This window comes from Sinorhizobium meliloti, assembly GCF_017876815.1.
Lineage (GTDB): Bacteria > Pseudomonadota > Alphaproteobacteria > Rhizobiales > Rhizobiaceae > Sinorhizobium > Sinorhizobium meliloti.
The window spans coordinates 671,937-729,607 of record NZ_JAGIOS010000001.1; the positions used below are offsets into that span (position 1 = coordinate 671,937).

Here is a 57,671-nt window from a genome sequence, read left to right on the forward strand (position 1 = left end):
GCGCATCGACCAGATCCAGCGCACAGGCGAGTGCCCGGTCGGCATCGTTTTCCATGGGCCGCGGCTGCCCGAACACGGCCATGACACCGTCTCCGATGAACTTGTCGACGGTCCCCCCATGATCGAAGATCGTCTGGGAGACGAACCGGCGGTATTCCGCCAGAACGGAGGCCAGATCGCCGGCGGTGGCAGTCTCGGCGAATCTGGTGAAGTCGCGCAGGTCGACGAACATGATCGCCGCGTTGCGCCGGCCGAGGCCGAAAGCATCGCCGCCTTTCTGCAGTTCCGCCACGATCAGCGGCGAGAAGAACCGCGAGAGATTGCGACGCCGCTGGTCCGCTTCGAGCGCCTCGTTGCGCGTCCGGTCGTGATCCCTCGCAAGCAGGTAGGTGGCAAAGGCTGTGAAGCCGAAGCTCACCGTCAGCCCGAAGTCCTGACTGAAGAAGGAAGAAAGCAGCGCCATGACGTCTCTGGCCCCGTGTCTCACCGCCGAGATGGCCAGCATGGCCACCCAGGAGACGAGGACGATCCCGGAAAAAGTGAGAACGAGGCGGCGGTCGAGCTGGAGGCCGGCGTGGATGAGCAGGACGAAACCGACCACGAGGCTGGTCGTGGTCAGGTTATGGTCCTCGGAGGCCGGAGCGAGGATATAGGCGTAAAGGATCGCCGCGACGAGCAGCCCGTCCAGAACGACGAACAGCGTCTTGAGCCAGAAACGGCCGGGGAGAAACAGTGCGGTCGCGACCGAAACGATGCTGATGATGAAATAGGCGATGACGACGACGTAGTGCGTGTCTCTGGTTCCCTCGCTTCCACCGAGCAGGAGGTTTGCAATCAAGATCGCGAAGGCGACGAACCTCAGTGCGCTCGAGCGGATTTCCTTTGCGAAGTCCCAGGGTGCGTGAAGCGTATACGTCATGTCCTACCCGATCAGGGGTGATGCTTACCGGTTAGCCGGCAAAGCCGGATGAGGAGGCGGCGGCAATCCCGCCGCCTCCCCCCGGTGGACTACTTCACCGCGGTGACGGTCAGCTTGCCGTCGACGCGTTCGGCGACGAATTCGATCTGAGCGCCTTCCTTCAGCTTCGACAGCAGGGCTTCGTCCTTGACCCGGAAGACCATCGTCATTCCAGGCATTTCGAGCTCCTTCAGGTCCTCGTGCATCAGTGTGACCTTCTTCGCCTTGGCATCGACCTTCTTGACGGTGCCTTTGGTGAAGTCGGCGGCGAAAGCGCCATAGGCCGTGCCGAGAGCGAGGGCGAAGGCCAGCGTGGACTTTACAATCGTTTTCATGTGAGACCCTTTCCTGAGGATTTATTTCTGTGCGACGGTCACGTCGCCGTGCATGCCCGCGTCGTAGTGACCCGGCACCAGGCACGCGATCTTGAACGTGCCGGCATTGGTGAATTTCCAGACGATTTCGCCGGACTTTCCGGGGGTGAGACGGATCGCATTCGGATCCTCGTGCTCCATGTCGGGGAATTTCTCCATCGCCGCCTTGTGCTCCATGACCTTGTCCTGCTGGTCGAGGACGAATTCATGCTCGAGCTCGCCGGCGTTCTTGATCGCGAAACGGACGGTCTGGCCCTCGCGGACCTGGAAGTCCGACGGCGCGAAGATCATCTGGCCGTCATCCGTCTCCTTCATGGTCACCCGGATCGTCTGGGTGACGTCGGCCTTCTTGCCGGGTTCCCCGACGGCCATGACCTCGTCATGACCGCCCTCGTGACTGCCGGAAGCGAGCGCCGGTGAGGCGAGCGCCGCGGCAAGAAGTCCGAAGATTGCAGCTTTCATCGTATTGTCCTTTGGTTGGTTGAAGATGGTCATGCGGTATCACCCGTGTTTGGAGTGCTTCGGCGTGATCTGGGTCTTTGCGTTGTCGGCCCTGGTCCAGTCGGGAAGCTCGCCCGTCCACTCCCAGGCCTGCGTTCCGGGCGGGTTTTCGTACCAGCCGGGATCGGAGTAATCGTCCGCCGAGATGCCCTCGCGCACCTTGACGACGGAGAACATGCCGCCCATCTCGATCGGCCCGTGCGGTCCCCAGCCGGTCATCATGGGTATGGTGTTTTCGGGAAGTTCCATTTCCATCTTGCCCATGTCGGACATGCCGGCCGTGCCCATCGGCATGTATTCCGGGCGGACTTTCCGGATCTTTTGCGCGACTTCCTTCTTGTCGACCCCGATGAAGGTCGGGATGTCGTGTCCCATGGCGTTCATCGTGTGGTGCGACTTATGGCAATGGATCGCCCAGTCACCCGCGTATTTGGCGTCGAATTCGTAGGCCCGCATGGCGCCGACCGGAATGTCGATGCTGACCTCCGGCCACCGCGCCTCCGGCCGGACCCAGCCGCCGTCGGTGCACGTGACCTCGAAGTCGTAGCCGTGCATGTGGATCGGGTGGTTGGTCATGGTGAGGTTACCGACCCGTACGCGCACACGGTCGTTCTTGGAAACGACGAGCGGGCTGATGTCCGGGAATATGCGGCTGTTCCAGCACCACATATTGAAGTTGGTCATTTCCATGACGCGCGGCACGTAGGAGCCCGGCTCGATGTCGTAGGCGTTGAGCAGGAACACGAAATCCCGGTCGACCGGCATGAACTTCGGGTCCTTGGGATGGATCACGAAGAAGCCCATCATCCCCATCGCCATCTGCACCATTTCGTCGGAATGCGGGTGGTACATGAAGGTGCCGGACTTCACGAGATCGAACTCGTAGACGAAGGTCTTGCCGGGCGGGATGTGCGGCTGCGACAGCCCGCCGACCCCATCCATGCCGGACGGCAGGATCATGCCGTGCCAGTGGATCGTCGTCGGCTCCGGCAGCTTGTTGGTGACGAAGATGCGGACCCGATCGCCCTCGACCGCTTCGATCGTCGGACCCGGCGACTGGCCGTTATAGCCCCAGAGATAGGCGGTCATGCCCTCGGCCATCTCGCGCTCGACCGGCTCGGCGACGAGATGGAACTCCTTGACGCCGCTGTTCATCCGGTGAGGCGCGGTCCAGCCGTTGACGGTCACCACCGGGTTGTAGTCGGGGCCGGAGGCCGGACGGACGGGAGCTTGCGTTTCCGCCGTCTCCATGATTGCCGCTTCCGGCAGGCCCATATTCGACGTTTTCGCCCAGGCGGCGGTGGATACCAGTGCGGCGCTCGCGCCGAGTAACTGTCGTCTGTTGAACATGTTCGGTTCCTTTCTCAGTTGCCGCTTTCGGCGGCCGCTGCGACCTCAGTTTCGCCGGAGGCTCCGCCGCCGTAAATCGCCGGAGCCAGATCCGCCTCGGCCAGCCAGAAGTCGCGCTTGGCGTTGATCGCGAGCAGGATCGAATTGACCTTTTCGCGGCTGTCGGCGAGCAGTTCGAAGGTGCTGGTGATCATCCCGTTATAGGTGAGGAGGGACTGCTCCTCGATCTTGGTGCGCAGCGGCACGACGCTGTTGCGGTAGTGCCGGGCGATGTCGTAGTTGGCGCGGTAGGCCTGATAGGCCGAGCGTGCTTCCGAGCGGACATTGACGGCCTTCTCGGCGAGAAGGTTCGCCGCCCGCATATAGGCGAGCTCGGCCTTGCGCATGCGCGCCTTGCCGCTGTCGAAGATGGGAATGGCGAATTCGAGATCGACCCGGCCGGTCGTCTCCGACGAAATGTCGCCGTCCTCCTTTGCCCGCTCGGTCTCGAAGCCGGCGAGGAGGTTGAGGTCGGTGACGTAACGGGTGGCCTCGGTCAGATTGTAGGATCTGGCCGTCGCCTCCAGGTCGAGCTTCGCCATCTGGAGATCGACACGGCGCCGCAGGGCTTCCGCCTCGATCTGGTCGCGCTTCATCAGGCCCTTCGGCAGGGAAGCCAGCCGGTTCGGCACCTGGAATTTGACGTCCGAACCCCAGAGGCCCAACAGCCGCGTCAGTTCCTCCTTGGCCAGACGCGCCTCGAGCCGCGCCTTGGCCCCTTCTCCCGCCAGTTCGGCGTAGAAGACATGCTCGCGGGCCTGCGACCCCTTCGTCATGGCCCCGCTCTCGCCGAGCTTTTCGGCAAGCTCGGACGCCGCGTCGGCCGCCGCCTGCGCCTGGTTGAGCTGGCCCACCGTTTCCCAAGCCGCTACGGCATTGATCCAGGCACGCCGCGTCTCGGAAGCAAGCTGCAACGTGCGCGAAGCGGCATCCAGCTGCGCCTTCCGGAACTCGGTGTCGGCGAGCGCGATATTCCTGTCGCGGGTGACGAGCGCGAGAATGTTGGAGACGATCGCGCCCTCGACCGTCCGGAACGCCGTAAGTCCAGGCGTGCCGATTCCCGTAAGCCCGACACCGACGGTCGGGTTGACGAGCATTGTCGCCTGCCAGACGTCGGCCGCCGACTCGCCGAGATCGGCATAGGCCGCCTGCAGCCCCTTGTTGTTGAGCAGCGCGACCTGGACCGCCGTCTCGACGTCGATGGTCTTCTTCGCCATCAGCGCCTTCACCCGCTCGGAGACGGAGCGGGCCTGTTCCTGGTTCTGCACCCATACGGTCTGCTTGCCGGCGGCTTCGGCCGTTGTCGCCGCGACCAGGGAAAACCCGGCATTCTTAACCGCGTACTCGCCAGCGGTAACGCAGCCGCCGAGTACCAGCGGCAGTGCGAGCGTCGCCGCCAGCTTCATCCTGGCTTTCATCATGATGCGCCTCCTTTCGGAGCCTGCGCATCATTCTGGTCGCGCCATGGTTTGGGATCGACGGCCCTGCGGTCCGTATAGCCCGCGACAGGACTCGTATAGGCAACGGGGCGCACGTCGGCATCGTTGGCCGGGAGCTCCCCCGAAGCGATCACATCGGGAGGCAGAGTGGCGGCGCAACCGCTCGCAAGAAGCGGCAGGACGGCCACGAAAAACAGATGTTTCATGGATTTATCCGAATAGGAGATTGCGGCAGCGCTCGAGAGCAAGGCTTGCTCGCGAACACGCGTTCGACCCGTCAATCGGACGGGTGCATCCTATTCAGGCGCTTGGGGGCCGGTGCAGCAGCGGCATTTCGCCCGTCGTCCGGGCGTCGTCGACGAATTCCCGGACGGGGGATACGCGGGGTCCGCCAATAGCGTCGGTCGCCGCGAGAATCGCCATGCCGGCACAGAAGTCTTTGCAGCATTGCTGCTTCGCCGGCTTTTGGTCGCCTTCGGCAGAGGAGTCTTGATCGCCGTGCGAATGCACGCCGCTCGCCGTATCGTGATGGTCGCTCGACTGCGCGATTTCAGATTTAGACCAGCCGCTGTGCATGGCTGCGGAGGAACTCGGCAATGCGTATACCGCCAGTGACACGAAAATCACCAGGCGGAACAGAATCAACAGCTTTTGCGTCGTGATTCGCAGCATGCCCATGCTCAATGCCTATCATCGGGCTCAAAATTGTCAATCTTCAGCTCACATCGACACGCAAGGCGCATCGACGTGTGGCGCGACTACAACGGGCGAACTTCGCCGCTGCAACCCGATTTCGAGTTCTAGGGCTTACAACGATGGCAAGGTCAATCGGAAAATATCGGGGACGAGAAAAAAGTCGAAAGTCTCAGGTGCCGTGGCATGCCCGCCACGGTCAGGAAATTGTTAACCATATTCTCCGTTCCTCGGGGAACAGCCCGGCCGGCGCCACAGGAATAACTCTATTCCGCGCTCTTTCGAACGCGGAAGCAAAACAACAGGTCGGAGAAGATGGACATGATCAAATCGGGTCTCGGCGTCACCGTCGCGGTTCTCGCCCTGTCCATCACAGTCAGCGGCATCCTGCATTTTGCGCTGTCCAGCTACCGCCCGGCGGCGAATGCCGCCGTGTCGCACGAAATCACCTCATCGATACCACGATGAAAGAGGCCGCCTTGTCAGGCGCACAAAGATCGCCCGAGAATATGCGTCAGGAAACGCGGCGACGCTGTTCCGGGCCGAAATCTCCCAGCTGAGCCAGAAGTTCGTCGCAGGAGCACTTCTTCGTGTCCATCAAGTCGAGAATGCGCTTGGCGGCCCTGTTGGCCTCCACACCATCCCTGCCGACATTGTGCAGAGCGCACCAGATATCGAGCGCTCCGCGCATGACGTCCACGTCATCCGGAGAATAGGCCTGACGCACGAACCCCTCCCAAGGTGTACCTCAACGACCTCATCATGGGGCAATCGGGGGGAAATTCAAGGAAATAGTGGGGTACCGCAATAAGTCATATGATTGAGGGATTCGAAGCCGCAGCCGCCGGTTTCTTTTCTCTCGTCACACCCGTACGGATTGCTCCACGAAATCCTCGCTGCCGAAAAATTTCAGATAGCGCTCGACCTCGGCTGGATCCCCCGTCGCCTTGCGCGGGTTGTCCGAGAGCTTGACGGCCGGACGGCCATTTGCCTCGCTGACCTTGCATACGATGGAGATCGGGTTGAGGCCGTTGATTTCGGTCGGGGCGCAGCCGGCGAAATCATTCGTCAGGTTCGTTCCCCAGCCGAAGCTCATGCGCACGCGCCCTCCGAAATGGCAGTAGGTCCTGATGATCGTGTCGACGTCGAGGCCGTCGGAGAAGATCAGAAGCTTCTCCCGCGGGTCTCGGCCCATCTTCTTCCACCAGGCGATGATCTTCTCGCCTCCCTCGATGGGCGGGGCACTGTCCGGCCGGAAGCCGGTCCAGTCCGCCACCCAGTCGGGTGCATCCCTGAGGAACGCGGCCGTCCCGAACGCGTCCGGGAGCACGATCAGGAGGTTGCCGCCATAGAGCTGGTTCCAGTCCTGCAGAACCTTGTAGGGCGCGGCCGCAAGCTCGCGGTCGTTGCGGGCAAGCGCCGCAGCCACCATCGGCAGCTCGTGCGCATTGGTGCCGACCGCCTCCAGATCATTGTCCATTGCCAGCAGCACGTTGCTCGAGCCTGTGAAGGACGAGCCGATGCCTTCCTTGAGCGCCTCGACGCACCAGCGCTGCCATAGGAAGCTGTGCCGCCGGCGCGTACCGAAGTCGGAAATGCGCAGGTTCGGATGCTCCCGCAACTGCTCGACCTTCGACCACATCTTGGCCTTGGCGCGGGCATAGAGGACGTCCAGCGTGAATGGGCCGAGCCCTTTCATCGCCGCGCGCGAGCGCAACTCGTTGATGATCGCGAGCGCAGGGATTTCCCACATCGTCGTCTCGGCCCAGCGGCCACGAAAGGTCAGTTCGAATTGGCCGTCACGACGCGACAGCTCGTATTCCGGAAGGCGGAATCTTGCGAGCCAGGCGAGAAATTCCGGCGAAAAGATCTGCGTGCGGCCATAGAAGCTGTTACCCGCAAGCCATATCATTTCTTTCTTGGTAAAGCGCAGGCCTCGCGCGTGGTCGAGCTGGTCGCGCAGTTCCTGTTCGTCGATCTCGTCGGCAAGGCGCACCGTCTTCGTGCGGTTGATCAGCGAAAAGGTCGCGTCCACGTCCGGATAGAGCTGCCAGATCATCTGCAGCATCAAAAGCTTGTAGAAATCCGTATCGAGCAGGCTGCGGACGATCGGATCGAGCTTCCAGGTATGGTTATAGACCCGTCGCGCGATATCGGTCTTTGGCATGCAATACGCTCCTCTTGGACCGTCATGACCCGCTCTGAAGCGAGGCGATCGTGGTCGATATCCTAAGTCCGAGCGGGGATGCGGCCGACGCCGCACTTCCCCGTCCCGGGGGCGACTAGATCAGCCGGACGCCGGCATCGCGCATGCGCAGGGTCATGGCCGCAAGCGAGCCGTTCAGATCGATGCCACGGCAGGCGCCGAGCACCACCGACGTCGAAAAACCCTTGGCGACCGCATCGAGTGCCGAGAAGGCAACGCAGAAATCGGTAGCCAGGCCGCAAAGCGTCACGCTTTTTATGCCGCGCTCGCGCAGGTAACCGGCAAGCCCGGTCGGGGTCCGGTGGTCGTTTTCGAAAAAGGCGGAATAACTGTCGATCTCGCGACGGAAGCCCTTGCGTATGACGAGCTCCGCCGAGGTCCATCGCAGGGACGGATGAAAATCGGCACCGGCGCTCCCCTGGACGCAATGCTCGGGCCAGAGCGTCTGCTCTCCGTAAGGCATCGCCACGGTCTGAAACGGAGCCTTGCCCGGATGCGTCGAGGCGAAACTGGAATGGCCGGCCGGGTGCCAGTCCTGCGTCAGGACGACATGCGGCGACGCGTCGATGAGGCGATTGACGGCGGGCACGATTTCATCGCCGCCCTCGACCGCGAGAGCGCCGCCGGGGCAGAAGTCGTTCTGCATATCGATAACGATCAGGGCTTCGTCAGCCATTGCCTCTCGCAAATCCGGCCGAGCCGCATCGGCCATCAACAAATCGATCCCGATCACGATGATTCAGGTCGGATCGACCTAAGTCATGAACGTGATCGATTCTAATAAGTTAGAGCGGGATGCGGGCGGAAAACCGCATACGCTTTTCCTCATCCCGCTCTAAACCAGATCAATCATAGAACGCGCGCGGCGGCAAGCATGTTCGACGCTCGCGACGTGAATCCCGGCGAACCTGCGAAGCTTATAAAGGTGATTGATTATAAGACGTTAATGCATGCCGGCCGAAAGCATTCAGCCGGCAGCCGCGTCGACACCGCCCACGCCTGGTGTCGGCCCACTCCAACGTCAGTTGTTGAAATCGTTGAGATTGTCGGCGACGTTCACGCCGGAATTCACGATACCGATCGGCCGTGCGACGAAATCGAGGAATTTCGTGATGTCGACAGAGGGATGGCGCGAGGCGTAGATGACGTCGCGATTCTTGACCGGGAAGGTCTGACCGACGATGAGGCTGTCCGGTTTCGTCATGTCGAACCGGTAGACGACCGGGTAGCGCCCGACGCGGTCGGCCTTCATGCCCTTGCTCAGCAGCTTGTGAAAACGCTCCTGCCCGAGCAGGCTCATGACGATATCCGGCTCCTCGTAGCGGAACACGAAGTAACCTTTGGCATCCACCGTCCGGTCCGAGCCGCCGCCGGCGAGCGCCACGGCCTCGAGCAGGTTGAGATCGTTGGCGCCGAACTCGACGCGCTGATTTGCCCGCACCTGGCCGAGCACCGTGAAGGTGCGCGGATCGCGCGTCACGAATATCTGGTCGCCCGGCTTTACGTGAATGTTTTCCGAGGGGCTCTCGATGATCGACTTCAGCAGGACCGTGCCGGTCTTCTTGCCGCGCACCAGCGTCACATAGGTCTCGTAGGGCTGCGCCGATGGCCCGCCCGCCTTCGCGATGACCTCGTTGATCGTCTCGCTGACGAGATTGAGAGGCACGACAGAAGGACGGCCGACGGCACCGGACACCGTGACGATGCGCGACGCCGTCGACGTCGACGTCACGATCACGTCCGGCTCGACGGCCTTCTGTTTCAACGCATCGAGGATCGCCTGGCGCGCCTGCTCGAGCGTCAGGCCGGCAAAACGGACCGATCCGACATAAGGGATTGCCGCCTTGCCATCGGGCTGGACGACGAGATCGATGCTCGTCTGCTTCGATTCAGTTGTGGAAAACAGCCCGTCGCTGCCCGCCTCGAAGATCGTGACCTTCAGCTGGTCGCCAATGCCGATGACCACCTGACCGACGCCGCCGCCGATGCCGAAGCGGCGGCTGAGGGTTGTGGAAACATATTCGGAGACGAGCCGCGCCGACTGGCCATCGACATCTACAATATCAAATACCGTCGCGTTCCTTCTGCCGATCTCCGAGCCGGACTGGCCGGCATCCGAAACGATATCGGTTGTCAGAGGGCCCTCGCCCGGCACGGCCTGGCATCCCGCAAGCGCGGTACAAAGCAGAAGGGCAGTCACTCGTTTCACTACGACACTCCGTGTTCGGCACAGCAATGATTCCATACAGATATCTGCGCCGCATTTTCCCGGCAGGGAATCCGCCGGTCTCTGAAAAGCACAAAGGCCGTCCCACAACAAGCCACCTCGCCGCGACAGCCGGCAAAATAATCGAGACTGCGCTCTTCCGGCCATACCGCCTCGATATTGGTTACGAACCGTCGCCGTAATTGTATTGGATGGATCGCAGGAGACGTATATCTAGCCCTTCGGGGTTGAAAGCTAGGCACTATGAGTTAAAAGCTCACTAATACAGCGCAGGGGATAAAACCGGGGATACCCGCAGAGCAGGAATGTCGCCGATTGCAATTTACGTTAGACCTTGCAATGGGCTAAGACAATTTTAACGGCAGTTCAGAGCGTTCGATCTTACATGACGGTTGAAATCATAGGGCGTGCATGCCTTGCCCCGGGAGCGAAATCTCCGCAGGCGCTGTTCAAAATCCTTCGTCAGGGCAAGTGCACCGTGACCCGCGTCCCTTCGGACCGCTGGGACCTTGCGCGTTTCTGGCACCCGGTCATGGGCACGCCCGGCAAGACCTATTCGTTTGCCGCCGGCGTTCTCGACCATATCTACGATTTCGATCCCGCCGTTTTCGGGATGTCGCAGCGCGAGGCCATGTATATGGACCCGCAGCAGCGGGTTCTGTTGCAGCTCGCCTGGCGAGCGCTCGAGGACGCCAATATTTCCGTGGCGTCGCTGCACGGTGAAAATGTCGGCGTCTATGTCGGCGCCTCCAGCCTCGACCACGCCAATCTGACGGTCGACGATCCGGCTGCCGCCGGGCCCTACTTCATGACGGGCAATACGCTGTCGATCGTCTCCAACCGTATTTCCCACGTCTTCGGCCTGAGCGGCCCGAGCATGACCGTCGACACGGCCTGTTCCTCTTCGCTCGTGGCCCTCGATCAGGCGATGCGGGCGCTGAACGCCGGAGAGATCGACACGGCCATCGTCGGCGGCGTCAATATCCTCGCCCACCCGCTTCCCTTCGTCGGCTTCGCCCAGGCGCGCATGCTCTCGCCCGAAGGGCTCTGCCGCGCCTATGACAATGACGGCGCCGGCTATGTTCGCGCCGAGGGCGGCGTCGTCTTCGTCCTGCGCCGCACCGACCGGGCGCAACGCGAGCGCGACCGGAGCTATGCCCGGATCGTCGCCTCCGGCGTCAATTCGGCCGGGCGCACCAACGGCATCTCGCTGCCCTCGCGCGAGGCGCAGGCCAATCTGCTGAGGATGATCTACGAAGGCAACGGCATCGACGCCAACCAGGTCGCCTTCGTAGAAGGCCATGGTACCGGCACGAAGGTCGGCGACCCGGCGGAGGTATGGTCCATAGGCACGGTGATCGGCGCGAAGCGCCGGGCCCCGGTGCCGATCGGCTCGATAAAGTCCAATATCGGCCATACCGAGCCGGCCTCCGGCCTGTTCGGGATGATGAAGGCGGTTCTGGCTCTGGAGAACAATTATCTGCCGGCCTCGCTGCATTTCGAGACGCCGAACGAGCAGATCGACTTCGACGGCCTCAATGTCCGTGTGACCGCCAATCCGATCGAGCTTCTGAAGGGCAAGCGGGCGCGGCTCGCCGGCATTAATTCCTTCGGCTTCGGCGGCGCCAACGCCCATGTCGTCATCAGCGATCCGGATCCGGCACAGGCGGAAAAGGCTGCGACCTCGCCGGCGGGCCACGTGTTTCTGGCAAGCGCCCATACCGCGTCGAGCCTCGAAAACCTGCTCAGAGACTATAAGGCCGCCTTTGCGGGCGCGACGAAGGAAGAGACGCGCGCGATCGTCGCCGCCTCCGGCGCCAATCGGACGCATATGCGCCATCGGTTCGCGGCACGCAGCGATCATCCCGAAGATATCATCCGGGCGATTGCCAACCACCTGGAAAAGCCCGGCTCCGATATCGGGGAGACGGGCGAAGCGGCCGCGAAAGAAGCAAAGGTCGCCTTCGTCTTCTCCGGCAACGGCTCGCAATGGGCCGGCATGGGTGTCGAGGCCTTCCGCGAGAATCTGCACTTCCGTCAGTCGTTCACTTCGGTCAGCGCCCTTTTCAGGTTCCATTCGGATATCGTCCTCACCGATCTCCTGACCGACCCCGGACTCGACAGGAAGCTCGCGGATACGAAGGTGGCCCAGCCGCTGCTTTTCGCGATACAGGCCGCGCTCTCCGACTCGCTCGTGGCCATGGGCATCAAGCCGACCGCCGTCTTCGGTCATTCGGTCGGCGAAATCGCTGCGGCTTATGCAGCGGGGGCGCTGTCGCTCGTCGACGCCGTGTCGATCGTCGCCAAACGATCGCTGCACCAGGACCTTCTGGCCGGCCAGGGCACGATGGCGGCCGTTATGCTGGGCGAGGAGGCAGCCAAGGCCTTCGCGGCGGAGCGCGGTCTCGACGATGTCTGCGTCGCAGCAATCAACGCTCACAATTCGGTGACGATTTCCGGCCCGGCGAACGAGATCTCGGCGTTCCGCGACGCTGCGCGCAAGGTGAAAATCCCGGTTCAGATCCTCGACATCAATTATCCGTTCCACCATCCGATCATCGACCGGGCGAAAGAGGCGTTCCTCTCCGACATCCCTGATATCGCCCCCCGACGGACGGAGCTGGCCTATCTGTCGACCGTCACGGGTGCCGCGCTCGACGGGACTGCTCTCGATCCCGACTACTGGTGGAAGAACGTTCGCGAGCCCGTGCGTTTCCAGGCCGCAGCCGAGGCCGCGCTCGATCTCGGCTGCATGCTGTTCATCGAGATCTCGCCGCGTCCGATCCTTGGCTCCTACGTCAAGGAGACGATCAAGCAGGCGGCAGTGCCGGCTTCGGTGGTGGCGACATTGCTGCGCGACGCCGGCGCGAACGGCCACGATCCGATCTCCGCGTCGATGGCGCGCGCAGTCGCCCACGGTGCCGCCGTCGACCGGTCGCGTGTCTATGGCAAGCGGGACGCATTCATCGAACTCCCCGCGCTGCCCTTCGAGCCGGTGGAACTGCGGCCGGCGGCCACGACCGATGCGACGGATCTCTTCGGACGTTCCGCAAAGCCCTATCGGCTCAACGGCTGGCGCGGCGACCCCAATGCGGGAAGCTGGAAAAACCACGTCGACGCGCATCTCTTCCCTGATCTCGCCGAACACGTGGTCGACGGCAAGGCGATCCTCCCGGGCAGCGGTTTCATCGAAATCGCCGTTTCCGCCGCCCAGCAATATCACGGCAGCGACGAGGTCGAGATCACCAATCTGGAGATCGTCCGCCCGCTCGAACTGAGCGACAGCCGCATCATGGAACTCTCGACCATCCTGTCGCCGGAGACCGGCGACATCGAGATCCGGTCGCGCGAACGTCTCTCGGAAGACGATTGGACGGTGCATGCCGTCGCGCGAAGCCGCAAGCCCTTGCCGACGACGAGCAACGACTGTCCGTCCACCAAAGGCTTGGCGAAGACGGCGACCGTGACGGCGGCCAAGGCCTATGAAACGGCGAAGCAGTTCGGGCTGGACTACGGCCCGCAATTCCAGCTTCTCTCCAAAGCCGTGGCCTATGGCGACCGGCTCATCGACGTCGAGTTGAAGCACCCCCAGGCATCGGGGCACCCCCACGTCACCTACGCCCTTCATCCGATCTCGGTCGACGCGACCTTCCACGGCCTGGTCGCACTCTTCGACCGCTTCACCGGCGACAAGGGCGGCGCCCCCTATATTCCTGTCCGTTTCGGCTCCGTGCGCGTCGTCAATGCCGGCCGGCCGATCGCCCGCGCAACGATCGAGATCGAGCGGGTCAGCGCCAACTCGATCAAGGCACGGTTCCATTTCTTCGACGAGACCGGCGTCGCGATCGCACACTTCGAGGATTGCCGCTTCCGCCGTACCTATCTGCGCAAGCACAAGACGCTTGAAGGCCTTTCCTTCCACTATGAGGCAGTTCTGTCGGACGTGGTCATGCCCGGCACGAAAGTTGCGACGGCCATGCCTGCGACGCTGGCCGAGCCGATCGATGACAATGGCGTCGACAACGCGACCCTGCTCTTCAACGCCGCCATCTACCGCGCCTGCCAGGAAATTGCCCTGAAGCTCGGCAGGGGGACCGCCACAGTGCGAGGCGACGCGCTGCCCGGGGACTTCGCGTTCCAGTGCTTCCTGACGAGCTGCCTGCTGACGCTCGAGGATGCCGGCCTTTGCGAGCACCAGAACGGCAACTGGAAGGTCGCACGGGAGTTCTCGCTTCCGACCGTTCCGGAGATCCTTGGCGAGCTCTATGGCGACCGCCCCGATCGTGCGGTGGAAGCGGTGCTCGTCAACAACGCCTATGCGGAAGCACTCAGCCGTCTCGACGCGCTGCTTGGGCCGGTGCGTGCAGGCGACGACGCGGCTTCGTTCAATGCCGGTTTCATCAGCGAAGCGACGCTCGACCATCAGGCCGTGCATTCCGTGGCGAGCCGGTCCCGGATGGACCAGGTGCTTCATACGGTCGAACACGTTCTCGCTGCGCAGCCGGCAGGCGCCCGCCTGCGTCTCATCGAACTCGGCAGCGTCTCCGCCGGCTTCAGCCGCCGGCTGGCCGATCTGGCAGCGCGCAATGGTGCAGCACTTTCCATTTTCGAGCCGCGCGACAATGCACAACGGAATCTGGAAATCGCCTTCGAGGAGGATGCGCATGTGCGCGTTCTGAAGAAGAGCGAATTCGCCGATATCGGCCCGTTCGACCTCGCCGTAAGTGCTTCGGACAATCTCTACCAGCTGATCGAAGAGGAGAGCGGCGTCCGCACGGCCCTTCGCTCCATGCCCCCCGGAAGCGGGCTCGTCGCGGCCGTCAGCGCGCCGTCGATCTTCGCCGATTTCGCCTTGGGTCTCTCGGGCGGATGGTTCGAGCGCAGCCAGACGGCAGAATTCCCGATCGGCAGGATCGCGGCCGTACCCCATTGGCAGAAGTGTCTCGCAGATCTCGACCTCGGCGACGTGGTCGTGACGGATCGCGAATGCCCGCATGGGAACACCATCCTGATCGAGGCCCGGGGCACAGCGGCGGCGGGCGCAGGCGCCGAGCCGGGCGAAATCGCGACACCATATCTGCTGATCGAGACTGCCACTGCCCAGAAACCGGTCGCAGCCGGTGGAAGGAGTGCCGCTCCCGTCCGTGTGACAGGCGACCTTGCCGCAGACATGGCGACGCTCCGCGCAGCCCTCGAAGCCATGGGCGACAGACCGTTGCGCGCGGTTTTCATGTCCGAGGCGGAGCGCGCCGCCGGCGACGGTTCGACCCTGCTGCAGACGCGTGTATTGGCGCTCAGCGCCTTTGCCGAGGCATTGAAACAGCATCTCGCCGGCGTCGAGCCGGAGGGCGACGACCGGCCGCGCCTAGTGCTCGTGGCCCCGGGCGGCGCTCCCTTGTCAGCCTCGGCAAGCTCCGGGCTGAATTCCGGATTGTGGGCCTTCGCCCGCGTCCTTCAGAACGAATATGAGTTTATCGACGTCCACACGCTCGATCTTGCCGGTGATGCCGACATCGGCCGCAAGGATATGCTTGCCGCAGCGCTTCCCCTGCTGAGGGTTTCGGGACAGAACCGGGAATGGCTGCTCGACCGGAAGACGGGCCTGCTGTCGGAGCTTCGGGCCGTACCCGGCGCAACGAACAAGGCTGACGGGAAAACCAACGCCTTCGCGGCCGCGACCATTCGCCAGCGCGTCAGCTCGCAGGTTGCAAGCATCGCCTGGGAAGAGGCGAGCGTACCGGAGCCGGGCCCCAACGAGGTCGTCGTCGCCGTCGCGGCAACCGGCTTGAATTTCCGCGACGTGATGTGGGCCATGGGCCTGTTGCCGGAAGAGGCGTTGGAAGACGGCTTCGCCGGGGCAACCATCGGCATGGAACTGTCCGGCCACGTGGTCGCGGTCGGCGAAGAGATCGACGATCTCGCGGTCGGCGATGCGGTGATGGCGATCGCCTCCGCCGCCTTCTCGACCCATGCGGTCGTCGCGCGCGCCGGCATCGCCAAGCTGCCGCGAGCGTTGAGCCCGGTGGCCGCGGCCACATTGCCGGTCGCCTTCCTTACCGCCTACTACGCCATTGTCGAGCTCGGCCGCATTCAGGCTGGAGAGACGATTTTGATCCACGGTGCTGCCGGCGGCGTCGGCCTTGCCGCGCTCCAGGTCGCAAAGCTCAAGGGCGCCAAGGTCATCGCCACGGCGGGAACGCGCGAAAAGCGGCGCTTCCTGACGATGCTCGGCGCCGATCATGTCTTCGATTCGCGTTCGCTCGGCTTCGTCGAGGATGTCCGTTCGGTCACCGGCGGGGAAGGCGTCGACCTCGTGCTCAATTCGCTTTTCGCCGAAGCGATGGAGCAGAGCCTCTCGCTGGTGAAACCCTTTGGCCGGTTCCTGGAACTCGGCAAGCGCGACTATTACGCCGACAGCAAGATCGGGCTCAGGCCGTTCCGCCGCAATGTCAGCTATTTCGGCATCGACGCCGATCAGTTGCTGGTGAATGCGCCGGATCTGACCAGGCGCATCTTCATGGAGATCGGAGCGCTCTTCGAGGAAGGCAAGCTCACGCCGCTTCCCTATCGCGCCTTCGATTACGATGAAATCGGCAATGCCTTCCGGCTGATGCAGAATGCCGGGCATATCGGCAAGATCGTGGTGCTGCCGCCCGTTGCCGGCAGGCACGAGGTGACGGCGAAGGCTGTGAGGGGCATGAAGGTCGACCCGGACGGCGTCCATCTCGTCGTCGGCGGCATCGGTGGCTTCGGCCTCGTCGCCGCCAACTGGCTCGTCGAGAAAGGCGCACGCCGTATTGCGCTTTGCTCCCGCCGAGGCCAGCCGGATGCGGAGACGCGCGCGATGATCGAGCGCTGGCAGAATGGCGGCGTTGCGGCTTCGGTCCATGCTTGCGACATCACGGATGCCGCGGCCGTGGAGACGCTTCTGGCGACGCTTCGTTCGGAAGCACCGCTTCGCTCCGTCGTTCACGCGGCGATGGTGCTCGACGATGCGCTGATCGGCAATCTGAGCCGCGAACGCAACCGGCCGGTCATCGACACGAAAGCCAAGGGCGCGGCAATTCTCGATCGCCTTACCCGTGGTGACAGGCTCGACAACTTCATCCTGTTCTCCTCGGCCACGACGCTGGTCGGCAACCCCGGCCAGGCGAACTATGTCGCCGCCAACGGCTATCTCGAAGGCCTTGCCCGTGCACGGCGCCAGGAGGGCCTGGCAGGGCTCGCCATCGGCTTCGGCGCGATTGCCGATGCCGGCTACCTGACGCAGAACGCCGATGTCAACGACCTGCTCGCCAAGCGCATCGGCAAAACGGCGCTGAAGGCCCAGGTGGCGCTCGACATGGTGGAAAACCACGTCGCCGCGGATCCGGGCACGGTCGACGCGGCCGTCGTGATGATTTCGGAGATCGACTGGACGGCTGCGCGGAACCTGCCGGTCGCCCGCAACGCGCTCTTCGAGGTGATCCTGCGCAGCGCCGATCAGCATGCCGCAGGCGCCGAGGGCACGACGATGGATCTCGTCGCCATGATCGAAGGCAAATCGCCGCAGGAGGCCGAGGACATCCTCTTCGATCTAGTGGCCGGCGAGATCGCTGCCATCCTTCGCGTCTCGAAGGATACGGTCACTCGCGGAAAGATATTGAAGGAGATCGGCCTCGACAGCCTCATGGCCGTTGAACTCGGCATGAGTTTCCAGCAGAACACCGGCTTCGACATGCCTTTGAGCGGCGTCGCGGACAATACCACGGTCGGCGACATCGCGCGCAAGCTCCATGAAAAGGTAAGCAAGCGTGACCAGGGCAACGAGAACGAGGCCGGTGACGACAAGCTTGTAACAGAACTCACGCAGCGTCATGTCGGAGCGGACAAGGAAAAAGCACTGAGTCAATGAGCAACGACGGAAACGGCCAGACCTTCCCGAAAATGAACAGCAGTCTCAAGGAGAGCCTGTTGGACAGGATGCGGAACACGCATCAATCGTCCGAGCGCAACCGGATGGCGCGCTCGGAGCGGGAGTTGCCGCCGGCTCCGCGTCGCCAGCAGGCGCGTTTCGAGGATCTACCCGAGTATAAGCAGGTCCTTACGCAGAAGATCGCCAGCGAGCAGCTCGGCATCGCCAACCCGTTCTACCGGCCGCATCAGACGGCAGCCGGTGCGACGACGATGATCGATGGCCGCAAGCTGATCAACTTCGCCTCCTATGACTATCTCGGGCTCAACCGGCATGCTCACGTCCTCGAGCGGGCGCGCGAGACGATCGCCGGCTTCGGGATTTCCGCGTCGGCGAGCCGCCTCGTTGCCGGCGAACGGCCGCAGCATGTGGAGCTGGAAGAAAAGATCGCGCAATTCTGCGGCGTTGATGCCGCCGTCTGTTTCGTAAGCGGCTACCTGACGAATGTCGCCGCGATCAGCTGCCTGATGGGGCCGAAGGACCTCGTCATCCACGACGAGTTCATCCACAACAGCGCGCTCGCCGGGATCAAGCTTTCAGGCGCGACACGCCGCTTCTTCAAGCACAACGAGACCGCGGATCTCGAGCATGTCCTGCGCACCGTCGCCGGTGACTACCGGCGCATCCTGGTGATCGTCGAGGGCATCTACTCGATGGACGGCGACGTCGCCAATCTGCCGGCGCTTCTGAAGCTCAGGGCCGAATACGGTTTCTGGCTGATGGTCGACGAGGCGCATTCGCTCGGGGTCCTCGGCCGGCACGGCAGGGGCCTCGCCGAACATTTCGGGGCCGATCCGCACGAAGTCGACATCTGGATGGGAACATTGTCGAAGACGACGTCGAGCTGCGGCGGCTACATAGCAGGAAGCGCCGCCCTGGCGGCCGTGCTGAAGGCATCTGCCGGCGGCTTCGTCTATAGCGTCGGCCTCGCGCCCGTGCTTGCCGCATCCGCGGTCGCCAGCCTCGACATCCTGGCAAGCGAACCGGAACGCACGGCGGCGGTGAGACGCAACGGCAGCCTGTTCCTGAAGCTTGCCAAGGAGGCCGGCCTCGATACCGGGCTGAGCGGCGGCTTTTCGGTCGTGCCTGTCATCGTCGGGGATTCGCTGCGCGCCGTCCAGCTTTCGAACGACCTGCTCGCCGCCGGCGTCAACGTCCTGCCGATCATCCACCCGGCGGTGCCGGAAGGACAGGCGCGCTTGCGCTTCTTCATCACCTGCGACCACACCGAGGAACAGATCCGCCGCACCGTCACATTGACGGCCGAACGCCTGAAGGATCTCACCGACCGCAATTTCGGCCTCGGCGGCGTCGATATCGAGAAGATGCTGAGTGCGCTCTCGGCGCGCTGACCACCAGCCGCCGCAGGCGGGCCGCCAACGGGTTCGTCCATGACACATGTGATCATCACCGGCGGCTCGAGCGGAATTGGCCTTGCGGTCGCCTCGATCTACGCGGCCCGCGGAGCGCGGCTCTCTCTTGTCGCACGCTCGCGCGATCTTCTGGAGAAGGCAGCACAGAATCTGGTAGCCGAACACGGTCTCGAGGCTGGAGCTGTCCGTGTGGAGGCCGCCGATGTCTCCAAAGGAGAGGAGATCGAGGCCGCGGTCTTCCGCTGTGTGGATGCGTTCGGACCCTGCGACGTTCTCGTGACCTCGGCAGGCGTCGTCGAACCGGCGCCATTCGAGGCGATGCAGGGCGCGGCCTTCCACCGGCAGATGGAAACGAACTTTTCGGGCACGGTGCATGCCGTGCGCGCAGTTTATCCGGACATGAAGAACAGGCGCCGCGGCCATATTCTGATGGTTTCTTCGGGTGCCGGCCTGATCGGCATCTACGGATATACCGCCTACTGCGCCTCGAAGTTCGCGCTTAACGGCTTCGCCCAGGCGCTGCGCAGCGAAGCGCGCGCCCACAATGTCGGCATTTCGATCTGCTTTCCACCCGATACGGAGACGCCGCAATTCAAGAGGGAGCTTGCCGCCCGGCCAGTGGAGGCAAGCGTAATCATGGGAACCGTCCGCCCATGGACGGCCGAGGCGGTCGCGCGAAAGATCGTCAAGGGCATCGACCGGCGGCGCTTCGAGATTTATTTTGGCGCGGTCTTGTATCTTCTCGGCCGCTTCGGGCCGGCGGTCAGGCCTTTCCTCAATTGGTGGTTCGACCGGGCAATCGCGCGCAACAGTGGACTGTGACGGCGGCGCCCGCGGCCATGCTTGTGCCAGCCAATATTAGGCTTTAAGTGTCGGGAGAAGCCTTCTGCCGAGGCGGCGACGGTGAAATGGCTCAAAGGTATCGGCTTGGCGCTCATTCCCTTCAACCTGCATGACTACCCGATAGCCTTGACCCTCGGGTGCTACCTGCTGTCCTGCGCGGTGATCTTCTATACGGACCGGTTCGCCCTTCCGGCGCGCGAACGCAGGAAGAACGCACCGAAATACGGGCGCAATCGGGACAGGATCGACCGTCTCGCCCGGCTGCCGGTCATCGCGCTCGTCTTTGCCGGCTTCTTCGCGATCTCGTGGCGGCCCCTCTATGCCGCCGCCGGCACGATGAGTTTCTTCATCATTTTCACCGGCATTTCCCGCGCGAAATTCAAGTTCATCCGTGAGCCGCTGGTCTTTTCCGATATTGCCCTGGTCGCGGATGTCTTCAAGTACAAGACGATCTTCTATGCGAGCTCGCTGAACATCGTCTTCTGGATCGTCGCTTTCCTTTATGTGTTCGGGGTATCGGCACTTTACATGTATTTCGAGCCGACGATCCTGCCCGAAAGAAGCAGGCTCTTCTGGGTTCTGGTGATGGTGGGGATCGCCGCCGGACCCTGGGGACTGTTGTTTTACGGGCCCGTGAACCGCCCGACGGCCGCTCTCGTGCAGAGGCTGGTGAAGGCGATCAACGTCAAGATGAACACGGTGCGTTTCGGTACCTTCGCTTCCGTCGTCTTCCATTTCATCATCTGGCTCGGCGTCAAGCGCGACAAGATCGTCGCCGAATTGTCGGAAATACTGCGCGCCGCGGTGCACGACCTCATCGGCCACGAGGAGGCCCCGCTGATCATCGTATGGCAGTCGGAGTCCTTCATCGACATGCGGCATTTCGGTGTCGATTCGATCAAGCTTCCGACGGTCGACCGGTTGCGCAAGCAGGCGGTGCAATGGGGGCGCTTGAGCAATGTCTTCGAGGGCGGCTACACGCTGCGCACCGAATTTGCCGTCCTGAGCGGCCTTGTGCCCGACGACATCCATGTCGATGCCAGCTACCCTTATCTCCGTGCCGCGCACTATGCCGATATCGTCTGGCCCGGAAAGCTCAAGCGCGCCGGCTGGCGCACGCATTTCATTCATCCCTATGACCGGACGTTCTTTCTGCGGCACAAGGCGATGCCCCTGCTCGGCTTCGAGAAGCTTACCATGCTCGATGCCTTCGACCATAAACCGGAGCGGGACGGGCTTTATGTCTCCGACGCCACGCTGGCAGCCCGCGTGCTCGCCGAAGTCGAGAAGCTGCCGGAAGAGGAGAGCGGCTTTTTCTTCGTCGCCTCGATGGCAAATCACGGCCCCTGGGAACCGGGGCGCGTCGGTACGCTCACCAATCCCGTCGATATCTACCTGGCCATCCTCGAGCAGTCTGACGCTGCGTTGAAGCAGCTGATCGACGGCCTCAACAAGCTCGACCGGCCGGTCTGGTTCGTCTTTTACGGCGACCACGCGCCCCTTCTGAAATCTTTCGCGGATCCCTTCCCGGATCCCCGCACGGATTATTTCATCGTGCCGCTCGCCAAGGCGCGCGCTGCGGCCCACAGCCCGAAGCGGGCGAAGGACGAGGATCCTTGGAACCTGCTCGGCTCCATGCTGAAGCACGCCAATCTGCACAAGGACGCGCTGCAATAGCAGCGTCTTCCGGAATCCGCCCGATGACAGCAGATACGACCATAGATCCCGCGGCGCCAAGAACCTTCCTGTTCTTGCAGGGACCGGCGTCGCCGGTCTTCGCCAAGGTCGCCGGGCATCTCGAAGTGCTGGGTCATTGCTGTCTGCGCATCAACCTCAATCCCGGCGACCAGATATTCTGGCGGCGCCGGGGCGGCCATAACTACCGTGGCTCGTTGGCGCGGTGGCCGGCCTATGTGGAGGCCTTCATCCGCCGCCACGCCGTCACCGACCTCGTCCTGCTCGGCGAAGAGCGCCCCTATCACCGGATCGCCACAGCTGCCGCGCGAAAAGCCGGCGTCCGAGTCTTTGTGGTCGAAATGGGTTATCTCAGGCCGGACTGGTTGACGCTCGAGCGCGGCGGCATGTCGTCCAATTCGCACTTTCCGGTCGATCCCGCGCAAATCCTGCGAGCGGCAACGGGATTGCCCGAGCCCGACTGGCAACGGCGCTACCGGCAGAGCTTTCTTGCGGAGGCGGCATACGACCTCCTCTACAACCTGCCGAACGTGTTTTTCTGCTTCCTCTTTCCCGGCTACCGCCGGCACGGCATCTTTCATCCGCTCGCCGAATATGCCGGGTGGATCCGGCGGCTGGCGGCCGGCAAAGGCGAGCAGCGGCGCGCGGATGCGTTGATCCGCTCGCTTTCGGCGAAAAATGCGCCGTACTTCGTCTATCCGCTTCAACTTGAAACGGACTATCAATTGCGTGCGCATTCACCCTTCGGCAGCCAGCGGGAAGCGATCGACGGCATCCTTGCCTCTTTCGCGCGCCGTGCGCCGGCAGGAACCAGACTCGCCGTCAAGGTGCACCCGCTCGACAACAGCCTGATCTCCTGGCGCAGGATCGTCGCGGACAAGGCCGCCTCACTCGGTGTCGGCGACAGGGTCCTCTATCTCGACGGCGGCAATCTCGATTCGCTCACGGAGCACAGTTGCGGAATGGTAACGGTCAACTCGACCGCCGGACTGCATGCTCTGAAGCAGGGCAAGCCCGTGAAGGTCCTGGGAAAGGCCGTCTTCGACATTGCCGGTCTCACCGACCAGCAGCCGCTCGACGCGTTCTGGACGGCGCCCGAGGCCCCGGATCCGGTGCTGAGCGGGGCAATGTTCAGGCTGATGGCCGCTTCGATCCAGGTGCGCGGGAACTTCTATTCCCGTGCGGGTACGGATGCCGGCGCCAAGGCGATCGCCGAGCGGCTGCACCGCAACGACGTCAATGAACCGGGCGCCTTCGTCGACCCGCCACCCCGGCAAAAGCCGGTGAGACTCAGCGAAGATCAGGCGACGCCGGCGCGCAGCAGATCGTGAATGTGCAGGATGCCGACCGGGGCGCCGGCCTCGTCGACGAGGAACAGCACGGTGACCTTGTGGTCCTGCATGAATTCCATGGCGGCGCTGGCAAGGACGTCACCCTTGATCACCCGCGGGTTGCGCGACATCACCTCCTGGACCGGTTGCGCCAAGAGGTCGCCCGCCATGTGACGGCGCAGGTCGCCGTCGGTGATGACGCCGATCAGCTTGCCGCTTTCATCTGTTATGCCGACGACGCCGAAGCCCTTGGCCGACATTTCGATGACCGCCTCGCTCATCGGACGGCCGACGGAGAGTAACGGCATCTGTCCGGTGCCATGCGCCAGCTCCTGAACCAGCCGCAGCTGCGCGCCCAGCTTGCCGCCCGGATGGAAGGTCTTGAAATCCTCGGCCGAGAAGCCGCGCCGCTCCAGGAGCGCGATCGCCAGAGCATCGCCGACGGCAAGCTGCAGCATGGCCGAGGTCGTCGGCGCCAGGCCGTGCGGACAGGCCTCCGGCACCTTCGGCAGCACGAGCGCGATCTCGGAATTGCGTGCGAGCGTGCTCTCGCGGTTGGAGCAGATCGAGACGATCGGCACCTTGAAGCGCTTGGCGTAGGTCAGCATGTTGGCGAGTTCCGCCGTTTCGCCCGACCAGGAGAGCAGCACCAGCGCATCCTGAGCGGTGATCATGCCGAGGTCGCCGTGGCTTGCCTCGGTCGGATGGACGAAATGGGCCGAGGTGCCGGTCGATGCGAGGGTGGCTGCAATCTTGCGGCCGATATGCCCGCTCTTGCCGACCCCGGAAACGACGACGCGGCCGTCGCCGTCGCCCATCAGTTCGACCGCATCGACGAGGGCGCCCGCGAAGGCCTGGTCACTGGTCAGATGGTCTGCAAGGGCCTTGATGCCGTTCGTCGCCGTCGTCAGCGTCCTGCCGATCGACTCCAGCACGGTGCCACCGGCATGCGCATCCGCCGTCGCGTGTCTCACACCCATCATCGACCCCCTTTAGGGCACCTCCGGGAAAACTGCGTCACGGTTTTCCGCCGGAAGTGCGTAGCCAAAAAACGGCCTCGTCAGCGGGCCGCAGCAAGATAGACGCCAGATAGGCTCTTTTCATGGACAAACCAAGCCTTTCGGCGGCCATTTATACCAAACCGGCGACGTTTCGAACCGTCATGCTCAGCCGACGCGCTTTTCGACTGAGGTCTCCGGAGGAAGGACCCCGCCGGCGGCGAATTCGGCGAGCGTCATCGAATCGAGGATGGAGGACATCGCGTCACGCACCGATGTCATCGAGATGCGCACCCGGCAGGTCTCCGGATCGGTGCAGTCGTCGCACATTTCATAGGCCGTGCGGCTGGCGCAGCGTATCGGCGCCAGCGGGCCGTCGAGTGTCCTTATGACATGGCCGATGCGAATCTCGGAGGCCGGTCGCGACAGGGAATAACCACCGCCCGGTCCTTTCTTCGAGCGCAACACGCCGGCGTTGCGCAGTTCCAGGAGTATAGTGTCTAGAAACTTTTTCGGAATGTTGTTGCGCTGTGCGATTTCGGTGATGAAGGCAGTCTGCCCGGGTGGAAGCCGTGCCAGGTCGACCAATGCTTTCAGTCCGTATTTTCCCTTCTTCGTCAGCATTCGAGTCAATTCTCCCCGATCCCGCAGAAACGCCGGATCCGACCTCGGAAACAGTCTTGTCCCGGCATAGCACAAGAATGCGCTGCCAATACACTGATATAGTCGACAACGGAGAAGGATCGGTAACCGAGGATGGAAGAGTGCAGGAGCGCGTCAGGGTTTCAATGTATCACTGACGCGCCCCAGAGAATTTCTTGTCCTGGAAGAGAATTTCTTGGCCTGGAACGGTTCGCACGTCACGCGGCGGCAATGCCGGGCGTCCGATTGGTGAGGTTCCGCCCGCCCTGGGCGGAAAGGAGCCGGCCAATGGCCGCGCGTGCTTCATCGACCGAACGGAAGCGTTGCGCGTCCAGGTCCCAGACGTGATACTTGACGGCCAGGAACTTCAGACGGTCTTGGTCGGGAACGACGACTCCGACGGCTTCACCACCATATTCGATAACTTGCTTGCTCATGTAAATAACGCTCCTCCGCACCCACGGGCGCGGATAATTCAATTCTCGGCAAAGGATGAACTCGGTAAGTTTGAACGGTCACATTCGGCGAAGTTGACGAATGACACCTTTAACCGTTGCACGACAATGGGAACGTGAGCCGCAGAAAGCGGCGGTCGAGAATTCGAACATGTCACTCTCCTTTGGCTGGCCCGGCATAGGACGCCAGGCGCTCATGAACAAATCGAAGCGGACTCCTTCCGCTTCCCACAGTGGCAAACTAAAATAATCTACCAATTTCGTCAACTGCAGAAACGCAAACGCGAAAAATAATTCTCACTACTCGTTTCCGCAGCTGGCGCGTCGGCAAATCCGTTCGCCTGTCCGGGCTATCTCGCTATCTAGGTAGCGCCGAATCGCCGTGCAAGGGACGGGTCGAATATAGGCAGGAATTTCCGACGAAAAAGGGGCAGCCCTCGTAGAGGCTGCCCCTTTGCCGGGATCGACACGGCGGGATCAGGAAAGGCGCGGACGGTTTTCCGCCCGCATCCGTCGACGGCACGAGGCCGTCAGGCTGTCGGCGTTTCCGCCTGCTGCCCGGCGGAACGAGCGGCTTCCCGCTCCTTCCACCAGCGGCTCAGGAACAGGAGGATCGGACCGCCGATATAGATGGACGAGGTCGTCGCGACGATGACGCCGAAGATCATCGGCCAGGCGAAGCTCTGCACCGCCTCGCCGCCCCAGATCGCCATCGGCACAAGGGAAAGCGCCGTTGCAGCCGAGGTGAAGATGCATCGCGCGATCACCTGGTTGATGCTCATGTCGATGAGATCGGAGAACGGCATCGACTTGTACTTGCGCAGGTTTTCGCGCATGCGGTCGTAGACCACCACCTTGTCGTTCACCGAATAGCCGATCATCGTCAGCAGCGCTGCGATCGCCGTCAGGTTGAAGTCGATGCCCGTGAGTGCAAAGAACCCGACGGTCTTGGTGATGTCGAGCAAGAGCACGGCGATCGCGCCGACGGCGAAGTGCCATTCGAAGCGGAACCAGATGTAGAGCAGGATCGCCAACATCGCGAGGGCGACGGCGAGGAAGCCGGATCGCGCCAATTCGCCACTGACCGTCGGACCGACGACCTCGGTCCGCTCCATGCTGGCACCGGGGATGGCGGTCGTCACCGCATCCTTGACCTTGTTCAGTGCCACCGTCTGCGCCTGCTCGCCCCCCGGCTGCCGCTGCACGCGGATCAGCACCGATTGGCCGCCGCCGAAGTCCTGGAGCGCCACCTCGCCGAGATTGAGCTCCTCGAGGCTTTGACGCAGTGTCGGCAGATTGATCTTCTCCTTCGAAACCGCCTCGACCTGAATGCCACCGATGAAATCGATGCCGTAATTGAGACCCGGCGTGAAGAACAGGATCACGGAGCTGATCGACAGGAATGCCGAAAAGCCGATCGCGAGGAAGCGGCCCTTCATGAAGGAGAAGGTGGGCAGCTGCGGCACCTTGCCAAAAAGCGACGGGATTTCCAGCTTCTTCATCTTGCGGCGCACGACGACTTCGCGCATCAGCAGGCGCACGACCGTAACCGATGTGAACATCGAAATGCCGATGCCCAGCATCATGGTGACGGCAAAGCCCTTCACCGGCCCGCTGCCGAACCAGAAGAGAAGCACCGTGCCCGCAAGCGTCGTGACGTTGGAGTCGATGATCGTCGCATAAGCCTTGTTGAAGCCGATATCCAGCGCCTTCATCGCGCCGGCGCCCGCCTCGGTCTCTTCGCGGATACGCGCATTGATCAGGATGTTCGCGTCCACGGCCATGCCGATGCCGAGAATGATACCGGCTATACCGGGCAAGGTCAGCGTCGAACCTATCAGGCCGAGTACGCCGATCGTCATGATCGTGTGCAACACCAGGCCGACATTGGCGATCATGCCCCAGGCCCCGTAGAGGACGACCATGAGGACCACGACGAGGCCGAAACCGGCGAGACCCGTAAAGAGGCCCATGCGAATCGAGTCGCTGCCGAGATTCGGGCCGACAGAGCGCTCTTCGATGATCGTCAGCGGTGCCGGCAGCGCACCGGAGCGCAGGAGTGCGGAAAGAACCGTCGCCTCCTCGACCGTGAAGCTGCCGCTGATCTGGCCGCGGCCACCGAGAATGGGCTCGTTGATGACCGGCGCGGTCAGCACCTTGCCGTCGAGCACGATCGCAAACGGCCGGCCGACGTTTTCGCGGGTGATGTCGGCGAACTGGCGGGCACCGAGCGAGTCGAAGCTGAAATCGACGACCGGCTGGTTGGTGCGCTGATCGAAGCCGACCTTGGCGTCGTCCAGCCGCTCGCCGGAAATGGCGACGCGGCTTTCGACCGGATAGCGGTTGCCGTCATTGGCGCCCGGCAGAATGTCGACCCCACGCGGCGCCGGCTGTGTGACGTCGACGCTCTGATCGAGCATGTGGAAGCTCATCTGTGCCGTCGAACCCAGAAGCTCGCGCAGGCGTGTCGGATCCTGAAGGCCGGGCAGCTGGACCAGAATGCGGTTGGAACCGATGCGCTGGATCAGCGGTTCGGCGACGCCGACCTGGTCGACGCGGTTGCGGATGATTTCCAGGCTCTGCTCGACCGCCTTGGTCATGCGGTCGGCAAGACCCGCCTCGGTCATGGCCAGGGTGATGACATCGCCCGCCGTCGTTACCTCGACCTCAGGAGCCGGGGCGGCGAAACCCACCGTGCTCACGGGCGTCGCCAGTTCCTGCAGCTTCGGCAGAACCTTGTCCCGGTCCTGGGCATCGGGGATGCTTACGGTCACGCTGTTGTCGCTGATGCGAGCCGAGGAGGCGGAGACGCGCTCGCCGCGCAGGACGCGACGGGTATCGTCGAGAAGCGAGTTGAGGCGAGCCTTCTGCAGCCCCGCCCCGTCCACCTCGAGAACGAGGTGCGAACCGCCCCTCAGATCGAGGCCGAGCGTGACCGGCTCGAACGGGAGAACGGAAGCGACCTGCTCCCTCATGGCCGGCGTAAGAACGCTCGGCAGCGCCGCAAGGCATCCGAAGATGATGATCGCGACATAGGCGAGGACCGCCCATCTGGATGTACGCATGTGGGAATTCCATAAACGCCTGAACGCGCCTTGGGCAGCGTCCGGGCTGGGTTTTCATCAATGGCTGAGGCGGGATCGAAAGCCCTGCCGAACTCAAACGATGGCTGCCGCCGGTGGCGGCGCGCGGATGCACTCGTTCTGGCACGGCGCGGCGCGTGCGATTGCGGCTCGCGGCAGAGATGGAGAAGGAGAAGCCACGGGCGCAGCGAGCGCCACGCGTTGAAATTGGATGCATGGCGCCGGATCGCCGCCGGGCATCGACTTGCCGTCAGCGCGCTCGCCGCTGAAACGGAGGTCGGGCAGTGCAACCGCCCTGCATATCTGGCGGGCGACCGGCCGGTCGGAGGAACCTGTATCGGGTTGAGCGACATTGCCGGCCGGCGCTCCGGCCGCGCGGCCTGCTGCACCCTGGCCGACCGCGATGACCTGCATGGAAAGAGAGGCGCAGAACAGCCACAGCACGGCGAGAAGCCGGCTGGCGTGCATGCTCCTGCTGCCACCACCCATGAGGTCCATCGAGGACGCGGTCCCTTTCTCTTTGCATCCGGTCAATCCGCGATCGAACGCAAGCGAGACGAATTCAGCCCGAGCACCAAACTAAACGAAGAACGTGGCCGGATTCGAGCATGTGCGCTCTTAACATCACTCCGGGCCGGAAAAGTCAAATCCGGGCCGTCATGCAGTGGCGCCGGCGGTTCTTTCCTGATGGATTTCGATGAGCGAAGGCCCTGGGCGCGACGCCGCAGCGGCGAGCGCGCGCGGCAGATCCTTCACGGTCGCCAGCCGCTCAGCGGGCAGGCCGTAGGCTTTGGCGGTCAGCAGGAAATCGGGTGCGGAAGGTTTGACGCCTTCCGGCGTGATCCCAGATTCGACCATGTAGGACTCGATTTCCCGGTATCCGTCATTGTTCCAGACGAGGAAGACGACCCTGGCATTCGCGTCCACCGCCGAGCCGATCTCGGCCAGTGAAAACTGGAACCCGCCATCGCCGACGAGGCATATGACCGGCCGCCCCCGATCGGCGACCGCAGCGCCCACCGCAGCGGGAGGCGCATAGCCGAGCGATCCGTAGCCCGTCGCCGAATTGAACCAGGCCCTTTGCCGCGGCGCGTCGCAATAGAGGTTGCCGGCATAGACGGCCTGGGTCGAGTCCCCGACGATGGTGCAGTCGGGGAGCGTCCGGTAGATCGTCTCGACGACGCCGATTTCCGCAAGCATTTTCGGTGTCAGCTCCTTCAGCGCCGCCTTGCGCGCGGCCTCCGCGCGCAAGACCCCGTCCTTGGCCGCCGCATGGTCCGGCAGGAAGCCGAGAATGCCCGCAGTCGCAGCCTTCGCGCCGGAGAGGATCGAAAGCGCAGCTTGCGGCCCGCGCGCGAGCTGCGCCGCATCGATGTCGGTGCGAATAAGGTTCTTCAGCAGCGGAAAGCCGCCATCCGCATAGAGATCGTAATCGGTCTGGCCCATCTCGGTGCCGAGCGCCAGAACGAGATCCGCCTCCCGCAGCAGCGCGCGGACCGCCTTGAGGCTCGGGCTTGCCGGTACCCGGAGCGGATGGCCGGCAAGCATGCCGCGGGCGTTGACCGTCGTGACCACCGGCGCGCCGATCCGCTCGGCGAGTTCGCGCACTTCCGCTTCCGCGGTCAGGGCGCCGCCGCCGCACAGGATGACCGGCCGCGCGGCTTCCGCGCAGAGGATCGCCGCCCTCTGCAGCGTTTCGCTGTCGGAGCGCGGGCGCGTCGCCGCCGCCGGCTTTGCCGGCCTGCCCTCGATCTTCAGGGCCATCACGTCGGTCGGAATTTCGATATGGACCGGGCCTGGCCGGCCGGAAAGCAGAACGGCAAAGGCGCGGTCGACGACGAGCGGCAGATCGGCGGGGTTGAGAAGCGTGTGCGAATAGAGCGCCAGCGTCTTCATCATTCCATTCTGATCGGGCAGCTCGTGCAGCAGCCCCCGGCCATGCCCGAGGGAATCCCGGCGGTTGACGCCGGAGATCACCAGCATCGGGATCGAGTCCTGCCGGGCCTGCGCCATGGCGGTGATCGTGTTGGTAAGGCCCGGGCCGGTGATCACGAGGGCCACGCCCGGCTTGCCACTGACGCGCGCATATCCGTCGGCCATGAAGCCGGCACCCTGTTCGTGACGCGGCGTGACGTGGCGAATTTTAGATGCGGCAAGGCCGCGGTAAAGTTCGACCGTATGCACGCCCGGAATGCCGAATACGACCTCCACGCCGTTTGCTTCCAGGAGATCGACGAGGGTCTCGCCGACGGTTTTCGATTCGACGGTCATGCGCGGCGCTCCTTGCGGATGGTGCAGCGTTCGGCGAGCGCGGCGATGCGGCGGCATGCCTCCTCGATGGCGGCATCCGGAACGGTGAGGCTCACGCGCAGAAAGTTGCGTGCCTTGTCGCCGAAGGAGGACCCCGGCATCACCGCAACGCCCTCCTCTTCAAGGAGTGCCCAGGCGAAGGCTTCGCCGGAGAGGCCCGTGCCGGAGACGTCGATCAGCGCAAACATACCGGCCTCCGGCGGCAGCACCGAAACCCCGGACGCCCCCGCAAGACCGTCGATGATCCGCCGGGCGCGCCGGCTGTAGGATTCCCGCATCTGCCTCGCCGTATCGATGTCATGCGTCAGCGCGTAAGCGGTCATATCGGCGATGAACGGCTGCTGGCCGAAAAGCATGGTCTCGGAAATCGGCAGCAGGCGCTCGGTGAACTCGGCCGGGCCGACGGCCCAGCCGCTGCGAAAGCCGGGTGCTGCATGCGACTTCGAGATGGACGAGACGACGACCGTGCGTTCGGCAAGATCGGGATTGTCGAATGGCGAGGCGAAGAGCGCATCGAAGACGAGCTCCTCATATACCTCGTCGCAGACGATCCAGAGATCGTGCCGCCGCGCGACTTCACCGATCGCCGCAATCTCTTCCGCCGTCAAAACGGCGCCGGTGGGGTTGTGCGGCGTATTGAGGAGCAGCACGCGGCATTCGGGCGTGACCGCCTTTTCCAGATCCTCCGCCCGCATGTGGAAGCCGTTTTCCGGGTTCAGCGGTACGAATACCGGATGGGCCCCCGTGGACCGGATGACGCCTTCATAGGTCGCGTATAGGGGATCTCCGACGAGCACGCCGTCTCCCGCCTCGGCGAGCGCGAACATGACGGCAAAGAGCGCCGTCTGCGTTCCCGGGAAGCAAAGAATGTTCTCCGCGGTCACGGCGGCACGGCGGCGGCGGTACTTTTCGGTAAGCGCCGCCACGACTGCCGGCTCCCCGCGGCCGTTTGAATAGCGGTAGCGTCCCGCATTCATGGCCCGCTGGCACTCTTCCAGAAGCGCGCGGTCCGGCGGCAGATCCGGTTCGCCGATGGTCAGCTCGATGAGCTCGGCGCCACTCGCCTTCAGCTGACGTGCGCGGGTGTGCAGCGTCCATTTGCCGGAACCGAGCTCGGCAAGACGTGATGTGATCGACGCGTAGCGCAAGAATTCACTCCCTCATTCGATTTCTATTTTTCGATCCGAAGGCCGAGCAGGGCTTCGACCGAGGCCATGGCGATGCCGACCAGTTCGCCCTCTCGAAAGAGATCGCCGGCGAGGCAGCCTTCGACCCAGAGCCCGTCCACGAGGCCGTTGATCGCGATTGCGTAGCGGCGGCACTCCTCGGGACCGGCAGGCCGGCCCTTGGCCGAAAGAAAATCGCTGAGCAACTCCTGCAACGCGTTGCGGAAGGCGAGGTAGCCGTCGCGATGGATTTCCGCGAGCACCGGATCGACCCGGACCTGACTGATGAAGGCGGCCCAGAGAGAGATGCTGCGGCTGTCGGCGACCGGTTCGGTCAGATTGATGGCGATGAAGTCCTTGAGACGCGTCGCCGGATCGCCCTCGACGTTCTTCGCCTTCTCCGTGAGAGAGGCAATGACGGCGCGGTAAGCCTCCGCAACCATCTGGTCTTTGGATTCGAAATAATGGCGGACGAGCCCTGCGGTAACGCCGGCGCGAAGGGCGATCTGGCGGACGGTCGCTCCCTTGAGGCCGAATTCCGAAATGCAGTCCAGCGTCGCCTCGATCAGTTCCTGGCGCCGCTCGCCCTCGGGGGCGCGATAAAAGCTGCGCCGGTTCACCGCATGCCCCGCGCCGTGCCGTTCAGCCAGATCGTCATTGCCTGCGAACCGGTTGGGCTCATGCGTTGCTCCCGGGGATGACCGTTGTTGCGAGGAGCGTCAGAAAATCGACGCGGGTATTATTATACGCTTGAATAATAGCGGCACAAGTGCAACGATGCCATCCAGAAACAGCGTGACAAGCCGAAGATGCTGCACGAGAGAAAGACCAGGGGAACTGTTTTTCATGGCTTCAACGAGCGTTCCGCGAACGAGAGGAGCCGCGCGCCGATGACGGATGCGGCCCAGGCAATCGCGGTTACCGACCTCCACAAGCGTTTCGGGCCATTGGAAGTGCTGAAGGGCGTGTCGCTGAGCGCGCGGCAGGGCGACGTTATCGCGATCATCGGCGGCAGCGGTTCCGGTAAATCCACGCTTCTCCGTTGCATCAACATGCTGGAACTGCCCTCGGCCGGCCAGATCAGCGTGCACGGAGAAGAGATCCGCATGAAGCCGGACGGCCACGGCGGATTGATGCCGGCCGACCGCAAGCAGGTCCAGCGGATCCGCACCCAGCTCGGCATGGTTTTCCAAAGCTTCAATCTCTGGCAGCACATGACAATTCTCCAGAACGTCATCGAGGCGCCGGTGCACGTACTCGGCAAAACCAAGGCTGAAGCAGTCGAGACGGCCGAGGCGCTGCTCCGCCGGGTCGGCCTTTACGAGAAGCGGGATGCCTATCCAGCTTTCCTGTCAGGCGGTCAGCAGCAACGCGCCGCCATTGCCCGGGCGCTTGCGATCCAGCCGCTGGTCATGCTCTTCGACGAGCCGACCTCTGCGCTCGATCCGGAGCTCGTCGGCGAAGTGCTTTCGGTCATCGGCGATCTGGCGCGGGAAGAGCGGACGATGGTGCTCGTGACCCATGAGATGAAATTCGCGCGTGACGTCGCCAACCACATCGTTTTCCTGCACAACGGCGTGATCGAGGAACAGGGGCCGCCCGAGGCGATTTTCGGCGCCCCTAAATCCGAAAGGCTCAAGAAGTTCATCAGCTCCATTCACTGAATTCCGCAATGCTCGACAATCAAAAAAGGGAACGGCATGAAGAAGACATTGAAACTCGTGGCGCTCGCCGCCGCTCTTGCGATCACAGGCGCGGCCACCGCCTCGGCCCAACAGGTCAAGGTGGGAATCGCGGCGGAGCCTTATCCGCCCTTCACCTCACCTGACGCCAGCGGCAACTGGGAAGGCTGGGAGATCGAGTTCATGAAGGCCATGTGCGCCGAGGCCAAGCTCGATTGCGTCGTCACCCCGGTTGCCTGGGACGGCATCATTCCGGCGCTGACCTCCAAGAAGATCGACATGATCATCGGCTCGATGTCGATCACCGCGGAGCGGCTGAAGACCATCGACTTCTCCGACAAGTACTACAACACGCCGACCGGCATCATCGGCGCCAAGGGCGACGACATCAAGCCGACGCCGGAGGGTCTCGCCGGCAAGACGATCGGGGTTCAGGTGTCCACCGTGCACCAGGCCTATGCCATGAAACACTTTGCGCCGGCCGGCGTCGAAGTGAAGGAATATCAGACGCAGGACGAGGCAAACCAGGATCTCGCCGCCGGCCGCGTCGATGCCGTCCAGGCTGACGCGATCGCCCTCGATGCCTTCCTGAAAAGCGACCAGGGCAAGCAGTGCTGCGATTACAAGGGCGAAGTCGCCGAAGACGTCGACGTCATCGGGCCCGGCGTCGGCGTAGGGTTGCGCAAGGGAGAGACGGAACTGAAGGAAAAGGTCAACGCGGCGATCAAGGCGATCCGCGAGAACGGTACCTACGACGCCTTCTCGAAGAAATACTTCGACTTCGACATCTACGGCGGATAACCGCGACCTGCCGGCGGTCCGGGCGACCGCCGGCCTTGAATTCGTGTTCGAGCGGGATGCGGATTGCGGGCATCGCCCATGATCCCGCTCTTGTTTAAGAGGCTGCCTTGCTCGGGGATTCCTTTATCAACTGGAGCCTGCTTTCGCTCTCGGCGCCCGGCTGGGGCGGCGTCCTGCTGCAGGGCTTCCTCAGCTCGATCGAGATCGCAGTCGGCGGCTATGCGCTCGGGCTCGCACTCGGTATCGGCGGGGCCTTCGGCAAGCTCTATGGCGGGCCGGTGCTTCGCGATCTCCTGGAGTGCTACACGACGGTGGTTCGCGCGGTGCCCGAGCTCGTGCTCATCCTGCTCCTCTACTATGCCGGCACCGATCTCCTGAACCAGCTCCTTGGCGCCATCGGGGTCGGAGCCGTCGATATCAGCGGGCTCGTGGCCGGTATCTTCGTGATCGGGGTCGTGCAGGGCGCCTATTCGACGGAGGTGCTTCGCGGCGCGATCAAGGCGGTTCCCGCCGGCCAGATCGAGGCGGCACGCGCCTACGGCATGTCGCCGCTCCTGGTGCTGCGGCGCATCACGCTTCCGGCGATGCTGCCCTACGCCATCCCCGGCCTTGCCAATCTGTGGCTGATCGCCACCAAGGACACGGCGTTGCTCGCTGTCGTCGGTTTCAGCGAATTGACGCTCGTCACGCGGCAGGCGGCAGGCGCCACCAAGGCCTATCTCCTCTTCTTCTGCGCCGCCGGCGCGCTCTATCTGGCGCTGACGCTCGTTTCCAACGTCTTCATCGGCATGCTCGAGCGCCATGCGCGGCGCGGCTTCGCGGAGCAACGATGACCGACGAAACCACCCACGCGCTCGCATACACGCCGGAAGACCTCCCGAGAAAGGAGAGTTTCCTCAAGCCTCATCGCATCGTGCTGATGCTTCTCCTCGCGGCGCTCGTGGTGGCGGTCGCGGTCTTCATGCGCTGGGACTGGCTGCCGCGCTACCTGCCGAGGCTCGGCTCCGGCATTCTCGTGAGCCTGGCGATGCTCTTCAGCACGGCGATCCTCGGCTTCCTCCTGGCAGTGCCGCTTGGCCTCGCCCAGGTGACCGGGCCATGGTTCTTCAAGGCTCCGGCCCGCATCTTCTGTACCGTCATCCGCGGGACGCCGCTGCTGCTGCAGCTATGGCTCCTCTATTACGGGCTCGGCTCGCTGTTTCCGCAGTTCCCGGCCATCCGGCAATCCTTTCTCTGGCCGTATCTGCGCGAGGCCTGGCCCTATGGGGTGGCGGCGCTCACGGTATCCTTCGCCGCCTATGAGGGCGAGGTCATGCGCGGCGCGTTCGCCGGCGTGCCGTCCGGGGAATTGGAGGCCGCCCGTGCCTACGGCATGGGCCGCTGGACGATGTTCCGGCGCATCTGGCTGCCGCGGGCGATCCACCGCGCGCTGCCCACCCTCAATGGCGAGACCGTGCTGCAGCTGAAATCCACGCCGCTCGTCGCGACGATCACCGTCGTCGACGTCTATGCGGTGATCTCGAAGGTGCGGCAGGAAACCTACCTGACCTATGAGCCGCTCCTGCTGCTCGCGGCCATCTACATGTGCCTGACCGCAATCCTGGTCGTGGCCTTCCGTTACTTCGAAAACCGCATACCCACCCGTGGTGCCTGACATGAAGCTTTCCGCCGCCATCGACAATGCCATGCCGGAACTCGTCGCCATCCGGCGCGATCTGCATGCCCATCCTGAGCTTGGGCTCGAAGAAACGCGGACATCCGCCTTCATCGCCCGCCACCTCGAAGAGCTCGGCTATGAGGTGGCGACGGGCATCGCGAAAACGGGCGTGGTCGGCACGCTAAGGAATGGCACCGGGTCGCGCTCGATCGGCATCCGCGCCGATATCGATGCGCTGCCGATCCAGGAGGAAACCGGGGTCGCCTATGCAAGCACGAAGCCGGGCCTGATGCATGCCTGCGGTCATGACGGCCACACGGCGATGCTGCTCGGCGCCGCCCGCGCGCTTGCCGAGCGAAGGAATTTCGACGGCACGATTCACCTCATCTTTCAGCCGGCGGAGGAGAATGCCGGTGGCGCGAAGATCATGGTCGACGAGGGTCTCTTCGACAGATTTCCCTGCGACGCCGTGTTCGCGCTCCACAACGAACCGAACCTGCCCTTCGGCCAGTTCGCTCTGCGCGAAGGCCCGATCATGGCGGCGGTCGACGAGGCACGGATCACCGTTCACGGCCGCGGCGGCCACGGCGCCGAGCCGCAGGCGACGGCCGATCCGATCGTCTGCGGCGCCAGCATCGTCATGGCGCTGCAGACCATCGTCGCACGCAACATCCACCCGATGGACCCCTCCGTCGTGACCGTCGGCGCATTTCACGCGGGCTCGGCGAGCAACATCATCCCGGAGCGCGCGGAGATCGTCGTCGGCATACGTTCCTTCGATCCCGCGGTCCGCGACGAGCTCGAACGCCGCATCCGGATGATCGCCGAGGCTCAAGCGTCAAGCTTCGGCATGCGGGCAACCGTCGATTACGAGCGGAGCTACGACGCCACGATCAACCACAAGGCGGAGACGGATTTCCTCCGAGAGGCCGCCATCCGCTTCGCCGGCGCCGACAAGGTCGTCGATCTCGCCCGGCCGCTCATGGGAAGCGAGGACTTCGCCTATATGCTCAAGGAAAGGCCCGGCAGCTATTTCTTCCTCGGCTCGCGGGTGACGGGCGAGGAGAAATCGCTCCACCACCCCGGCTATGATTTCAACGACGATCTGCTGCCGATCGGCGCTGCCTTCTGGACCGAACTCGCCGAAGCCTACCTCGCGCGCCGGTGAGATTGGGGACGGGCGCCCGACTGCTTCGACCTGCAATGCGGTTCAAAATGCCGCGCGCGAACGATTGCCGCAGTGTGACAACGTGGCGATCCGCCCGTCATTGACCTTTGGCAATATTGCGTCAGATTCAATCACACGATGCAGATCGCAGATATCAGACGCCGTTCGCGTCTGAGCTTGCGGTTTCCGCCCGAAAGGATCAGCGCCGTGTTCGAAGCTTTTGACGCAACTGTCCTTGCACGCATACAGTTCGCCTTCACCGTCTCCTTCCACATCATCTTCCCGGCCTTCTCCATCGGACTTGCCAGCTATCTGGCCGTCCTCGAAGCGCTCTGGCTCTGGAAGAAGGACGAGGTCTATCTGGAGCTCTTCAACTTCTGGAAGACGATCTTCGCCGTCGCTTTCGGCATGGGCGTCGTCTCCGGCATCGTCATGTCCTACCAGTTCGGCACCAACTGGAGCGTGTTTTCCGACAAGGCCGGGCCGGTGATCGGGCCGCTGATGGGCTATGAGGTGCTGACCGCCTTCTTCCTCGAAGCGGGCTTTCTCGGCGTCATGCTTTTCGGCCTCAACCGGGTCGGCCCGAAGCTGCATTTTTTCGCAACCGCGATGGTCGCGCTCGGCACGCTGATCTCGGCCACCTGGATCCTCGCGGTGAACTCCTGGATGCAGACGCCCGCCGGCTTCTCCGTCAACGAGGCCGGGCAGTTCATTCCCGACGACTGGTGGGAGGTGATCTTCAATCCGTCTTTCCCGTATCGGCTGACGCACATGGTGCTAGCCGCCTATCTGACGACGGCCTTCGTCGTCGGCGCCTGCGGGGCGTGGCACCTCCTGCGCAAGACCGCTCCGCGGCGCGCCCGCACGATGTTCTCGATGGCCATGTGGATGGCGGCGATCGTCGCGCCGATCCAGATCTTCGCCGGCGACCAGCACGGACTCAACACGCTCGAACATCAGCCGGCAAAGGTGATGGCGATGGAAGGGCATTATCAAAGCCATCCGGAAGGCGCGCCGCTGATCCTCTTCGGCATGCCGAACTCCGCCGAGAAGCGCGTCGACTACGCGCTCGAAATCCCGAAGCTTTCGAGCCTGATCCTGAAGCACTCGCTCGATGCGCCCCTTGCCGGTCTCGACACCATACCCGAGGACCGGCACCCGCCGGTCGCCATCGTCTTCTGGTCGTTCCGCGTCATGGTGGCGATCGGCTTCGCCATGCTCGGTCTCGGGCTCTGGAGCCTCTGGTGTCGGCTGCGCGGCACGCTCGACACGAATGCCGCGCTCCACCGCGCGGCGGTGCTCATGGGCCCGGCGGGCTTCGTGGCAGTGCTTGCCGGCTGGATCACGACGGAGGTCGGGCGGCAGCCCTACACGATCTATGGTCACCTTTTGACGGCGGACTCGATTTCCCCGATCGCAGCGCCGGCTGTCGGCGCCTCGCTCGTCGCCTTCATCATCGTCTATTTCCTCGTTTTCGGCGCCGGCACCTTCTACATCCTGCGGCTGATGGCACGTCTGCCGCGCGATACGATGCCCGAACTCGACGAAGGACCCTTGCGCACGGCCGGAGTGACGCCCGGGCCGGCAACAGCCAACCAGGGAGGCCATCATGGCCATTGATCTGCCACTGATCTGGGCCGCGATCATCGCCTTTGCGGTGCTTGCCTATGTCGTTCTCGACGGTTTCGACCTCGGCGTCGGGATATTGTTTCCGTTTTTCCCCGAGAAGCACGACCGCGACGTCATGATGAACTCCGTGGCCCCCGTATGGGACGGCAATGAAACCTGGCTCGTGCTCGGCGGCGGAGGGCTGCTCGCCGTGTTTCCGCTCGCCTATGCGACCATCCTGCCCGCGCTTTACGCGCCCATCATCGCCATGCTGATCGGCCTCATCTTCCGCGGCGTGGCTTTCGAGTACCGCTGGCGCACGCAGCGCGGCGAATTCCTGTGGAACTGGGCCTTTGCGGGCGGGTCGATGCTCGCTGCCTTCGCGCAAGGCCTGGCGCTCGGCGCCCTCGTGCAGGGCATCCCGGTCGAGAACCGGGCCTATGTCGGCGGCTGGTGGGACTGGTTGACGCCGTTTTCAATCGCAACCGGACTGGCGATCGTGATCGGCTATGCGCTTCTCGGAGCGACCTGGCTGGTGATGAAGACCCGTGGCGAGCTCGCCGAACGCGCACGTGGCGTCGCGCTTCGAACCGCTCTCGCCACGGTCGCGGCTATGGGCATCGTCAGCCTGTGGACGCCGTTTCTCGAGCCGGTCTACCTGGAGCGCTGGTTCGGCTGGCCGACGGCGATCTTCAGCGTCATCGTGCCGCTGCTGGTCCTCGGCTGCCTCTACCTCCTTCTCAAAGGCATCCGCGACCGGCACGATGTCCAGCCCTTCATCGCCGCGCTCGGCCTGTTCGTGCTCGGCTATATCGGCATCGGCATCAGCTTCTATCCTTTCATGGTGCCGCCTTCGCTGACGATCTGGGATGCCGCCGCGCCGGACGAGAGCCTCGCCTTCCTTCTCGTCGGCGCGCTTGTTCTGGTACCGATGATTCTCACCTATACCGCCTATGCCTACTGGGTCTTCCGCGGCAAGGTCGATCCGGAGGAGGGCTACCATTGACGCGCTCCAGCGGGACTGCCCGCAAGCTTCTCTGGTTCGTGGGCCTCTGGGCCGCCGGCGTCGCTGCGGTCAGCATCGTGGGTCTTGCGATCAAGCTTGCTCTCGGCGCGTGAAAACCCCCGTTGCAGCGGAGCTGCCATGCTGCGTCGGTTTAACCCCTTCTCAGCCGGCGTCCCCTTTGCTAGCAGTTCGGCGCGATCAAATGGAGCGGCCTCCGCTCCGCGAGGACCCGACATGCAGAAAACACCCGCAGAATGCACGACGATGGCCGACATACGTGTGGAGATCGATCGGCTCGACCGCGCTTTGATGACGCTTTTCGCCGAACGGTGGGGCTATATCGAGCGCGCCGCGGAGATTAAACGCCCGCTCAACCTGAAGGCGGACATCCCGGCACGGGTGGCGGAGGTGAAGGAAAACGCGCGCCGGAATGCGGTCGAGCTCGGCCTCGATCCGGACTTCTACGAACGATTCTGGGGACAACTCGTCGAGCGTGCCATTGCGCATGAGCGGAAACTGCTCGGAGAGGACGACGCCTGAAGGCTTCAGCCAAAGGGCTCAGCCGTTGGCGATCAACCGCTCGTCCTGTTCCTCGTCGAAGCTGTTCTTGCGGCTGAGATGGCTTTCCCAGTCGAAGGCGCTCCGGACGATATGCTCGAGGCTCGCATGGGTCGGGACCCAATCGAGCTTCAGCCGGGCTACGGACGGGTCGGCGACTATTTGCGCCGGATCGCCCGGGCGCCGCGGCGCGTAGTCCACCATAAAATCGCGGCCGGAGACCTGGCGCACGGTATCGAGCACCTGCAGCACCGAGAAGCCGTGGCCATAGCCGCAATTCGCAACCAACGGTTCACCGCCAGCCCTTAGATAGGCGAGCGCGCTCCTGTGTGCCGCCACGAGATCACTCACATGGATATAGTCTCTGACGCCGGTACCGTCCGCCGTCGGATAGTCCGTGCCCAAGACATCGATCTTTCGGCGCCTCCCGAGCGCCGCCTCGCAGGCGACCTTGATCAGATGTGTGGCGCCGAGCGTCGACTGGCCGGCGCGGCCGAGCGGGTCGGCCCCGGCCACGTTGAAATAGCGCAACGCGACGAAGCGGAAATCATGTGCGGCCGCAGCGTCCTGCAGCATCATCTCCGACATCAGCTTGGAGCGGCCGTAAGGGCTCTGGGGCCGCAGGGCGGCCGTCTCGCTGACCGGGTCGGGCGTGTCCTGGGTTCCATAGACGGCGGCGGTCGAAGAAAAGACGAAATGGCGAATACCGGCCTCGACGGTTGCCGCAATGAGCGTGCGGGTATTGGCCGTATTGTTCTCATAATAGGCAAGCGGGTTGGCGACCGATTCCGGTACGACGGCCGAGCCCGCGAAATGGACGACCGAGTCGATTTCGTTCTCGGCAAACACCCGCTGGAGCAGCGCCCGGTCACCGACATCGCCGAAGTAGAAGCGCGCCTCCGGTGCGACCGCCCAGCGAAATCCGGTCGACAGACAGTCGAGCACCACCACCGCTTCGCCGCCGTCGAGCAACGACCAGACCATGTGGCTGCCGATATAACCTGCCCCGCCTGTTACCAATACCGCCATTTCCCGTCCCCTGTCCCTGCATATGCGGGATCAGAAAAGACGAGTTCACGTTTCAGAAATGGTAAATCGCAGCGCTGTTCGCCTGCCCGCAGCACCTATTCTCGGTTGTGTGGTTAAAGGTCCGCCGCACCGATCGGTCGGATTTTACCGATTGGCCGTACCGTCGTCGAAAACGCTCCGTCAGCGGCTGAGGATGTAGCGCTGCAAGCGGTCTGCGGCCTCGGCGATCTGGAGCGGATCGCGCAGGAAGCAGGCGCGCATGAAAAGCGCTCCGCCCTCGCCGAAGGCCGTCCCCGGCGCGAGACCGACGCCGGTCCGGTCGACGATGTCGAGTGCCGCGGCCCGCGAGTCGGTGACGCCGTCGATCTTCAGGAAGGCGTAGAGCGCGCCATCGGGTTTCAGCGTTTCGACGCGGTTGGTCGCGATCAGCGCGTCGCAGAGCGTATCGCGGTTGCGCTTCGCTTTGGCGATGTTCTCTTCGACGAAGCCGTCGCCCTCGTCGAGCGCGGCGACTGCCCCGCGCTGCATGAACTGCGCGACACCGGAGGTCGAATACTGGATGAGATTTTCGAGCACCTGCCCCATCGCCGGCGGCGCCACGATCCACCCGACACGCCAGCCGGTCATGGACCAGTTCTTGGAAAAGGAATTGACGAAGAGGATGCGGTCGTCCTCCTCCATCACGTCGAGGAAGGACGGCGCCCGGCCGTCGGGATAATAGTAAAGCGCGTAGATCTCGTCGGCGATGATCCAGAGGCCATGCTCGCGCGCGAGCGCCAGAATGGCCTTGAGATCGTCGTGGGTTGCGGTCCAGCCGGTCGGGTTGGACGGCGTGTTGATGAAAAGCGCCCGCGTCCTCTCCCCGATCGCCGCCTGAAGACGTTCGGGATCGAGCCGCCATTTGCCGCCTTCGAACTGCAACGGAACGGCGACCGGGCGAACGCCGGAGAGGTCCGCAGCAGCCGCGAAATTCGGCCAGGCGGGCGTCAGCAGGACCACCTCGTCGCCGGGAGAGCCTACCGCCTCGATCGCAAGCTTGATCGCCTGCATTCCCGAACCGGTAACATAGAAATTCTCGGGCGACAGCGCCTTCTGGAACCGGCGCTGGTAATAGCGGACCAGCGCCTCGCGAAGAGGCGGGATGCCGCGCTGCCAGGTGTAGAAGGTCTCGCCTGCCATCAACGCGTCGGCCGCGGCGCGACTGACGAAATCCGGCGTCGGCAGATCACCTTCGCCGACCCAGAGCGGGATCAGTCCTTCACGCCCGCGCGCATAGTTGACCACTTCGACGATGCCGCTTTCGGGCGCTGCCGTCGCGCGGGGGCTGAGGCTGGTCATGATCGTCATCGGCGGGCTCCTGATTGCCCGCCGTTTCTAGACGCTTTGGCGTCGGCGATCACGCGAATTTCTCTGACCTGTTTATCGAATTCTGTGATGTTTCCATCACCCGGCGGCCCCGGACCGCCGAGTGTCCGGCGCCTCAGGCGCGCTGCCTCAGAAGATCGCGAATTTCGGAGAGAAGCAGGATGTCCTGCGGCGGCGGTGCGGCCGGGTCCGGCGCCTTGTCCCTTTCGACCGAAGCACGCGCGCGATTCACGAGCTTGATCAGCAGGAAGATGATCCAGGCGAGGATCAGGAAGTTGATGAGCACGGTGATGAAATTGCCATAGGCAAAGACCGCGCCCTGTTCGCGTGCGGCGGAGAGCGTCGGCGCAGTGACACTGGCGGAGAGTGGCAGGAAATAGTTGGAGAAATCGAAGCCGCCGCCGGTGATCGCTCCCACGACCGGCATGACGAGGTCATTGACGACCGAATCGACAATCTTGCTAAAGGCCGCACCGATGATCACGCCGACCGCAAGGTCCATGACGTTGCCGCGGGCGATAAACTCCTTGAATTCGTTCAGCATGCCTCTCTCCGTGGAAATCCCCCGAAGGGCCACCCGCACCTGTCTTGCGCGGCAACCGCCGGTAGGAATCTAGACCAAAGCCCCGTGTGAGGAAATCGTACTCCTTGCATTTGGTCAAGCTCCGCGGATATCGGCGGGTGATCTTGAACTTAAGACTGATGCGCCGGCCGATTTCCAACCAAATGGACTTGCCCTATGCTGGCCGCGGAGGAGTGAGGCATGCTTTCGGGTTCGGTCATTTTTGCCTCGGCCTTCGCCTACCTGCTGCTGCTCTTCGCAGTTGCAAGCTATGGCGACCGGCGAGCCAGACGCAACGAGATTGCCGCGAAGGGCAGGCCGCTCGTCTATGCGCTGAGCCTGGCAATCTACTGCACATCCTGGACCTATTTCGGCGGCGTCGGCCTTGCGGCGGAGCGCGGACTCGAATTCACCGGCATCTATATCGGCCCGATCCTGATGTTCACGCTCGGCATGCCGCTGATCCGCCGCATCGTTCGGCTCGCCAAGACCGAAAAGCTCACCTCCGTCGCCGATTTCGTGGCTGCGCGCTACGGCAAGAACCCGGCCGTTGCGGCAATCGTCGCGCTGATCTCGCTCGTCGGGGCCATTCCCTATATCGCATTGCAGCTCAAGGCAGTGTCGAGTTCTGTCGCCACGATGATCGACACCAGCGATTACGGCATAGGCTCGGGCGAGAACTTCGTCGACCTGCCGCTTCTGGTCACGCTCTTTCTCGCCTGTTTTGCGATCGTCTTCGGTACGCGCCATACGGATGCGACGGAACACCAGGACGGCCTGATCCTCGCGATCGCGATGGAATCGGTCGTCAAGCTCGTGGCTATGCTCACGGTGGGCGTCTATATCGTCTTCGTCCTGTTCGGCGGGCCTGCGAATCTATGGGCAGAAGCGCAGCAAAGCGTCACCGTGATCGCCGCGCTCGAATACCAGACGCCGGTCGCGCGCTGGATTCTGATGATCGCGCTTTCCGCCTTCGGCATCATCATGCTTCCCCGGCAGTTCCACGTGACGGTCGTGGAAAACCGCACCGATAACGAACTGCGCACGGCCGGCATCCTCTTCCCGCTTTATCTGATCGCAATCAACGCCTTCGTCCTGCCGATCGCGATCGCCGGCATCCTGACCTTCTCCGGCTCCGGCAATGCGGATCTCTATCTTCTGGCACTGCCGCTTGCCGGCGACGTGCCGCTCGTCACGCTCTTCACCTTCATCGGCGGCTTCTCCGCAGCGACCGCCATGGTCATCGTCGCTTCGGTCGCGCTCTCGATCATGGTTTCGAACGACATCGTCATGCCGGTATTCCTGCGCCGCAGGCTCGGCACGCGCGGTTCTCTCCAGGAGGACATGGCCGGTACGCTCCTCAATATCCGCCGCACGGCGATCTTCGTCGTTCTTTTCCTCGGCTACGGCTATTATCGCGCCGCCGACATCAGCGCCGGCCTCGCCTCGCTCGGGCTGCTCTCCTTCGCCGCCATCGCGCAGATGGCGCCGGCGCTCCTCGGCGGTCTCGTCTGGCGGCAGGCCAATGCCCGCGGCGCGATCGCGGGGATGGTCAGCGGCTTTCTCGTCTGGGCCTATGTCCTTTTCCTGCCGAGCCTCGGCGGGCCGGACAATTCTCACATCGCCTCCACGGTGCTCAGCTTCCTGCTGCCCTTCACCGATCTCTTCTCCGGCGCGCAGTCAGACCCGCTGGTGAATGCGACGGCTCTCAGCATGCTCGTCAATGTCGCGGCCTATATCGTGGGTTCGCTGACGCGCGCGCCCAAACCCCTGGAGCGCTTCCAGGCGGGCGTCTTCATCACCCGCCGCTCACGCATCGAGCGGACCTTCCGCGGGCGCAAGACCAAGGTGACGGTGCGCGACCTCAAGACGACGATCGGCCGTTACATGGGCGAGGAGCGCATGCAGCGCTCCTTCCATACCTATGAACAGCAATCCGGCCGCTGGCTCGACGACAACGCCTCCGCCGACATGGCGCTTGTCCACTTCTCGGAACAATTGCTCGGAAGCGCAATCGGCTCGTCCTCCGCCCGGCTCGTCCTTTCGCTTGTCCTGCAGCGCATGGACGACACCTCCTCCGACACCGCCTGGCTGCTCGACCAGGCGAGCGAGGCGCTCCAATACAACCAGGACATGCTGCATACGGCGCTCTCGCAGATGGACCAGGGCATTGCCGTCTTCGACAACGCCAACAATCTCATCATTTGGAACCGCCGTTTCCGGGAGCTCATGGACCTCCCCGAGGCCGCCGGACAGGTGGGCTTTCCGCTGGCCGACATCGTCGCCATCCTTGCCCGCCGCGGGGATGTCCGCAAGGATGAGGAGAAGGCGCTGATCGCCAACTTCCTGACGCTCGACAAGCCCTTCCTGCTCGAACTTGCAGGCGGCGCCCGCATCCTCGAAGTCAGAAGCAATGCCATGCCCGACAAGGGCATCGTCACGACCTACACCGACATAACCCAGCGCGTCGCGGCCGACATGGCGCTCAAACAGGCGAATGAAACGCTGGAATTGCGCGTCGCCGAGCGGACGGGAGAACTCACACGCGTCAACCGCGAACTGGGCGAGGCAAGAGCGGCCGCCGAGGAGGCGAATATCGGCAAGACCCGCTTCTTCGCCGCTGCCGGTCACGACATCCTGCAGCCCTTGAACGCGGCGCGGCTCTACTCCTCGTCGCTGGTCGAGCGACTGGGCGATTCCGACAACCGGGCGCTGGTGCAGAACATCGATTCCTCTCTCGAATCGGTGGAAGCCATCCTCGGCGCCCTGCTCGACATTTCGCGGCTCGACACCGGCGCGATGAAGCCGCGCCTGCAATCCGTACCGCTCGACGAATTGCTCAGGCGGATCGAGACGGATTTCGCGCCGATGGCGAGGGCGAAGGATATAGAACTCGTCATCATGCCGACATCGCTCGCGGCGCGCAGCGATCCGAACCTGCTCAGGCGCCTCGTCCAGAACCTCGTATCGAACGCCATAAAATACACACTTCGGGGCAAGGTGCTGGTCGGCGTGCGCCGGCACGGGCAGACGGCGACGATCGAAGTTCTCGATTCGGGTATCGGCATTCCATCATCGAAATTCCGCACCATCTTCAAGGAATTCGCGCGCCTTGAAGAAGGCGCGCGAACCGCGTCGGGGCTCGGCCTCGGTCTCTCCATCGTCGACCGCATCTCGCGGGTTCTCAATCACCCGGTCGGCCTGCAATCGAAGCCGGGAAAGGGCACCGGCTTCAAGGTCACCGTGCCGCTCGACAAGAGCGCCGGCGGCAGGCTGAAACCGCAATCCGTCGCAGCGGCGAAAACGAGCGAAGCACTGGCCGGGCTCAACGTCATCTGCATCGACAACGAGCCGAAGATCCTCGAAGGCATGGCCCTGCTGCTCGGCGGTTGGGGCTGCAGCGTGACGACCGCCGAGTCGCTCGCCGGCTGCACTGAAATGGCGCCCGGCAGGCTGGGCGTGCGTCCCGACGCGATCATCGCCGACTATCACCTCGGCGATGGCACCGGTGTCGAGGCGATCGCCGCGATCCGCGGCCTCTGGCAGGAGAGTATCCCCGCCCTCATGGTGACGGCCGACCGTTCGCCCGAAGTGCGCGGCGCCGCCGAACGGGACGGCGTCTCGCTGCAGCACAAGCCCGTCCGACCGGCGGCTCTGCGCGCCTGGCTCACCCAGCTTGCCGCGGCGGGACGCGCGGCGGCGGAATAAAGTGGCTTACCGCTCGGATTGCCCCTCATCCGGCCTGCCGGCCACCTTCTCCCCGCAGGCGGGGCGAAGGGACAAGCTGCGAACTCCCGGCGCACTCTCACCGTCTGCGAGGCAGCGGGATGAGGGCAAAAATCGCAAATCCCAGGAGCGGCCGACTCAGGCCGCCGCGACCGTCCCCAGCTTCGATAGCTGGATCACCGCCTGTGTACGGCTGTCGACGTTGAGCTTCAGGAGGATCGCCGAGACATGCGCCTTGATCGTCGCCTCGGAGACGCCAAGTTCATAGGCGATCTGCTTGTTGAGCAGCCCCTCGGCCAGCATCGAGAGGACGCGGGACTGCTGCGGTGTCAGCGTCTGCAGCCGATGCAGCAGGTCGGCGACTTCCGGCTCGTATTCCTGGTTCTGGTCGTAACCGGGCGGGACGAACACCTCGCCGGCCATCACCTTTGCGATGCCTTCGCGGATTTCCTCGATACCGGCCGATTTGGACAGGAACCCTGCGGCGCCCAGATCGAGCGCGCGATGAATGGTCGCCGGATCGTCATGGGCCGAGACGATCATCACGGGCAGGCTCGGAAACTCGGCACGCAGCGCGATCAGCCCCGAAAGCCCGCTGACGCCGGGCATGGTCAGATCGAGCAGCATCAGATCGGCGTCCGGATTGTCGGCCGCAGCCCTGCGCGCAGCGGCAAAATCGCCGGCCTCGACGATGGCCGGTGCGCCCGCCATGCCGCTCAGCGCCTGGCGCATTGCGCCGCGGAAGAGCGGGTGGTCGTCGGCAATGATGATGGTCATTTCCGGCATGATGACGCTCCCTCCCAAGAGCCTCGGCCGCGATCCTGCAGCCTCGCGCTGTGGATCCGCCGCATCATCTTATTCCCAAATGATCCCTGTTTCAGGGAAACATGCGCGACGCGCGTCCTCCGGCACGCCACGGCTTCGTTCTCAGGTCTTCTGCGGCAGATTCTCACCCTCGTCGGCGGAATCGCTGCCCTTGTCCTCGAATTCCTTCACGATTCCCATGAACTTGCGCATCATTCTTTCCATGATGCTCATTGCCCGGTCAATCTCTTCATCGTTGGGAAGCGCCGGTTCGGCCGCGGTTTCACCGCTTTCCACGGCCTTTTCCAGCGCTTCGATGCGACTGGTGAGGAGATCGAGTTCGCGCTCGAATGCGGCTCTCTCGTCGGCCGCCATCCTGCAGATGAGCTCCCCGCCCTTTTCCTGGCACAAGGTGACCTCGCCGGTCTCGGTGTCGAGCCGGGCTAATCCGGTTTCCGACTTCTGCATGCTGTAGCGGCCGGGCGAGGCTTCCTGCGCAGCCGCCGGGGCAATGAGACCGAAGCCCAACCCGACTGCGAGTATTGCGACTGCCTGTCTCATGACGTTCTCTCCGTTGAATGCTTACGGAAAATCCGCCTCGATCTCATGCTGTGCGGTGGACAGGCGCCGATATTTGCGGCAAGGCCATCACTCATGCTCACGACGGATAAGCGAACAAAGATGAACGCTACCATATACAAGATCGTTCCGGCACTTCTATGGCAGGAAGCGCGACGGACCGGCGCGTTTGCAGGCGCCCCCGTCGATCTCGCCGACGGGTTCATTCATTTTTCGACCGGGGACCAGGTCGTCGAAACGGCCGCCAGGCATTTCGAGGGTCAGGACGACCTGCTGCTCGTTGCGGTCGACGCGACGGCGCTGGGCGACAAACTCGTTTATGAGCCCTCCCGCGGCGGCGCGCTGTTTCCGCATCTTTACGCTCCGCTTCCGCTTGAAGCCGTATTGTGGGAGAAGCCCCTGCCGCTGCGGCCGGACGGTCAGCACAGCTTCCCGGAACTCGCCCCATGATCGGCCAGTTGGAGCACCTCGCACGGCGCGGCCTTTTCCTCTTCGACCCGGAAGCTGCACACGGCCTTTCGATCAAGGCGCTGAAGAGCGGCCTGGTGCCGAGCTGCGCCGCGCCGGCCGACCCCCGGCTCGGGCAAACCGTGGCGGGCCTCGTTTTTTCCAACCCGATCGGCATGGCTGCCGGCTACGACAAGAATGCCGAAGTCCCGGAAGCGCTGCTGAAGATCGGCTTCGGCTTTACCGAGATCGGCACGGTGACGCCGAGGCCACAGGCGGGCAACGACAAGCCGCGGCTCTTCCGGCTCGTCGAGGATGAGGCGGTGATCAACCGGCTCGGCTTTAACAACGAGGGGCACGGGGCGGCGCTGGCGCGGCTCAAGGCCTGCTCGCGCGAGGCGCTGATCGGCGTCAATATCGGCGCCAACAAGGACAGCGCCGACCGGATCGCCGACTATGTGACAGGCATCCGAACCTTCTACGCGGTCGCGCGCTATTTCACCGCCAACATCTCCTCGCCCAACACGCCGGGCCTGCGCGACCTGCAGGCGCGCGAGAGTCTCTCGGCGCTGCTTTCGGCCGTGCTTGCCGCCCGGGACGATGAGGCGCGAAAAGGCGGGCGGCAGGTCCCGGTCTTCCTCAAGATCGCTCCGGACCTGACCGAAGAGGGCATGGACGACATCGCAGCCGAGGTGCTGGCGCATGGTCTGGACGGGCTGATCGTTTCCAACACGACGCTTTCGCGCGAGGGTCTGAAAGACCGGCGTCAGGCCAACGAAGCCGGCGGCCTTTCCGGAAAACCGCTCTTCGAGAAATCGACGGCGGTGCTCGCCCGGATGCGCAAGCGGGTGGGACCGCACTTGCCGATCATCGGGGTCGGCGGCGTGTGCTCGGCGGAAACCGCAGCGGAAAAGATCCGCGCCGGAGCCGATCTCGTCCAGCTTTACTCCTGCATGATCTATGAGGGACCGGGATTGCCGGGCCGGATCGTGCGCGGCCTCTCGGCCCTTTGCGAGCGCGAGAAACTTGCCTCGATCCGCGACATACGCGACAGCCGGCTCGACTACTGGAGCGGCCGGAACGTCTGAGCCGCCCGACGCGGTATCATCAGCAGCAGGAAAGCGCCGCGCAGCAGCAGGAACAGGTTGAGCCCGGCCCAGAGACCGTGATTGCCGAAGGCAGGGACGAGCACGGCAAGCGCCGCCACGTAGCCGATGAAGGCAGCCAGCATCATGTTGCGCATGTCGCGCGACCAGCCGGCACCGATGAAGACGCCGTCCATCAGGAAGGCGAGTGCGCCGGTCAGCGCCGTCACGGCCGCCCACGGCATATATTGATAGGCGAGCGCGCGCACGTCCGGCGCAGTCGTCAGCATGTTCACCACGGCGTTGCCGAAAGCGAGCAGCGCGAGCGTGGTCAATGCGGCGAGGCCGAGCGACCAAAGGGCAGTCATCCGCAGAACCCGGTCGAAAGCGGGGCGATAGCCGGCACCGATCGACCGGCCCGTCAGTTGCTCGGCTGCGGTGGCGAGCCCGTCGAGATAATAGCCGGCCACAAGGAAGATCGTCATCAGCACTGCGTTCGCCGCAAGCGTCACCGGCCCGAAGGACGTGCCGATCCGGGTCACGAGCGTGAAGGCGGCCAGAAGGGCGAAGGAGCGGATCATGATATCGCGGTTGAGGCCGAATAATTTCTTGAGGCGGTCGCGCGCAAAGATCATCGCCCAACCGGGCGCGTCCTTGCTGTCGAAACGGCCGTAGACGATTGCAAAACCCGCAAGCGCGCCGATCACCTCCCCCGCCACGGTGCCGATCGCGACGCCGGCCACGCCCCAGCCGAGGAAGAGGCCGAGCAGGATCGAAAGCACGATATTGGTGCCATTGATCAGCGTCTGCAGCATCAGGCCGAGAGTGCCCTCGCCGCGCCCCAGCACGAATCCGAGGATGGCGTAGTTGGCGAGGGCGGCCGGGCCGGAGAGGATGCGATAGAGGAAATAGGTGCGCGTCACCTCCGCAACTTCCGGACCGGGCCCCATGAGCCAGAGACCGGCGGAAAGCAGGATGGGCGATATAAGCACGATGGCGGCGCCGGTAACGAGCGCGATCATGAGCGAACGCCAGAAGACCGCCTGCTGCTCGCGCCGGTCTCCACGGCCATAGGCCTGCGCGACGAGACCCGTGGTTGCGGCACGCAGGAAATTGAAGGTGGTGAAGATGAGGTCGAACATCACCGCGCCGACCGCGAGACCTGCGAGCAGCTCCGCCTGACCGAGCCGGCCGACGACGGCCGTGTCGACGAGGCCGAGCAGCGGCGTCGTCAGGAAGCCGAGCGTCATCGGCAGGGCGATCGAGAAGATAAGCCGGTTGGTGACCAGGAAAGGTCCGGCTTCTGGATTGTCCGTGTCGCGCTCGAGGCTTTGCGTGGCCGTCATGATCCTGTCCCTACGGTCCGATTCCGTAGTTCACCCGGGAATCAGCTCAGCTGCAGAGCACCATGGCCCAATAGGGGCGGTTTCCGGAAGCGGAATTCTGCGCCACGGCGACGCCGAGCCCCCGGTAATTGCCGAGCATGTTTTCGAGATGCTTCGGAGAATTGTACCAGGCATCGTAGGCGCGCTCGGCGTCCTTTTGACCCACGGCGATGTTTTCGGCGGCCGGCAGCGTGACGCCCTGCCCCTTCATCCGATCATAGAAACTGTCCCGCCAGCCGATATTGTGCCGCATCTTGCCCGCGCTCGCCATGCGTGCTGCCTGATGCATGGCGGCAACGGAAGCGACCGGATCGCCGGAAAGCGCAGGAAGGCCCCTGCCCTTGCGCAACGTGTTGACGTAGCCGAGCGTCGCGTCGGTCTGATCGCTGCCCGTACCGCCGTCCGGAGAAAGAAGGTTCGAGGTGGTGCAGCCGGTGATCAAGCCGAGGGAAACCACGGCACCGGCACGCAGAAGCAGCCGTCTGCGGGCGACGAAGATCTGGTCGTGCATGCTTACCGTCGATAGCTGAAGAGACGCAGAATGATGAAGAGCGGAATGACCACGACCGCGCCGAGGAGCAGGTAGTCGCCCACCCGTCCGAGAGCCGCGAATCCGGTCCGCCAGAGATCGAGGAGGAAGTTGCGGATACCGTAATAGATATCGGCCGGATACCAGTCGAAGACCGTCATCACGAAGCCGACCAGGATCGACACCACCAGCAGCTTGACGAGCACGCGTAGCGGCGAGTCCCCCAAAAATTTGTTTATTCCGTCCGACATCAGCAAGAACTTCTCCTGTTTCCCTTCACATAAGCCGCCATTCCCAAGCGTGCAAGGCATGACGGTCCCAGGTGCCGCTTCCAGAATCCGCTTGTATTTTGCCTTTTCCGGCGTCAGAAGCGTCCATCGCAACCAAGCCGCATCTCCATGACCTTCAACCAGCTCTCCTCCGGCGACCTGATCGCCGACCGCCGCGCCGACTACGCGAAGATGCTTGCGGAAGCGGGCGATGCGCCAGGTGCGGCGGAACTCATGGCCCAGGCGTTGGAGCTTGCCCCGGACTGGGCGGCCGGCTGGTTCCGGCTGGCGGACTATGAAGAGAAATCGGGCCGAATAGAGGCAGCCGTCGACGCGCTGCGCAATACGCTTCGGCTCAATCCGGAAGACATCTTCGGCGCCAGCCTCAAGCTCGCTTTGCTCGGCGCTACCGAGACGCCCGAACAGCCGCCGAGCGTTTACGTCGAGCGCCTTTTCGACGACTATGCCGAGCGCTTCGACCACGCGCTCGTCGAAAAGCTCGGCTACAGCGTCCCGGAGAAGCTTGCGGCCGTGATCGGCCGGGTGAACGGCGGCGGGCGGTTTCGCCACGTCACCGATCTCGGCTGCGGCACCGGGCTCTTCGGCGAGCGTATCCGCGATCGCGCCGATTTCCTCGAGGGTTTCGATCTTTCCGCCAATATGCTCGCCAAGGCCGAAGCCAAGGGTGTCTATGACCGCCTCGCCCAGGCGGACCTTTCATTGGCTCCGGAGGATTCGGGCGTGTTCGGCGCGCTGGAGCAGCGGCGTGCCGATCTCGTCAGCGCGGCGGACGTGCTGATGTATCTCGGCAATCTCGAAGGTGTCTTCGTCATTGCCGACCGCCTGCTCGCACCGGGCGGGCTCTTCGCGTTTTCCGTCGAGGATGCATGCGGGGCCGACGGCTTCGTGCTGCGTCCGTCGCTGCGCTACGCGCATCCGGAAGCCTATATCGCCTCCCTCTGCAAAGAGAGCGGCCTGTCCATGATCGCGACCGAGCGCACGATCATCCGCAGGGATGCCGGCGAGCCCGTCGCCGGGATATTGTTCCTCGCCTGCAAGCCGGCTTGATGCAGCCCCGACCGGGCGGCGAAAATAGGTCAGCATTGCTTACATATTTTGCTTGTATTTTTTGTGCGCTGCAGCAATGGTGATGCCATCGCGATCTGAGGGTCAGCCATGGCACAGGCAAGCAGCGTTTTCGGTCTCTGGAATACCAGTCCCACACGGCACACGCCCGTGGAGGACGTTCAAGGCGTCTTTTCGGGCAGCCTTGTCGCCGCCCTCGGTCTCTATTTCCTGGCGAGTGCCGGACTTCTGACCGGCAGCACCGCAGGCGTCGCCTTTCTTTTGCATTACGCCACGGGCGTGAATTTCGGTCTCACCTTCTTCCTGCTCAATCTGCCGTTCTTCTACCTGTCGCTGAAGCGGCTCGGTCCGGCCTTCACGCTCAAGACCTTCATTGCCATTGCGCTCACCTCGTTCCTGACCGACATGCAATCGCGTCTCTTCGAGATCGGGCAGATCCACCCCGGCTGGGCCGCTCTCATCGGCGGCCTTCTCCTCGGATACGGTCTCCTGGCGCTCTACCGCCACCGCGCGAGCCTCGGCGGCGTCGGCATATTGGGCATCTACCTGCAGGAGCGCTTCGGCATTCGCGCCGGTCTGGTGCAACTCGCGATCGACTTGGTCGTTCTCGCGGCAGCATTCTTCGTGACGACGCCGACGGTCGTCATCTGGTCGGTGCTCGGAGCGGTGGTCCTCAACCTTTTCGTGGCGATCAACCACCGCGCCGACCGCTATATCGCGCTGTAACGCCCAGAGCTTCAGGGAAACATCCCGCTCTAAGCCGCCATGGCCGGCGCGTCGATCGGGGGCAAGGCGCGGAAGCCGACGCACAGCCGGTTCCACACGTTGATGGCGCCGATCGCGACGGTGATCTTGGTCATTTCCTCCTCGTTGAAATGCGCCTTGAGCGCCTCATAGGCGTCGTCGGGCGCGCGTGTCTCCGCCACATTGGTCAGCGCCTCGGTCCAGCCGAGGACCGCCCGTTCGCGCTCATCGAAATGCGGCGATTCGCGCCAGACACAGACGAGGTTGATCCATTGCTGACTGAGGCCGCTGTGGCGCGCCTCCTTGGTGTGCATGTCCACGCAATAGGCGCAGCCATTGATCTGCGATGCGCGCAGCTTGATCAGGTGGATAAGGCGAGGCTCGATTCCCGAGCCTTTGACATAGCTGTCGAGCGCGGCGACCGCCTTGTAGGCGTCCGGAGCGGCTTTCGCAAAATTCACACGTGACTGCATGATCTTCTCCTGTTTGGCTGATTGGATGGTGATTCACATCAGGCGGCGTTGCCCGATTTCCGTTCATGAAGGGCGAGAAAACCGTTCGTTCGCGCCGCGATCGCCCCGTCGCGGTCGATAGCTTTCAGGTCGGCCATGATGGCGGCGATGGTCACGCGCCGGAGTTCGGCGCGATAGGCCTGCTCGGCCCTGAGCATCGCGACATTGATCGTGCACGGCGCGGCCGGCTTGCAGGAATAGGGATTGGGGCCGCGAAGGCGGATTTCGTTGCAGCGAAAGGCCGGCTCCGGCCCCTCCACCGCGAGGACGATATCGAGCAGGGTGATCTTCTCGGGCGCGCGTGCAAGCCGGTAGCCGCCCTTCGGCCCCGGCACGGCCTCGAGCAGTCCGGCCCCAGACATCGCCTGCAGATGCTTCAGCAGGTAACTGGTCGAGACGCCGTGGAACTCGGCGAGCGCTGCGGCCGACAGGGTACTGCCAGGCTGAAGACAGCTCAGCATCGTCACGCTGTGAATGGCCTGTTCGACGCCGTCGCCGAGTTTCATTCGCGCCTCCTATCGTAGATAAAATTTATCTACGATTCGCGTTTCGAGTCAATCCTTGCAACAGCACGAAGAATGCCGGCTTCTCTTTTGCCGCGTTTGATCTACCTTTGTTCTCCGTGGACAGGATCGATTCTCCGTCGCCGGAAGGCGACGCCCTGACGTTGCCGGCACCCTTTCTCCGGTGGTTCGCCGAAAAGGGTTGGCGTCCGCGCGCCCATCAGCTCGAACTTCTGTCACGCGCCGAGGCGGGCGAGAGCACGCTTCTGATCGCGCCGACCGGAGCCGGCAAAACGCTCGCCGGCTTTCTGCCTTCGCTCGTCGACATCACCAGGCGCGGCAGGATCCCGCCCGGCGCGCCCTTCACCGGCATCCACACGCTCTACATCTCGCCGCTCAAGGCGCTTGCCGTCGACATCGAGCGCAACCTCATGAAACCGGTCGGCGAGATGGGGCTGCCGGTGAGTATCGAAAACCGTACCGGCGACACGCCGCAGGGCAAGCGGCAGAGGCAGAAGCTCAACCCGCCCGACATACTGCTCACGACACCGGAGCAGCTCGCGCTGCTTCTGGCCAATGGCGAGGCGGAGCGCTTCTTCAAGGACCTGCGCTATGTGGTTCTGGACGAGCTGCACTCGCTGGTGATGTCGAAGCGCGGCCATCTCCTATCGCTCGGCCTCGCGCGGCTGCGCCGCCTGGCGCCCCGTCTCCAGACGATGGGGCTTTCGGCTACGGTCGCCGATCCGATGGATCTGCAGCGCTGGCTGGTCGCTCAATTTCTCGCCAAGGAGAACCATGCGGGGCTGATCACCGTTTCCGGGGGCGCAAAGCCCGAGATCTCCATCCTGCGGACCGAGAACCAGGTGCCTTGGGCCGGGCATTCGGCGCGTTATGCAATCCCGGACGTCTACGCCGCCATCAAGGAACACCGAACGACGCTGCTCTTCGTCAACACCCGCAGCCAGGCCGAGATGCTGTTCCAGGAACTCTGGAAGATCAACGACGACGATCTGCCGATCGCTCTGCACCACGGCTCTCTCGATGTCGCCCAGCGCCGCAGGGTCGAGGCGGCAATGGCCGAAAACCGTCTGCGCGCCGTCGTCGCCACGTCGACCCTAGATCTCGGCATCGACTGGGGCGACGTCGATCTGGTCGTCCATGTCGGAGCGCCGAAGGGAGCAAGCCGGCTTGCGCAACGCATCGGCCGCGCCAACCACCGCATGGACGAACCGAGCCGCGCCATCCTGGTTCCGGCCAACCGTTTCGAGGTCATGGAGTGCCAGGCGGCGCTCGACGCCAATTACGTCGGCGCTCAGGACACGCCGTCGATCGGCAAGGGTGCGCTCGACGTGCTGGCGCAGCACATCCTCGGCATGGCCTGCGCGCAGCCTTTCGATGCGCTGGAACTCTATGAAGAGGTGATCAGCGCCGCGCCCTATGCCCGGCTTGCCTGGGAAACCTTCGAGCGGGCCGTCGATCTCGTCGCCACAGGCGGCTATGCCCTCCGCACCTATGAGCGCTATGCCCGCATCCGAAAGACGAAGGACGGGCTCTGGCGGGTCTCCAACCCGATGGTTGCGCAGCAATACCGCCTCAATGTCGGAACGATCGTCGAGTCGCCGATGCTGAACATCCGCATGGTCAAGCGCAACCAGCGCGGTTCGCTTGGCCGCGGCGGCATGTCGCTCGGCAAAGTCGAGGAATCGTTCCTCGAAATGCTTTCACCGGGCGACACCTTCCTCTTTTCCGGCAAGGTGCTGCGCTTCGAAGGCATCCGCGAGAACGAGTGCCTGGTTTCGCAGGCCTTTTCCTTCGATCCCAAGGTGCCGAGTTATGCCGGCGGCAAGTTTCCGCTCTCCACCTATCTCGCAGCACAGGTAAGAAAGATGCTCGCCGATCCGGCGCGCCGCGCCGGTCTGCCCGACCAGGTCAGGGACTGGCTGGCGCTGCAGGGCGACGTGTCGATGCTTCCGCGCGACGACGAACTCCTGATCGAGACCTTCCCGCGGGGCAGCCGGCACTACATGGTCATCTACGCCTTCGAAGGCAGGCTCGCCCACCAGACGCTCGGCATGCTCCTTACCCGCCGTCTCGACCGTGCCGGCCTGAAGCCGCTCGGCTTCGTCGCGACCGACTATTCGCTCGCCGTCTGGGCGCTCGACGACATGGGCGCGGCGTTCCGGGCGCGGGCGCCGTCGCTCGGCCAGCTCTTCGACGAGGATATGCTGGGCGACGATCTGGAGGCGTGGCTGAACGAATCCTTCCTCCTGAAACGTACCTTCCGCAATTGCGCGGTCATCGCCGGACTAATCGAGCAGCGCCACCCCGGCAGGGAGAAGACCGGGCGGCAGATAACCGTTTCCGCCGACCTCATTTACGACGTATTGCGCGCGCACGAGCCGGATCACATTCTCCTCGAGGCGACGCGCAATGATGCGGCCACGGGACTTTTGGACATCGGCCGCCTCGGCTCCATGCTCAAGCGGATCAAGGGCCATATCACCCACCGCAGGCTCGATCAGATCTCGCCGCTTGCCATACCAGTCATGCTGGAGATCGGGCGGGAATCGGTGCATGGAGAAGCACAGGACTTCCTGCTCACGGAAGCGGCCGACGATCTGATCAACGAGGCGATGGGCGGTCACGGTACGGATGGATGAGAGAACTATGAGAGAGCGAAAATCCTCTGATCCCTGTCGGACCCCTCCGCGGCGCCCCTCATCCGCCTGCCGGCACCTTCTCCCCGCAGGCGGGGAGAAGGGACCCGCGGCAAGCGCCGCCACTACCGTTTTCACCGGCGTATCGTGGGGCACGTCCCCTCTCCCCGCATGCGGGGAGAGGGTTAGGGTGAGGGGCAAACCCGAGGAAAGAAGCCTTTCTCGCCCACTCACAAGAACACCGCAATGACCATGCATCGGCTCATCTACGC

50 protein-coding genes (2 of these 50 cut by a window edge) are annotated in these 57,671 nt (G+C 63.6%); 21 read left to right on the forward strand and 29 right to left on the reverse strand.

Features of this window, described 5'->3' with window-relative positions; genetic code table 11:
* The 7 genes from JOH52_RS03315 to JOH52_RS03345 all read right to left on the reverse strand — a co-directional run.
* Positions 1-919, reverse strand: the 5' portion of a protein-coding gene (locus tag JOH52_RS03315; RefSeq protein ID WP_014528943.1) for an adenylate/guanylate cyclase domain-containing protein. 329 nt of this gene lie to the left of the window's left edge; the window shows 919 of its 1,248 coding nt (coding positions 1-919); the start codon lies at positions 917-919; the stop codon falls past the left edge of the window.
* Between the two features lie 89 nt (positions 920-1,008).
* Positions 1,009-1,293, reverse strand: coding sequence for a copper-binding protein (locus JOH52_RS03320; RefSeq protein WP_014528942.1), 285 nt, complete (start codon positions 1,291-1,293; stop codon positions 1,009-1,011).
* A gap of 21 nt (positions 1,294-1,314) precedes the next feature.
* Positions 1,315-1,794, reverse strand: a complete 480-nt coding sequence (locus JOH52_RS03325; protein WP_010968682.1) for a cupredoxin domain-containing protein — start codon at positions 1,792-1,794, stop codon at positions 1,315-1,317.
* Positions 1,795-1,833: 39 nt separating this feature from the next.
* Positions 1,834-3,183 (reverse strand): multicopper oxidase family protein, encoded by a 1,350-nt coding sequence (locus JOH52_RS03330; RefSeq protein ID WP_004435899.1) that lies wholly within the window; start codon positions 3,181-3,183, stop codon positions 1,834-1,836.
* A 14-nt stretch (positions 3,184-3,197) separates the two neighbouring features.
* Positions 3,198-4,643: a TolC family protein gene (locus JOH52_RS03335; RefSeq protein WP_014528941.1), complete on the reverse strand. Its 1,446-nt coding sequence runs from the start codon at positions 4,641-4,643 to the stop codon at positions 3,198-3,200.
* A complete protein-coding gene (locus tag JOH52_RS03340; protein ID WP_013843958.1) occupies positions 4,640-4,867 on the reverse strand; it encodes a hypothetical protein in 228 nt (75 codons plus the stop codon). Before JOH52_RS03340 ends, JOH52_RS03335 begins: the two co-directional genes overlap by 4 nt.
* 94 nt (positions 4,868-4,961) lie before the next feature.
* Positions 4,962-5,339, reverse strand: a complete 378-nt coding sequence (locus JOH52_RS03345) for a hypothetical protein (protein ID WP_014528940.1) — start codon at positions 5,337-5,339, stop codon at positions 4,962-4,964.
* Positions 5,340-5,675: 336 nt separating this feature from the next.
* Here JOH52_RS03345 and JOH52_RS03350 point away from each other — a divergent pair, with 336 nt between their 5' ends.
* On the forward strand, positions 5,676-5,822 hold the full coding sequence (locus JOH52_RS03350; RefSeq protein ID WP_015007151.1) for a hypothetical protein: 147 nt from the start codon (positions 5,676-5,678) through the stop codon (positions 5,820-5,822).
* Between the two features lie 46 nt (positions 5,823-5,868).
* Here the strand turns inward: JOH52_RS03350 and JOH52_RS03355 are convergent, their stop codons facing one another.
* From JOH52_RS03355 to JOH52_RS03370, 4 genes are all read right to left on the reverse strand, one after another.
* Positions 5,869-6,081, reverse strand: a complete 213-nt coding sequence (locus JOH52_RS03355) for a hypothetical protein (RefSeq protein WP_004435886.1) — start codon at positions 6,079-6,081, stop codon at positions 5,869-5,871.
* A 135-nt stretch (positions 6,082-6,216) separates the two neighbouring features.
* Entirely contained in the window at positions 6,217-7,521 is a 1,305-nt protein-coding gene (gene pncB / locus JOH52_RS03360) for a nicotinate phosphoribosyltransferase (protein WP_014528939.1), read from the reverse strand.
* Positions 7,522-7,636: 115 nt separating this feature from the next.
* Complete coding sequence (gene pncA / locus JOH52_RS03365; RefSeq protein WP_015241029.1) at positions 7,637-8,236, reverse strand: bifunctional nicotinamidase/pyrazinamidase; 600 nt, start codon at positions 8,234-8,236, stop codon at positions 7,637-7,639.
* Positions 8,237-8,581: 345 nt separating this feature from the next.
* Positions 8,582-9,769, reverse strand: a complete 1,188-nt coding sequence (locus tag JOH52_RS03370) for a polysaccharide biosynthesis/export family protein (protein ID WP_013843956.1) — start codon at positions 9,767-9,769, stop codon at positions 8,582-8,584.
* A gap of 403 nt (positions 9,770-10,172) precedes the next feature.
* Here JOH52_RS03370 and JOH52_RS03375 point away from each other — a divergent pair, with 403 nt between their 5' ends.
* From JOH52_RS03375 to JOH52_RS03395, 5 genes are all read left to right on the forward strand, one after another.
* Positions 10,173-17,681 carry a type I polyketide synthase gene (locus tag JOH52_RS03375; RefSeq protein ID WP_014528936.1) on the forward strand — a complete coding sequence of 2,503 codons (7,509 nt, stop codon included), beginning with the start codon at positions 10,173-10,175 and terminating at the stop codon, positions 17,679-17,681.
* A complete protein-coding gene (locus JOH52_RS03380; protein WP_014528935.1) occupies positions 17,678-19,093 on the forward strand; it encodes an aminotransferase class I/II-fold pyridoxal phosphate-dependent enzyme in 1,416 nt (471 codons plus the stop codon). Before JOH52_RS03375 ends, JOH52_RS03380 begins: the two co-directional genes overlap by 4 nt.
* Before the next feature lie 39 nt (positions 19,094-19,132).
* Entirely contained in the window at positions 19,133-19,936 is an 804-nt protein-coding gene (locus JOH52_RS03385) for an SDR family oxidoreductase (protein ID WP_010968672.1), read from the forward strand.
* A gap of 81 nt (positions 19,937-20,017) precedes the next feature.
* Positions 20,018-21,634 (forward strand): LTA synthase family protein, encoded by a 1,617-nt coding sequence (locus tag JOH52_RS03390; RefSeq protein ID WP_010968671.1) that lies wholly within the window; start codon positions 20,018-20,020, stop codon positions 21,632-21,634.
* 23 nt (positions 21,635-21,657) lie between these two features.
* Positions 21,658-22,983 (forward strand): capsule biosynthesis protein, encoded by a 1,326-nt coding sequence (locus JOH52_RS03395; RefSeq protein WP_014528934.1) that lies wholly within the window; start codon positions 21,658-21,660, stop codon positions 22,981-22,983.
* Here the strand turns inward: JOH52_RS03395 and JOH52_RS03400 are convergent.
* The 8 genes from JOH52_RS03400 to JOH52_RS03435 form a co-directional block, all read right to left on the reverse strand.
* Positions 22,953-23,966, reverse strand: a complete 1,014-nt coding sequence (locus tag JOH52_RS03400; RefSeq protein WP_010968669.1) for a KpsF/GutQ family sugar-phosphate isomerase — start codon at positions 23,964-23,966, stop codon at positions 22,953-22,955. The genes JOH52_RS03395 and JOH52_RS03400 overlap by 31 nt on opposite strands.
* 183 nt (positions 23,967-24,149) lie before the next feature.
* A complete protein-coding gene (locus tag JOH52_RS03405) occupies positions 24,150-24,605 on the reverse strand; it encodes an RrF2 family transcriptional regulator (protein WP_010968668.1) in 456 nt (151 codons plus the stop codon).
* 236 nt (positions 24,606-24,841) lie between these two features.
* Positions 24,842-25,060, reverse strand: coding sequence for a hypothetical protein (locus JOH52_RS03410; RefSeq protein ID WP_004435856.1), 219 nt, complete (start codon positions 25,058-25,060; stop codon positions 24,842-24,844).
* Between the two features lie 548 nt (positions 25,061-25,608).
* Positions 25,609-28,143 (reverse strand): protein translocase subunit SecD, encoded by a 2,535-nt coding sequence (gene secD, locus JOH52_RS03415; protein WP_014528933.1) that lies wholly within the window; start codon positions 28,141-28,143, stop codon positions 25,609-25,611.
* 93 nt (positions 28,144-28,236) lie between these two features.
* A complete protein-coding gene (locus JOH52_RS03420; protein ID WP_014526599.1) occupies positions 28,237-28,659 on the reverse strand; it encodes a hypothetical protein in 423 nt (140 codons plus the stop codon).
* Between the two features lie 159 nt (positions 28,660-28,818).
* Positions 28,819-30,432, reverse strand: coding sequence for a 5-guanidino-2-oxopentanoate decarboxylase (locus JOH52_RS03425; protein ID WP_010968665.1), 1,614 nt, complete (start codon positions 30,430-30,432; stop codon positions 28,819-28,821).
* Positions 30,429-31,619 (reverse strand): pyridoxal phosphate-dependent aminotransferase, encoded by a 1,191-nt coding sequence (locus JOH52_RS03430; protein WP_004435844.1) that lies wholly within the window; start codon positions 31,617-31,619, stop codon positions 30,429-30,431. The genes JOH52_RS03425 and JOH52_RS03430 overlap by 4 nt, the downstream gene beginning before the upstream one ends.
* 23 nt (positions 31,620-31,642) lie before the next feature.
* Entirely contained in the window at positions 31,643-32,257 is a 615-nt protein-coding gene (locus tag JOH52_RS03435) for a TetR family transcriptional regulator C-terminal domain-containing protein (protein ID WP_010968664.1), read from the reverse strand.
* 270 nt (positions 32,258-32,527) lie between these two features.
* Here JOH52_RS03435 and JOH52_RS03440 point away from each other — a divergent pair, with 270 nt between their 5' ends.
* The 8 genes from JOH52_RS03440 (at position 32,528) to JOH52_RS03475 (ending at position 40,099) form a co-directional block, all read left to right on the forward strand.
* Entirely contained in the window at positions 32,528-33,301 is a 774-nt protein-coding gene (locus JOH52_RS03440) for an ABC transporter ATP-binding protein (protein WP_013843945.1), read from the forward strand.
* A 36-nt stretch (positions 33,302-33,337) separates the two neighbouring features.
* Entirely contained in the window at positions 33,338-34,120 is a 783-nt protein-coding gene (locus JOH52_RS03445; protein WP_010968662.1) for a transporter substrate-binding domain-containing protein, read from the forward strand.
* A gap of 107 nt (positions 34,121-34,227) precedes the next feature.
* The gene (locus JOH52_RS03450; protein WP_010968661.1) at positions 34,228-34,953 is read left to right on the forward strand and encodes an ABC transporter permease; all 726 of its coding nucleotides are present in this window, start codon (positions 34,228-34,230) and stop codon (positions 34,951-34,953) included.
* Positions 34,950-35,774 carry an ABC transporter permease gene (locus JOH52_RS03455; RefSeq protein WP_003530908.1) on the forward strand — a complete coding sequence of 275 codons (825 nt, stop codon included), beginning with the start codon at positions 34,950-34,952 and terminating at the stop codon, positions 35,772-35,774. Before JOH52_RS03450 ends, JOH52_RS03455 begins: the two co-directional genes overlap by 4 nt.
* A 1-nt stretch (position 35,775) precedes the next feature.
* On the forward strand, positions 35,776-36,945 hold the full coding sequence (locus tag JOH52_RS03460) for a M20 aminoacylase family protein (protein WP_014528932.1): 1,170 nt from the start codon (positions 35,776-35,778) through the stop codon (positions 36,943-36,945).
* A 138-nt stretch (positions 36,946-37,083) separates the two neighbouring features.
* Entirely contained in the window at positions 37,084-38,565 is a 1,482-nt protein-coding gene (locus tag JOH52_RS03465) for a cytochrome ubiquinol oxidase subunit I (RefSeq protein WP_014528931.1), read from the forward strand.
* Entirely contained in the window at positions 38,555-39,559 is a 1,005-nt protein-coding gene (cydB, locus tag JOH52_RS03470) for a cytochrome d ubiquinol oxidase subunit II (protein ID WP_010968658.1), read from the forward strand. Before JOH52_RS03465 ends, cydB begins: the two co-directional genes overlap by 11 nt.
* A 234-nt stretch (positions 39,560-39,793) precedes the next feature.
* Positions 39,794-40,099 carry a chorismate mutase family protein gene (locus JOH52_RS03475; protein ID WP_010968657.1) on the forward strand — a complete coding sequence of 102 codons (306 nt, stop codon included), beginning with the start codon at positions 39,794-39,796 and terminating at the stop codon, positions 40,097-40,099.
* Between the two features lie 18 nt (positions 40,100-40,117).
* Here the strand turns inward: JOH52_RS03475 and galE are convergent, their stop codons facing one another.
* The 3 genes from galE to mscL all read right to left on the reverse strand — a co-directional run bounded on the left by galE (position 40,118) and on the right by mscL (position 43,055).
* Positions 40,118-41,146, reverse strand: a complete 1,029-nt coding sequence (gene galE / locus JOH52_RS03480; protein ID WP_010968656.1) for a UDP-glucose 4-epimerase GalE — start codon at positions 41,144-41,146, stop codon at positions 40,118-40,120.
* Positions 41,147-41,326: 180 nt separating this feature from the next.
* On the reverse strand, positions 41,327-42,493 hold the full coding sequence (locus JOH52_RS03485; protein ID WP_010968655.1) for a pyridoxal phosphate-dependent aminotransferase: 1,167 nt from the start codon (positions 42,491-42,493) through the stop codon (positions 41,327-41,329).
* Between the two features lie 133 nt (positions 42,494-42,626).
* On the reverse strand, positions 42,627-43,055 hold the full coding sequence (mscL, locus tag JOH52_RS03490; RefSeq protein ID WP_010968654.1) for a large conductance mechanosensitive channel protein MscL: 429 nt from the start codon (positions 43,053-43,055) through the stop codon (positions 42,627-42,629).
* Positions 43,056-43,274: 219 nt separating this feature from the next.
* Between mscL and JOH52_RS03495 the strand changes: the two genes are divergently transcribed.
* Complete coding sequence (locus JOH52_RS03495; RefSeq protein ID WP_107010432.1) at positions 43,275-46,781, forward strand: hybrid sensor histidine kinase/response regulator; 3,507 nt, start codon at positions 43,275-43,277, stop codon at positions 46,779-46,781.
* 156 nt (positions 46,782-46,937) lie between these two features.
* On the opposite strand, the gene JOH52_RS03500 is transcribed toward JOH52_RS03495, so the two are convergent.
* Both JOH52_RS03500 and JOH52_RS03505 read right to left on the reverse strand, forming a co-directional pair.
* Positions 46,938-47,585: a response regulator gene (locus tag JOH52_RS03500; protein WP_003530107.1), complete on the reverse strand. Its 648-nt coding sequence runs from the start codon at positions 47,583-47,585 to the stop codon at positions 46,938-46,940.
* Positions 47,586-47,726: 141 nt separating this feature from the next.
* Positions 47,727-48,164, reverse strand: a complete 438-nt coding sequence (locus JOH52_RS03505; protein WP_003530108.1) for a hypothetical protein — start codon at positions 48,162-48,164, stop codon at positions 47,727-47,729.
* A gap of 120 nt (positions 48,165-48,284) precedes the next feature.
* On the opposite strand from JOH52_RS03505, the gene JOH52_RS03510 reads away from it, so the two are divergent.
* Complete coding sequence (locus JOH52_RS03510) at positions 48,285-48,632, forward strand: DUF952 domain-containing protein (RefSeq protein ID WP_010968652.1); 348 nt, start codon at positions 48,285-48,287, stop codon at positions 48,630-48,632.
* Positions 48,629-49,717: a quinone-dependent dihydroorotate dehydrogenase gene (locus JOH52_RS03515; protein WP_010968651.1), complete on the forward strand. Its 1,089-nt coding sequence runs from the start codon at positions 48,629-48,631 to the stop codon at positions 49,715-49,717. The genes JOH52_RS03510 and JOH52_RS03515 overlap by 4 nt, the downstream gene beginning before the upstream one ends.
* Here JOH52_RS03515 and JOH52_RS03520 read toward each other — a convergent pair.
* Genes JOH52_RS03520 through JOH52_RS03530 form a run of 3 tightly spaced genes read right to left on the reverse strand, consistent with a single transcriptional unit; the run spans position 49,693 to position 51,879 of the window.
* Positions 49,693-51,060, reverse strand: a complete 1,368-nt coding sequence (locus tag JOH52_RS03520) for an MATE family efflux transporter (protein ID WP_010968650.1) — start codon at positions 51,058-51,060, stop codon at positions 49,693-49,695. The genes JOH52_RS03515 and JOH52_RS03520 overlap by 25 nt on opposite strands.
* Before the next feature lie 46 nt (positions 51,061-51,106).
* Positions 51,107-51,610 (reverse strand): CAP domain-containing protein, encoded by a 504-nt coding sequence (locus JOH52_RS03525; protein WP_010968649.1) that lies wholly within the window; start codon positions 51,608-51,610, stop codon positions 51,107-51,109.
* A gap of 2 nt (positions 51,611-51,612) precedes the next feature.
* On the reverse strand, positions 51,613-51,879 hold the full coding sequence (locus JOH52_RS03530; RefSeq protein ID WP_003530117.1) for a DUF6460 domain-containing protein: 267 nt from the start codon (positions 51,877-51,879) through the stop codon (positions 51,613-51,615).
* Between the two features lie 147 nt (positions 51,880-52,026).
* Here JOH52_RS03530 and JOH52_RS03535 point away from each other — a divergent pair, with 147 nt between their 5' ends.
* Together JOH52_RS03535 and JOH52_RS03540 are read left to right on the forward strand one after the other, a co-directional pair.
* Complete coding sequence (locus JOH52_RS03535) at positions 52,027-52,965, forward strand: class I SAM-dependent methyltransferase (protein WP_014526594.1); 939 nt, start codon at positions 52,027-52,029, stop codon at positions 52,963-52,965.
* 108 nt (positions 52,966-53,073) lie between these two features.
* On the forward strand, positions 53,074-53,709 hold the full coding sequence (locus JOH52_RS03540; RefSeq protein WP_003530121.1) for a YitT family protein: 636 nt from the start codon (positions 53,074-53,076) through the stop codon (positions 53,707-53,709).
* A 29-nt stretch (positions 53,710-53,738) separates the two neighbouring features.
* Here the strand turns inward: JOH52_RS03540 and JOH52_RS03545 are convergent, their stop codons facing one another.
* Complete coding sequence (locus tag JOH52_RS03545; RefSeq protein WP_010968646.1) at positions 53,739-54,200, reverse strand: carboxymuconolactone decarboxylase family protein; 462 nt, start codon at positions 54,198-54,200, stop codon at positions 53,739-53,741.
* A 38-nt stretch (positions 54,201-54,238) separates the two neighbouring features.
* A complete protein-coding gene (locus JOH52_RS03550) occupies positions 54,239-54,745 on the reverse strand; it encodes an Rrf2 family transcriptional regulator (protein WP_003530125.1) in 507 nt (168 codons plus the stop codon).
* A 107-nt stretch (positions 54,746-54,852) separates the two neighbouring features.
* On the opposite strand from JOH52_RS03550, the gene JOH52_RS03555 reads away from it, so the two are divergent.
* Both JOH52_RS03555 and pdeM read left to right on the forward strand, forming a co-directional pair.
* The gene (locus JOH52_RS03555) at positions 54,853-57,402 is read left to right on the forward strand and encodes a ligase-associated DNA damage response DEXH box helicase (protein ID WP_003530127.1); all 2,550 of its coding nucleotides are present in this window, start codon (positions 54,853-54,855) and stop codon (positions 57,400-57,402) included.
* A gap of 243 nt (positions 57,403-57,645) precedes the next feature.
* Positions 57,646-57,671: the 5' end (the start) of a ligase-associated DNA damage response endonuclease PdeM gene (gene pdeM / locus JOH52_RS03560; protein WP_003530129.1), read on the forward strand. It continues 703 nt past the right edge of the window; 26 of the gene's 729 nt are visible here — the first part of the coding sequence; the start codon lies at positions 57,646-57,648; its stop codon lies off the right edge, out of view.

Bases quoted from the DNA above. Each gene is read 5' to 3' on its own strand.
- JOH52_RS03320 (WP_014528942.1), bottom strand. From the start codon at position 1,293: ATGAAAACGATTGTAAAGTCCACGCTGGCCTTCGCCCTCGCTCTCGGC.
- JOH52_RS03325 (WP_010968682.1), bottom strand. From the start codon at position 1,794: ATGAAAGCTGCAATCTTCGGACTTCTTGCCGCGGCGCTCGCCTCACCG.
- JOH52_RS03330 (WP_004435899.1), bottom strand. From the start codon at position 3,183: ATGTTCAACAGACGACAGTTACTCGGCGCGAGCGCCGCACTGGTATCC.
- JOH52_RS03335 (WP_014528941.1), bottom strand. From the start codon at position 4,643: ATGATGAAAGCCAGGATGAAGCTGGCGGCGACGCTCGCACTGCCGCTG.
- JOH52_RS03340 (WP_013843958.1), bottom strand. From the start codon at position 4,867: ATGAAACATCTGTTTTTCGTGGCCGTCCTGCCGCTTCTTGCGAGCGGT.
- JOH52_RS03345 (WP_014528940.1), bottom strand. From the start codon at position 5,339: ATGGGCATGCTGCGAATCACGACGCAAAAGCTGTTGATTCTGTTCCGC.
- JOH52_RS03350 (WP_015007151.1), top strand. From the start codon at position 5,676: ATGATCAAATCGGGTCTCGGCGTCACCGTCGCGGTTCTCGCCCTGTCC.
- pncB (WP_014528939.1), bottom strand. From the start codon at position 7,521: ATGCCAAAGACCGATATCGCGCGACGGGTCTATAACCATACCTGGAAG.
- pncA (WP_015241029.1), bottom strand. From the start codon at position 8,236: ATGGCTGACGAAGCCCTGATCGTTATCGATATGCAGAACGACTTCTGC.
- JOH52_RS03375 (WP_014528936.1), top strand. From the start codon at position 10,173: ATGACGGTTGAAATCATAGGGCGTGCATGCCTTGCCCCGGGAGCGAAA.
- JOH52_RS03380 (WP_014528935.1), top strand. From the start codon at position 17,678: ATGAGCAACGACGGAAACGGCCAGACCTTCCCGAAAATGAACAGCAGT.
- JOH52_RS03385 (WP_010968672.1), top strand. From the start codon at position 19,133: ATGACACATGTGATCATCACCGGCGGCTCGAGCGGAATTGGCCTTGCG.
- JOH52_RS03395 (WP_014528934.1), top strand. From the start codon at position 21,658: ATGACAGCAGATACGACCATAGATCCCGCGGCGCCAAGAACCTTCCTG.
- JOH52_RS03400 (WP_010968669.1), bottom strand. From the start codon at position 23,966: ATGATGGGTGTGAGACACGCGACGGCGGATGCGCATGCCGGTGGCACC.
- JOH52_RS03405 (WP_010968668.1), bottom strand. From the start codon at position 24,605: ATGCTGACGAAGAAGGGAAAATACGGACTGAAAGCATTGGTCGACCTG.
- JOH52_RS03410 (WP_004435856.1), bottom strand. From the start codon at position 25,060: ATGAGCAAGCAAGTTATCGAATATGGTGGTGAAGCCGTCGGAGTCGTC.
- secD (WP_014528933.1), bottom strand. From the start codon at position 28,143: ATGCGTACATCCAGATGGGCGGTCCTCGCCTATGTCGCGATCATCATC.
- JOH52_RS03420 (WP_014526599.1), bottom strand. From the start codon at position 28,659: ATGGACCTCATGGGTGGTGGCAGCAGGAGCATGCACGCCAGCCGGCTT.
- JOH52_RS03425 (WP_010968665.1), bottom strand. From the start codon at position 30,432: ATGACCGTCGAATCGAAAACCGTCGGCGAGACCCTCGTCGATCTCCTG.
- JOH52_RS03440 (WP_013843945.1), top strand. From the start codon at position 32,528: ATGACGGATGCGGCCCAGGCAATCGCGGTTACCGACCTCCACAAGCGT.
- JOH52_RS03445 (WP_010968662.1), top strand. From the start codon at position 33,338: ATGAAGAAGACATTGAAACTCGTGGCGCTCGCCGCCGCTCTTGCGATC.
- JOH52_RS03455 (WP_003530908.1), top strand. From the start codon at position 34,950: ATGACCGACGAAACCACCCACGCGCTCGCATACACGCCGGAAGACCTC.
- JOH52_RS03460 (WP_014528932.1), top strand. From the start codon at position 35,776: ATGAAGCTTTCCGCCGCCATCGACAATGCCATGCCGGAACTCGTCGCC.
- JOH52_RS03465 (WP_014528931.1), top strand. From the start codon at position 37,084: ATGCAGATCGCAGATATCAGACGCCGTTCGCGTCTGAGCTTGCGGTTT.
- cydB (WP_010968658.1), top strand. From the start codon at position 38,555: ATGGCCATTGATCTGCCACTGATCTGGGCCGCGATCATCGCCTTTGCG.
- JOH52_RS03475 (WP_010968657.1), top strand. From the start codon at position 39,794: ATGCAGAAAACACCCGCAGAATGCACGACGATGGCCGACATACGTGTG.
- galE (WP_010968656.1), bottom strand. From the start codon at position 41,146: ATGGCGGTATTGGTAACAGGCGGGGCAGGTTATATCGGCAGCCACATG.
- JOH52_RS03485 (WP_010968655.1), bottom strand. From the start codon at position 42,493: ATGACGATCATGACCAGCCTCAGCCCCCGCGCGACGGCAGCGCCCGAA.
- mscL (WP_010968654.1), bottom strand. From the start codon at position 43,055: ATGCTGAACGAATTCAAGGAGTTTATCGCCCGCGGCAACGTCATGGAC.
- JOH52_RS03495 (WP_107010432.1), top strand. From the start codon at position 43,275: ATGCTTTCGGGTTCGGTCATTTTTGCCTCGGCCTTCGCCTACCTGCTG.
- JOH52_RS03500 (WP_003530107.1), bottom strand. From the start codon at position 47,585: ATGCCGGAAATGACCATCATCATTGCCGACGACCACCCGCTCTTCCGC.
- JOH52_RS03505 (WP_003530108.1), bottom strand. From the start codon at position 48,164: ATGAGACAGGCAGTCGCAATACTCGCAGTCGGGTTGGGCTTCGGTCTC.
- JOH52_RS03510 (WP_010968652.1), top strand. From the start codon at position 48,285: ATGAACGCTACCATATACAAGATCGTTCCGGCACTTCTATGGCAGGAA.
- JOH52_RS03515 (WP_010968651.1), top strand. From the start codon at position 48,629: ATGATCGGCCAGTTGGAGCACCTCGCACGGCGCGGCCTTTTCCTCTTC.
- JOH52_RS03520 (WP_010968650.1), bottom strand. From the start codon at position 51,060: ATGACGGCCACGCAAAGCCTCGAGCGCGACACGGACAATCCAGAAGCC.
- JOH52_RS03525 (WP_010968649.1), bottom strand. From the start codon at position 51,610: ATGCACGACCAGATCTTCGTCGCCCGCAGACGGCTGCTTCTGCGTGCC.
- JOH52_RS03530 (WP_003530117.1), bottom strand. From the start codon at position 51,879: ATGTCGGACGGAATAAACAAATTTTTGGGGGACTCGCCGCTACGCGTG.
- JOH52_RS03535 (WP_014526594.1), top strand. From the start codon at position 52,027: ATGACCTTCAACCAGCTCTCCTCCGGCGACCTGATCGCCGACCGCCGC.
- JOH52_RS03540 (WP_003530121.1), top strand. From the start codon at position 53,074: ATGGCACAGGCAAGCAGCGTTTTCGGTCTCTGGAATACCAGTCCCACA.
- JOH52_RS03545 (WP_010968646.1), bottom strand. From the start codon at position 54,200: ATGCAGTCACGTGTGAATTTTGCGAAAGCCGCTCCGGACGCCTACAAG.
- JOH52_RS03550 (WP_003530125.1), bottom strand. From the start codon at position 54,745: ATGAAACTCGGCGACGGCGTCGAACAGGCCATTCACAGCGTGACGATG.